Origin of the sequence: Polynucleobacter sinensis (assembly GCF_001595985.1) — a bacterium.
Taxonomy (GTDB): domain Bacteria; phylum Pseudomonadota; class Gammaproteobacteria; order Burkholderiales; family Burkholderiaceae; genus Polynucleobacter; species Polynucleobacter sinensis.
In genome coordinates this window covers 115344-169742 of record NZ_LOJJ01000002.1, presented here as the reverse complement: position 1 = coordinate 169742, position 54399 = coordinate 115344, and the positions used below count along the sequence as shown (strand labels likewise).

Annotated in this window: 64 protein-coding genes and 1 pseudogene (2 of these 65 running past the window's edge); 35 read left to right on the top strand and 30 right to left on the bottom strand. The window is 45.8% G+C overall.

The window, feature by feature from the left end; translation table 11 throughout:
• From AOB49_RS02945 to galE, 4 genes are all read left to right on the top strand, one after another.
• On the top strand, window positions 1-621 hold the 3' portion of the coding sequence (locus tag AOB49_RS02945; protein ID WP_082784033.1) for a glycosyltransferase WbuB. Its footprint begins 606 nt before the window's first position; only the last 621 of its 1227 coding nucleotides appear in the window; the start codon falls outside the window, past its left edge; the stop codon is at window positions 619-621.
• A gap of 51 nt (window positions 622-672) precedes the next feature.
• On the top strand, window positions 673-1386 hold the full coding sequence (locus tag AOB49_RS02940; protein ID WP_062307734.1) for a sugar transferase: 714 nt from the start codon (window positions 673-675) through the stop codon (window positions 1384-1386).
• Between the two features lie 229 nt (window positions 1387-1615).
• The gene (locus tag AOB49_RS12355) at window positions 1616-1789 is read left to right on the top strand and encodes an NAD-dependent epimerase/dehydratase family protein (RefSeq protein ID WP_281177800.1); all 174 of its coding nucleotides are present in this window, start codon (window positions 1616-1618) and stop codon (window positions 1787-1789) included.
• Window positions 1790-1821: 32 nt separating this feature from the next.
• Window positions 1822-2595 (top strand): UDP-glucose 4-epimerase GalE, encoded by a 774-nt coding sequence (gene galE / locus AOB49_RS02935; protein ID WP_281177799.1) that lies wholly within the window; start codon window positions 1822-1824, stop codon window positions 2593-2595.
• Window positions 2596-2811: 216 nt separating this feature from the next.
• Here the strand turns inward: galE and AOB49_RS12350 are convergent, their stop codons facing one another.
• A complete protein-coding gene (locus AOB49_RS12350) occupies window positions 2812-3054 on the bottom strand; it encodes a tyrosine-type recombinase/integrase (protein ID WP_062307732.1) in 243 nt (80 codons plus the stop codon).
• Entirely contained in the window at window positions 3038-3454 is a 417-nt protein-coding gene (locus AOB49_RS12425) for a tyrosine-type recombinase/integrase (protein WP_062307729.1), read from the bottom strand. The genes AOB49_RS12350 and AOB49_RS12425 overlap by 17 nt, the downstream gene beginning before the upstream one ends.
• Before the next feature lie 219 nt (window positions 3455-3673).
• Here AOB49_RS12425 and AOB49_RS02920 point away from each other — a divergent pair, with 219 nt between their 5' ends.
• From AOB49_RS02920 to AOB49_RS02910, 3 genes are all read left to right on the top strand, one after another.
• Window positions 3674-4174, top strand: a complete 501-nt coding sequence (locus AOB49_RS02920) for a hypothetical protein (protein ID WP_156471313.1) — start codon at window positions 3674-3676, stop codon at window positions 4172-4174.
• 270 nt (window positions 4175-4444) lie between these two features.
• Window positions 4445-4714, top strand: coding sequence for a hypothetical protein (locus AOB49_RS02915; protein ID WP_062307724.1), 270 nt, complete (start codon window positions 4445-4447; stop codon window positions 4712-4714).
• Window positions 4711-4986: a type II toxin-antitoxin system RelE/ParE family toxin gene (locus tag AOB49_RS02910; RefSeq protein WP_062307722.1), complete on the top strand. Its 276-nt coding sequence runs from the start codon at window positions 4711-4713 to the stop codon at window positions 4984-4986. Before AOB49_RS02915 ends, AOB49_RS02910 begins: the two co-directional genes overlap by 4 nt.
• 183 nt (window positions 4987-5169) lie before the next feature.
• Here the strand turns inward: AOB49_RS02910 and AOB49_RS02905 are convergent, their stop codons facing one another.
• The 5 genes from AOB49_RS02905 to AOB49_RS02885 form a co-directional block, all read right to left on the bottom strand.
• Window positions 5170-5970, bottom strand: coding sequence for a M23 family metallopeptidase (locus AOB49_RS02905; protein ID WP_082784031.1), 801 nt, complete (start codon window positions 5968-5970; stop codon window positions 5170-5172).
• Between the two features lie 29 nt (window positions 5971-5999).
• Entirely contained in the window at window positions 6000-9401 is a 3402-nt protein-coding gene (locus tag AOB49_RS02900; protein WP_062307717.1) for a YjbH domain-containing protein, read from the bottom strand.
• Window positions 9398-10183 carry a YjbF family lipoprotein gene (locus tag AOB49_RS02895; protein WP_062307714.1) on the bottom strand — a complete coding sequence of 262 codons (786 nt, stop codon included), beginning with the start codon at window positions 10181-10183 and terminating at the stop codon, window positions 9398-9400. Before AOB49_RS02895 ends, AOB49_RS02900 begins: the two co-directional genes overlap by 4 nt.
• Window positions 10184-10363: 180 nt before the next feature.
• Window positions 10364-10714 carry a hypothetical protein gene (locus AOB49_RS02890; protein WP_082784045.1) on the bottom strand — a complete coding sequence of 117 codons (351 nt, stop codon included), beginning with the start codon at window positions 10712-10714 and terminating at the stop codon, window positions 10364-10366.
• 226 nt (window positions 10715-10940) lie between these two features.
• The gene (locus tag AOB49_RS02885) at window positions 10941-11969 is read right to left on the bottom strand and encodes a calcium:proton antiporter (RefSeq protein WP_062307712.1); all 1029 of its coding nucleotides are present in this window, start codon (window positions 11967-11969) and stop codon (window positions 10941-10943) included.
• 121 nt (window positions 11970-12090) lie between these two features.
• Here AOB49_RS02885 and AOB49_RS02880 point away from each other — a divergent pair, with 121 nt between their 5' ends.
• The gene (locus AOB49_RS02880) at window positions 12091-12453 is read left to right on the top strand and encodes a sirohydrochlorin chelatase (protein ID WP_062307707.1); all 363 of its coding nucleotides are present in this window, start codon (window positions 12091-12093) and stop codon (window positions 12451-12453) included.
• Window positions 12454-12503: 50 nt separating this feature from the next.
• On the opposite strand, the gene AOB49_RS02875 is transcribed toward AOB49_RS02880, so the two are convergent.
• The 5 genes from AOB49_RS02875 to AOB49_RS02855 form a co-directional block, all read right to left on the bottom strand.
• On the bottom strand, window positions 12504-13745 hold the full coding sequence (locus AOB49_RS02875; protein WP_062308114.1) for a type II toxin-antitoxin system HipA family toxin: 1242 nt from the start codon (window positions 13743-13745) through the stop codon (window positions 12504-12506).
• Window positions 13735-14079: a helix-turn-helix domain-containing protein gene (locus tag AOB49_RS02870; RefSeq protein WP_062307705.1), complete on the bottom strand. Its 345-nt coding sequence runs from the start codon at window positions 14077-14079 to the stop codon at window positions 13735-13737. Before AOB49_RS02870 ends, AOB49_RS02875 begins: the two co-directional genes overlap by 11 nt.
• A gap of 224 nt (window positions 14080-14303) precedes the next feature.
• Window positions 14304-15104 (bottom strand): uroporphyrinogen-III C-methyltransferase, encoded by an 801-nt coding sequence (gene cobA / locus AOB49_RS02865; protein ID WP_062307703.1) that lies wholly within the window; start codon window positions 15102-15104, stop codon window positions 14304-14306.
• On the bottom strand, window positions 15101-15649 hold the full coding sequence (locus AOB49_RS02860) for a DUF934 domain-containing protein (protein WP_062307701.1): 549 nt from the start codon (window positions 15647-15649) through the stop codon (window positions 15101-15103). The genes cobA and AOB49_RS02860 overlap by 4 nt, the downstream gene beginning before the upstream one ends.
• The gene (locus AOB49_RS02855; RefSeq protein WP_062307699.1) at window positions 15649-17379 is read right to left on the bottom strand and encodes a nitrite/sulfite reductase; all 1731 of its coding nucleotides are present in this window, start codon (window positions 17377-17379) and stop codon (window positions 15649-15651) included. Before AOB49_RS02855 ends, AOB49_RS02860 begins: the two co-directional genes overlap by 1 nt.
• A 178-nt stretch (window positions 17380-17557) precedes the next feature.
• Here AOB49_RS02855 and AOB49_RS02850 point away from each other — a divergent pair, with 178 nt between their 5' ends.
• The gene (locus tag AOB49_RS02850) at window positions 17558-18835 is read left to right on the top strand and encodes a serine hydrolase domain-containing protein (protein ID WP_062307695.1); all 1278 of its coding nucleotides are present in this window, start codon (window positions 17558-17560) and stop codon (window positions 18833-18835) included.
• A gap of 84 nt (window positions 18836-18919) precedes the next feature.
• Here the strand turns inward: AOB49_RS02850 and AOB49_RS02845 are convergent, their stop codons facing one another.
• Window positions 18920-19291 carry a hypothetical protein gene (locus AOB49_RS02845; RefSeq protein ID WP_062307693.1) on the bottom strand — a complete coding sequence of 124 codons (372 nt, stop codon included), beginning with the start codon at window positions 19289-19291 and terminating at the stop codon, window positions 18920-18922.
• Between the two features lie 30 nt (window positions 19292-19321).
• Window positions 19322-19549: a hypothetical protein gene (locus AOB49_RS02840; RefSeq protein WP_062307690.1), complete on the bottom strand. Its 228-nt coding sequence runs from the start codon at window positions 19547-19549 to the stop codon at window positions 19322-19324.
• 184 nt (window positions 19550-19733) lie between these two features.
• Between AOB49_RS02840 and AOB49_RS02835 the strand changes: the two genes are divergently transcribed.
• From AOB49_RS02835 to AOB49_RS02825, 3 genes are read left to right on the top strand one after another with little or no spacing between them, the layout of a single operon-like run.
• Window positions 19734-20312: an HdeD family acid-resistance protein gene (locus AOB49_RS02835; protein ID WP_062307688.1), complete on the top strand. Its 579-nt coding sequence runs from the start codon at window positions 19734-19736 to the stop codon at window positions 20310-20312.
• Between the two features lie 31 nt (window positions 20313-20343).
• Window positions 20344-20547: a hypothetical protein gene (locus tag AOB49_RS02830; protein ID WP_062307685.1), complete on the top strand. Its 204-nt coding sequence runs from the start codon at window positions 20344-20346 to the stop codon at window positions 20545-20547.
• A gap of 20 nt (window positions 20548-20567) precedes the next feature.
• On the top strand, window positions 20568-21644 hold the full coding sequence (locus AOB49_RS02825; protein WP_062307683.1) for an acyltransferase family protein: 1077 nt from the start codon (window positions 20568-20570) through the stop codon (window positions 21642-21644).
• A 9-nt stretch (window positions 21645-21653) separates the two neighbouring features.
• Here AOB49_RS02825 and yjgA read toward each other — a convergent pair whose 3' ends face one another.
• The gene (gene yjgA / locus AOB49_RS02820) at window positions 21654-22181 is read right to left on the bottom strand and encodes a ribosome biogenesis factor YjgA (protein WP_062307680.1); all 528 of its coding nucleotides are present in this window, start codon (window positions 22179-22181) and stop codon (window positions 21654-21656) included.
• Window positions 22182-22295: 114 nt separating this feature from the next.
• On the opposite strand from yjgA, the gene AOB49_RS02815 reads away from it, so the two are divergent.
• The 6 genes and pseudogenes from AOB49_RS02815 to AOB49_RS02790 all read left to right on the top strand — a co-directional run bounded on the left by AOB49_RS02815 (window position 22296) and on the right by AOB49_RS02790 (window position 29922).
• Window positions 22296-23951: a GMC family oxidoreductase gene (locus AOB49_RS02815; protein ID WP_062307673.1), complete on the top strand. Its 1656-nt coding sequence runs from the start codon at window positions 22296-22298 to the stop codon at window positions 23949-23951.
• A gap of 37 nt (window positions 23952-23988) precedes the next feature.
• Window positions 23989-24873: an EamA family transporter gene (locus AOB49_RS02810; protein WP_216634627.1), complete on the top strand. Its 885-nt coding sequence runs from the start codon at window positions 23989-23991 to the stop codon at window positions 24871-24873.
• 146 nt (window positions 24874-25019) lie between these two features.
• Window positions 25020-26203 (top strand): annotated as a pseudogene (locus AOB49_RS02805) (ABC transporter substrate-binding protein).
• Between the two features lie 152 nt (window positions 26204-26355).
• Window positions 26356-27234, top strand: coding sequence for a branched-chain amino acid ABC transporter permease (locus AOB49_RS02800; RefSeq protein WP_062307671.1), 879 nt, complete (start codon window positions 26356-26358; stop codon window positions 27232-27234).
• Window positions 27234-29162, top strand: a complete 1929-nt coding sequence (locus tag AOB49_RS02795) for a branched-chain amino acid ABC transporter ATP-binding protein/permease (protein ID WP_062307668.1) — start codon at window positions 27234-27236, stop codon at window positions 29160-29162. The genes AOB49_RS02800 and AOB49_RS02795 overlap by 1 nt, the downstream gene beginning before the upstream one ends.
• A gap of 31 nt (window positions 29163-29193) precedes the next feature.
• Window positions 29194-29922, top strand: coding sequence for an ABC transporter ATP-binding protein (locus tag AOB49_RS02790; RefSeq protein WP_062307665.1), 729 nt, complete (start codon window positions 29194-29196; stop codon window positions 29920-29922).
• Window positions 29923-29987: 65 nt separating this feature from the next.
• Here the strand turns inward: AOB49_RS02790 and AOB49_RS02785 are convergent, their stop codons facing one another.
• Entirely contained in the window at window positions 29988-30551 is a 564-nt protein-coding gene (locus tag AOB49_RS02785) for a hypothetical protein (protein WP_245640594.1), read from the bottom strand.
• The gene (locus AOB49_RS02780) at window positions 30548-31372 is read right to left on the bottom strand and encodes a sulfite exporter TauE/SafE family protein (RefSeq protein WP_062307663.1); all 825 of its coding nucleotides are present in this window, start codon (window positions 31370-31372) and stop codon (window positions 30548-30550) included. Before AOB49_RS02780 ends, AOB49_RS02785 begins: the two co-directional genes overlap by 4 nt.
• A gap of 66 nt (window positions 31373-31438) precedes the next feature.
• Here AOB49_RS02780 and AOB49_RS02775 point away from each other — a divergent pair, with 66 nt between their 5' ends.
• From AOB49_RS02775 to AOB49_RS02765, 3 genes are read left to right on the top strand one after another with little or no spacing between them, the layout of a single operon-like run.
• Window positions 31439-32311 (top strand): MBL fold metallo-hydrolase, encoded by an 873-nt coding sequence (locus AOB49_RS02775; RefSeq protein WP_062308106.1) that lies wholly within the window; start codon window positions 31439-31441, stop codon window positions 32309-32311.
• A 10-nt stretch (window positions 32312-32321) separates the two neighbouring features.
• Complete coding sequence (locus AOB49_RS02770) at window positions 32322-32639, top strand: ArsR/SmtB family transcription factor (RefSeq protein WP_062307660.1); 318 nt, start codon at window positions 32322-32324, stop codon at window positions 32637-32639.
• A 40-nt stretch (window positions 32640-32679) separates the two neighbouring features.
• Window positions 32680-32892: a YgaP family membrane protein gene (locus AOB49_RS02765; protein WP_062307657.1), complete on the top strand. Its 213-nt coding sequence runs from the start codon at window positions 32680-32682 to the stop codon at window positions 32890-32892.
• A gap of 41 nt (window positions 32893-32933) precedes the next feature.
• Here AOB49_RS02765 and AOB49_RS02760 read toward each other — a convergent pair whose 3' ends face one another.
• Genes AOB49_RS02760 through AOB49_RS02745 form a run of 4 tightly spaced genes read right to left on the bottom strand, consistent with a single transcriptional unit; the run spans window position 32934 to window position 35661 of the window.
• Window positions 32934-33359 carry a hypothetical protein gene (locus AOB49_RS02760; RefSeq protein ID WP_062307655.1) on the bottom strand — a complete coding sequence of 142 codons (426 nt, stop codon included), beginning with the start codon at window positions 33357-33359 and terminating at the stop codon, window positions 32934-32936.
• Window positions 33356-34171, bottom strand: a complete 816-nt coding sequence (locus AOB49_RS02755) for an FAD:protein FMN transferase (protein ID WP_062307652.1) — start codon at window positions 34169-34171, stop codon at window positions 33356-33358. The genes AOB49_RS02760 and AOB49_RS02755 overlap by 4 nt, the downstream gene beginning before the upstream one ends.
• Window positions 34168-34731, bottom strand: coding sequence for an FMN-binding protein (locus AOB49_RS02750; protein ID WP_062307650.1), 564 nt, complete (start codon window positions 34729-34731; stop codon window positions 34168-34170). Before AOB49_RS02750 ends, AOB49_RS02755 begins: the two co-directional genes overlap by 4 nt.
• A gap of 15 nt (window positions 34732-34746) precedes the next feature.
• A complete protein-coding gene (locus tag AOB49_RS02745) occupies window positions 34747-35661 on the bottom strand; it encodes a DUF6662 family protein (RefSeq protein WP_062308105.1) in 915 nt (304 codons plus the stop codon).
• A 199-nt stretch (window positions 35662-35860) separates the two neighbouring features.
• On the opposite strand from AOB49_RS02745, the gene AOB49_RS02740 reads away from it, so the two are divergent.
• A complete protein-coding gene (locus tag AOB49_RS02740; protein ID WP_062307647.1) occupies window positions 35861-36100 on the top strand; it encodes a DUF3820 family protein in 240 nt (79 codons plus the stop codon).
• Window positions 36101-36104: 4 nt separating this feature from the next.
• Here AOB49_RS02740 and AOB49_RS02735 read toward each other — a convergent pair whose 3' ends face one another.
• Window positions 36105-37121 (bottom strand): DNA/RNA non-specific endonuclease, encoded by a 1017-nt coding sequence (locus tag AOB49_RS02735; RefSeq protein WP_062307645.1) that lies wholly within the window; start codon window positions 37119-37121, stop codon window positions 36105-36107.
• Window positions 37122-37634: 513 nt separating this feature from the next.
• On the opposite strand from AOB49_RS02735, the gene AOB49_RS02730 reads away from it, so the two are divergent.
• Complete coding sequence (locus tag AOB49_RS02730; RefSeq protein WP_062307643.1) at window positions 37635-38618, top strand: transglycosylase SLT domain-containing protein; 984 nt, start codon at window positions 37635-37637, stop codon at window positions 38616-38618.
• A 96-nt stretch (window positions 38619-38714) separates the two neighbouring features.
• Here AOB49_RS02730 and AOB49_RS02725 read toward each other — a convergent pair whose 3' ends face one another.
• Entirely contained in the window at window positions 38715-39062 is a 348-nt protein-coding gene (locus tag AOB49_RS02725) for an FKBP-type peptidyl-prolyl cis-trans isomerase (protein WP_062307641.1), read from the bottom strand.
• A 73-nt stretch (window positions 39063-39135) separates the two neighbouring features.
• Between AOB49_RS02725 and AOB49_RS02720 the strand changes: the two genes are divergently transcribed.
• The gene (locus tag AOB49_RS02720; protein WP_062307638.1) at window positions 39136-40152 is read left to right on the top strand and encodes a DUF6352 family protein; all 1017 of its coding nucleotides are present in this window, start codon (window positions 39136-39138) and stop codon (window positions 40150-40152) included.
• On the opposite strand, the gene AOB49_RS02715 is transcribed toward AOB49_RS02720, so the two are convergent.
• On the bottom strand, window positions 40149-41342 hold the full coding sequence (locus tag AOB49_RS02715; protein ID WP_062307635.1) for an MFS transporter: 1194 nt from the start codon (window positions 41340-41342) through the stop codon (window positions 40149-40151). The genes AOB49_RS02720 and AOB49_RS02715 overlap by 4 nt on opposite strands.
• Window positions 41343-41592: 250 nt before the next feature.
• On the opposite strand from AOB49_RS02715, the gene AOB49_RS02710 reads away from it, so the two are divergent.
• The gene (locus AOB49_RS02710) at window positions 41593-43830 is read left to right on the top strand and encodes an NADP-dependent isocitrate dehydrogenase (protein WP_062307632.1); all 2238 of its coding nucleotides are present in this window, start codon (window positions 41593-41595) and stop codon (window positions 43828-43830) included.
• Window positions 43831-43931: 101 nt separating this feature from the next.
• Here AOB49_RS02710 and AOB49_RS02705 read toward each other — a convergent pair whose 3' ends face one another.
• Complete coding sequence (locus AOB49_RS02705) at window positions 43932-44609, bottom strand: energy-coupling factor ABC transporter permease (RefSeq protein WP_062307629.1); 678 nt, start codon at window positions 44607-44609, stop codon at window positions 43932-43934.
• Window positions 44610-44746: 137 nt separating this feature from the next.
• On the opposite strand from AOB49_RS02705, the gene msrP reads away from it, so the two are divergent.
• The 5 genes from msrP to AOB49_RS02680 are packed head-to-tail and all read left to right on the top strand — an operon-like array spanning window position 44747 to window position 48662.
• Window positions 44747-45709 (top strand): protein-methionine-sulfoxide reductase catalytic subunit MsrP, encoded by a 963-nt coding sequence (gene msrP / locus AOB49_RS02700; RefSeq protein WP_062307625.1) that lies wholly within the window; start codon window positions 44747-44749, stop codon window positions 45707-45709.
• A gap of 20 nt (window positions 45710-45729) precedes the next feature.
• Window positions 45730-46320 carry a protein-methionine-sulfoxide reductase heme-binding subunit MsrQ gene (locus tag AOB49_RS02695; protein WP_216634613.1) on the top strand — a complete coding sequence of 197 codons (591 nt, stop codon included), beginning with the start codon at window positions 45730-45732 and terminating at the stop codon, window positions 46318-46320.
• Window positions 46321-46333: 13 nt separating this feature from the next.
• Window positions 46334-46897 (top strand): lipocalin family protein, encoded by a 564-nt coding sequence (locus tag AOB49_RS02690; protein WP_062307623.1) that lies wholly within the window; start codon window positions 46334-46336, stop codon window positions 46895-46897.
• Between the two features lies 1 nt (window position 46898).
• Window positions 46899-47837, top strand: coding sequence for an MBL fold metallo-hydrolase (locus AOB49_RS02685; RefSeq protein ID WP_062307621.1), 939 nt, complete (start codon window positions 46899-46901; stop codon window positions 47835-47837).
• Window positions 47838-47891: 54 nt separating this feature from the next.
• A complete protein-coding gene (locus AOB49_RS02680) occupies window positions 47892-48662 on the top strand; it encodes an SDR family NAD(P)-dependent oxidoreductase (protein ID WP_062307619.1) in 771 nt (256 codons plus the stop codon).
• A gap of 15 nt (window positions 48663-48677) precedes the next feature.
• On the opposite strand, the gene AOB49_RS02675 is transcribed toward AOB49_RS02680, so the two are convergent.
• A complete protein-coding gene (locus tag AOB49_RS02675; RefSeq protein WP_245640593.1) occupies window positions 48678-49304 on the bottom strand; it encodes a DUF2889 domain-containing protein in 627 nt (208 codons plus the stop codon).
• Window positions 49305-49309: 5 nt separating this feature from the next.
• Between AOB49_RS02675 and AOB49_RS02670 the strand changes: the two genes are divergently transcribed.
• Both AOB49_RS02670 and AOB49_RS02665 read left to right on the top strand, forming a co-directional pair.
• Window positions 49310-50044, top strand: a complete 735-nt coding sequence (locus AOB49_RS02670; RefSeq protein ID WP_062307608.1) for a pseudouridine synthase — start codon at window positions 49310-49312, stop codon at window positions 50042-50044.
• A complete protein-coding gene (locus AOB49_RS02665; RefSeq protein ID WP_082784030.1) occupies window positions 50028-50342 on the top strand; it encodes a 4a-hydroxytetrahydrobiopterin dehydratase in 315 nt (104 codons plus the stop codon). Before AOB49_RS02670 ends, AOB49_RS02665 begins: the two co-directional genes overlap by 17 nt.
• A gap of 37 nt (window positions 50343-50379) precedes the next feature.
• Here the strand turns inward: AOB49_RS02665 and AOB49_RS02660 are convergent, their stop codons facing one another.
• From AOB49_RS02660 to AOB49_RS02650, 3 genes are read right to left on the bottom strand one after another with little or no spacing between them, the layout of a single operon-like run.
• Window positions 50380-50598: a hypothetical protein gene (locus tag AOB49_RS02660; RefSeq protein ID WP_062307605.1), complete on the bottom strand. Its 219-nt coding sequence runs from the start codon at window positions 50596-50598 to the stop codon at window positions 50380-50382.
• A gap of 58 nt (window positions 50599-50656) precedes the next feature.
• Window positions 50657-51199 (bottom strand): isochorismatase family protein, encoded by a 543-nt coding sequence (locus AOB49_RS02655; protein WP_062307602.1) that lies wholly within the window; start codon window positions 51197-51199, stop codon window positions 50657-50659.
• Window positions 51200-51210: 11 nt separating this feature from the next.
• Window positions 51211-51741: a GNAT family N-acetyltransferase gene (locus AOB49_RS02650; RefSeq protein ID WP_062307600.1), complete on the bottom strand. Its 531-nt coding sequence runs from the start codon at window positions 51739-51741 to the stop codon at window positions 51211-51213.
• 146 nt (window positions 51742-51887) lie between these two features.
• Between AOB49_RS02650 and AOB49_RS02645 the strand changes: the two genes are divergently transcribed.
• The 3 genes from AOB49_RS02645 (at window position 51888) to AOB49_RS02635 (ending at window position 53788) form a co-directional block, all read left to right on the top strand.
• Window positions 51888-52199 carry a hypothetical protein gene (locus tag AOB49_RS02645; protein ID WP_245640592.1) on the top strand — a complete coding sequence of 104 codons (312 nt, stop codon included), beginning with the start codon at window positions 51888-51890 and terminating at the stop codon, window positions 52197-52199.
• A gap of 58 nt (window positions 52200-52257) precedes the next feature.
• Complete coding sequence (locus AOB49_RS02640; protein WP_062307596.1) at window positions 52258-53073, top strand: peptidylprolyl isomerase; 816 nt, start codon at window positions 52258-52260, stop codon at window positions 53071-53073.
• 148 nt (window positions 53074-53221) lie between these two features.
• Window positions 53222-53788 carry a phasin family protein gene (locus AOB49_RS02635; protein ID WP_062307593.1) on the top strand — a complete coding sequence of 189 codons (567 nt, stop codon included), beginning with the start codon at window positions 53222-53224 and terminating at the stop codon, window positions 53786-53788.
• A gap of 46 nt (window positions 53789-53834) precedes the next feature.
• On the opposite strand, the gene AOB49_RS02630 is transcribed toward AOB49_RS02635, so the two are convergent.
• Window positions 53835-54399, bottom strand: the 3' portion of a protein-coding gene (locus AOB49_RS02630) for a sodium-dependent bicarbonate transport family permease (protein WP_062307590.1). 404 nt of this gene lie beyond the right edge of the window; only the last 565 of its 969 coding nucleotides appear in the window; its start codon lies beyond the right edge, outside the window; the stop codon is at window positions 53835-53837.

The window sequence follows — 54399 nt, the reverse complement described above, 5'->3', positions numbered from 1 at the left end:
GCAAATTTGGAGGCGGTAATTGAAAATGATGCTTCTAGCATTAAATTACGAAATGATCTTGGGATTTCTGTTGGCACAACAGTGGCCCTTTATTCCGGCTCCATGGGAGCTAAACAAGGTTTGCTTATCTTGGCAGGCGCGGCACGTTTGCTTCGATCTGAGCCGTCCTTAAAGTTTGTATTTTGTGGTGATGGGGTAGGTCGCTCCGAGCTGATGGCAAATTGCGTTGATTTACCCAATGTGATGTTTCTTGATTTTCAGCCAGCTGAACTTCTTGGGGCTCTCTTAAGGATGGCAGATATTCACCTATTGCCGCAGCGTGCAGATGTGGCTGATCTTTTGATGCCCTCGAAGTTGACTGGGATGCTTGCAAGTGGGCGACCAGTAGTTGCTACTGCCGAGATAAATACTGAATTAGCAGAAGTTGTTTCTATGTGTGGAATTGTAGTTTCACCTGGCGATGTATTGGCTTTTTCTCAAGCTATTGCTGATCTAATGGCTGAGCCAAGTAGGCGTTATAAATTGGGTAATATTGGCCGCAATTATGCAGAGGTAAATTTTTCAAAGGATAATATCTTGTCGAAATTTGAACAAGATATTATTCAGCTAGCGTCAGAATGACCATGAATTATTTATCAGTATTTAGTGTCATTTTTTTAATGGACAAATAGTATGATCGAGCCAATAGAAGCCTTTCCTTATAGACCGCCTACTGATGAGATTCGCCAAAAGTATTCTCACTTATTTGCATTATCAGGGCCGCTAAAGCCTCCAATTTTGAAAGTGTTATTTGACAAATTGGTAGGATTTGTCATGTTAGTAGTGTCAGCGCCCATCTTGTTTGTACTAAAAATTGCATTTTTGATTGAGGGTTGGTTTATTCCTGAAAATGCAGGACCTATGTTTTTTTACTATCATGCAATGAGTGGGGGCAAGGTTATACGTAAATATAAAATTCGACTAATTAAGTCCCAATACATTGATCCTGAGGGCGCAAAAAATCACGACTGGTTGGCATTTTCTGCAGAATGGACGGTGGAGAGTCGTACCAATGTAGGGCATATTGTTAAGAAATTTTATTTAGATGAACTGCCGCAGTTCTGGAGTGTACTTAAGGGTGATATGAGTATTGTTGGCCCAAGGCCATTATCTATTTTGCACTACGAGCGAGATAAATCTCAAGGCAACATAACTCGATCGCTTTTGCAGGGGGGCTTACTTGGCTTGGGTCACATTAACAAAGGGACGGCAGAAATGGGAAATCCGGTTTATGAGTATGAATATGTTGATGAATATATGAGGCGCTCTTCCTTTAGTCTTTTGATGTTGGATCTGTGGATTATCTGGAGGGGTATTTTGGTCATTACAAAAGGTGGTGGACATTAAATGATGACGGCATGAATTAAGTTACTGATATTTAATATTGCTTAGGTGGCCATTAAAACTGAACCCGTACCAATGGTATTGGTGGCATTATTGCCTGTAAATTTTGAGATATTGAATATTTCTAGCTAATTCAATAATTTGAGGGTGCTTAAAGAGTTATGTTAAAAATGAAACCTAAGTGCTTTTGAAGCATTAATATAAAACATTAAAGACCCAGTTGTTTTTGCAAATGAATATTCTTGTTATTGGTGGCGCCGGCTTTATTGGCTCGCACATGGTGAAATTGCTTGGCCAACTTGGCCCTAATGTGACGGTACTGGATGATCTATCTGCGGGATATAGCGATGCAGTGCTTGCTGGTGATTTTGTCAAGGGGGGGGCTGTGGAGATCTTCAAGTTCTGAATTCGGTACTTGCCAAAGGTTTTGATGCCGTTTTGCATTTTGCGTCTTTTATTCAGGTTGGTGAGTCGGTTCAGAATCCGGATAAGTACTATCAAAATAATGTTGCCAATACCCTTGTATTGTTGGATGCAATGCAAGCCCATGGTGTTAAGAATTTTATATTCTCGTCCTCGGCAGCGATTTTCGGAGAGCCTCGCTATACGCCAATCGATGAGCGTCATCCACAGCAACCGATTAATCCCTATGGCCGAACCAAGTTGATCGTTGAACAGGTGCAGGCCGATTACGACAAAGCCTATGGTATGAAGTCAGTATGTCTTCGCTATCTTAATGCAGCTGGCGCCGATCCAGAAGTTCAATTGGGTGAGCGACATGACCTTGAAACTCACCTTATTCCACTGGTGCTTCAGGTTGCCTCAGGGCGACGAAAAAATATTTCAGTGTTTGGCCGTGACTACGGCACACCGGATGTTACTTGCATAAGGGACTATATTCATGTCCAGGATCTGTGTTCAGCGCATTGGTTGGCCTTGCAGTCCTTGATGAGCGGTTCGGATAGTCAGGCCTATAACCTCGGTAATGGAAATGGCTTTTCGGTACAGGAAGTTATAGATGCAGCGGAGCAGGTGACGGGTCGTAAGATTGCATCTGTCAACTCACCCCGCAGGGAAGGGGATCCAGCTGTTTTAGTTGCAGACTCCGCATTAATTCGGGAGCGACTCGGCTGGACGCCACAATATTCCGATCTATCTACGATTATTAAGTATGCATGGAAGTGGGAAACCCGAGGTACTCTAGAGATTTAGTCTACATACATTTTTTATTGAGGCACTTGCTCTTTGATTTGAGTAATTCCTCTTTTTATCTCGATACTGTCTCGTTTTGAGGTCTGACGCGCATAGTCGTTGTTTAGTGTGAAACATTGGTGAGAATGGGTTGAAGTCTGGAGTTATTAGGATCCTCTTTTTTAGAATTTGATCCTTGTGCTTTGTTCTGGTAATAAATAGATAGTCTGATTCCAGTCACTTTACAGTAGCCGTCAATTTATCAAAATACTCTAAGTTGTGTAGAGGGATATGTTCAACGTATCTCATTACCGTATCCGATTTTGACCACCTGCCCTTACTCATAATCATCGGCAAACTTTTTCCGTTATTGACCATATCCTGAGCGTGACCCACCCGCATCGAGTGCCCGCTGATTTGCTCGACAACATCCTCCGGAAGTCCAGCCCTGGCAGCGAGTCTTTTATAGATTCGGTTCATTTGCCCAGCACCGAAGGATTGGGTAATTTTTTGTGCGCGGTCTACCCCCCATAAAAAGTTTTCCACTGCAGGGGTTTCGTCTTCTCTCCAGCCACTCCTTCAAAGCTTTCGATCCTCGTTCACTTAGCGTGAGTCTTCGCCCCCGACCTAGTTGGTCGGTCTTGCTTTTTCTAATCAAGATGCTTGCTCTTAATGATCCATGGACCTCATTAAACTTAATATCCTCAATCAAAAGCGCGGCCAGTTCGCTTCGCCTGCACAGGGTGTCATAGGCAAGCAACAAAAGAGCCCGATCCCTTGCACCGCGGTTCCCAGCCTCAGTTGCCTCCAGTAATTTTTGTAGGATGCTTGAGGTTACGCCAAGGGCCTGTTTGGAGAAACGCCCAATCGTGCGATGCATACGCCGCATCTCTAAAAGAACATCTGGATCCTTTGTGGGGTCGGCTAAGCGATTGAGTTTATGTATTGTCGTGATGCCCGAGATCAGCCTGCGGATGCTCGCTGAGCTCCTACCTTTGGTTACTAGTTCCTGAATGCACCGCTACGTAAGTACGAGTTCACAGACTATGGAATTCATTTTTCTGATGAGACCTTTGCGCTTTTTGCCTATGGTCTTGTGGTGAGCGAGAGCGAGGCAGCGGCACTTCACAAAAAACTCGCGCTCACACTGTCCCTTACCCAGCAGAACTGGACCGCGGAGCGCTACCGTGAGCTCAAACAGAAATGCCCCGATATTTATGAGCAGGTTATTGAGGAGGGGCGAGACTGCGGGTGCTTTGACGAGCAGGACCCAAGCCTCGATCAGCTGGTTCTCTCTTACATTCAGCTTGAGCTTGGTGGTGAGGAGTTGCTGGGCCACTTTGTCCTCGAGCAGGTTATCAAAGATATGAGGGAACGCCTGTGGTACGCAAAACATCAGGATGCTATTGGCGATGCGGTGGCCAAGATCAAGGAGGCGCGGCTACTGGATCTTATGCAGCTCGACAAAACACGGCGCGTGCACGATGACCTGAGCCGGGCGTTCTTTCGGGCGTTGGCCGAGCTGCGTCGCCACCAGGAGTGGCGCAGGCGATTGCTGATTGTGGATATCCCGCCGCAGGCAGAAGACGGCGGCAGTTAGCCCAAGTTCAGATTCTTTTTTCTTTATTAATCGGAGTGCGTCTCACTTCGATTTAGTTCCTACCTATTTGATTGCGCCTAAAAATGCGATGCAGTTTACAAAACGGACTCATTCTCATTTGGGGGGAATGTATAGAGAGAGCAGGGGGTTGGAGAGACATGCGCTCTCTAATACCCCATCTGCATCACTTCATTAAACTCTCGTAACGCACTTGCATGAATCATTAGGCTTATTTACAATACTATATATAATACTATTTAAAGGATGGTCATGGGTGCTGTTGTCGCTAATGATTTAAAGACCAAGGGCATTAAGGCGATTGAAGAGGCGCTCTTAGATCAGCTCGAGGCACCCGTGTCCGTTCGGGGCCGGGTGAGGTACGTCGTGATGAGCCAGGAGCAGTACCAGTACCTGCGTGAGTGTGAGCTAGAGGCTGCCATCGCAGAATCCAAGGCCGATTTAGCGGGCGGCCGTTTTGTCAAGGAAACCGTGGCCCAACACATCAAGCGTCTGCAGAAAATGAATCAGTCTGCTAAATGACTTGGCAGCTTCTCTTTACAGAGCAATACAATAAGCGCGCCGCTAAATTTTTAAAGCGCCATCCAGATGTGCAGGCTCAGTATGCAAAAACATTGGAATTGCTCGCGCTCAATCCACATCATCCATCACTTCGACTTCATGGGCTATCCGGAAGGCTTGAGGGCCTGCAGAGTATTTCGATTAACCTAAAGTACCGGGTCACCATCGAAATGATCATTACTGACACTGAAATCGTGTTGATCAATGTGGGTGATCATGATGCGGTGTACTAATTGAGGATGGCTGTTTAAAGCTTTCTCAATCGGGAGCCCGGGTATTCTTGGTGCGACACGCTTGCATTAAAAAACAATGCAATTATCAAGCGGTTACACATTTACCCAGTATTATTTCTGATTGATTGCAGTTAGCTGAGGCAATTCAGGTTCACTAATCGCGTTTATCAGCCGCAACTTCCTTTACTTCAGTTGGGCTACCTCTATCATCCTATAGGTCACTCCACTATTGGTGATAAACGGCACTCTCTGCAAAGTAGTATTTGCTCCCATGTTTGAATTTGGTGCCACTGGAATGCTTGCAACAATACTTGCCGTTTCTTGGTTAAGAACTAACAGCGGATTAATGGGGTTGTTATGGTGGCTGATCTCAAAATGCAGGTGAGGGCTGGTTGACCTGCCTGTGGATCCTACTTCCCCAATCTGTTGGCCTTGCTTGATGAGGTTGCCTGTCACTACATAGGCCGTCTTGAGGTGCGCATATTTGCTGGTATAGCCATGTTGATGCTCAATTACAACAAACTGACCATTAAATTGATCGTATCCGACGCTCTTAATCTTGCCATCACCTGCTGCGAGTACTGGTGTGCCCGCTGGTAATGAGTAATCTATTCCCGTATGGTGTTTATAGGTATGTGTGAAGGGATCGATCCTAAATCCATAGGGGCTACTAGGATTTTTGTTCAGGATATTTTTTGTTTTGCTTGTATTGCCTGTATTAATTCCATTAATTGAATTGCTTGCAAATGGATAAGCATTCGGTAGTGCAGTATTTTTTAGGATTGCTTTATCTTGACCCTTTGTGGTTCCTTGATGAGCAATACTTTCTTGCTCTTCCGCATTCGATTTTTCGTTGATGCTAGATAAGTTCGGATAAACGCCCAGGGCAATGCCTGAGACCAGTCCAATCGATATGCCGATAGCCGCAAGAATCATGATGATCTTGGGGCTTGGCAAAATAGAGTGGTTTAGGGTTTTACTCATACTGATAGTTTGGCTTGGCTTAATTTTGTTTAGTCCGGTCCAGCCGATAATGCACGATCATCTCTAGTGCGGGTCATGTCATACAGTTTGTATTTTCTGTAAAGCATAGCACCACCATCTCGGATGAGTGGGGTAAAGAGTAGGTTTGCAACTGAGTCACTGTGTTTAGCAAAGAAAGCATCAAATGGCACGGAGAGGTAGAGGCCTTTATCAAAGCTACCTTCACCAAACTGGGTATAGTTCACATTAGTGCGAGTAGCGTAGGCGCCAATCTTCACACCATTGGCAAAGACTCGAGATAAATCTAAGGTGCCGCCAATATCACCAGCAAGATATTTGCCATAACTCATTTTGACTAGGATGTCCTGAACACCGGTATCCCAGTATCCGGTGACATGCCCTGTAGTCACTGCATAGTTTTGCATTGAGGTCCAGACATTGAACTGACGTTGGCGTACTCGGTTGATATCAGCTCCAACCGCAATCTTGCTATTAGTAGGTCTATAGAGATACTCACCACCTGCACCAGCAAACATAGTTTCTAGATAGCCGGCATAAGCACTCACAAAATGATTGTCAGCTAACTTACCAGTATTGGTAACTTGCAAGTTAGGCATGGTCGCAATAGATTGCGTCATATATTGACGAATATCTGTTCGTACAGGCTGTAAGCCAGTGGGCGGCGGATCGTAGTTGTACTTGCCAAAGTTGTCTACTACTCGAGCGTTAACGGTGCCTGTAATCCAGGTATTTTCGCGGAACTTATACAGAGCATCAGCCTTCACACCAAATGCAAATAAGAATGGTGAATCAGGGCTGCCCACAATTTGTGAATAAGAAACACCCAAATTAGTTTGCAATGGCTTGTGATTAAGCTCATCTACAAAGTAAGGATCTTCTTTTGCTGGTGCAGTAGTTATGTTCGCTAGATTGGTTGCATTAGTTGTAGTGGCCGCATTAATAGAGTTATTTGATGATGAACTTGTCATACCAATGCTATTAAAGTCCTTGCTGGACTTTCTGAAGAAAGGGTTGCCCCCATCTGCCGGTAGTGAGGCGGTATTTTCTGTAGTTATTGATGGACGACGTTCAGATGGTGGCAGTAATTGAGTTTGACTGAGCATCCACTGCTTGCGATCAATATTAAATTCACTTACCAGCATACCCCAGTTGTAAAACTGGATCTTAAAATTCTCTACATCGGTGGGCGCATCGCGATGTAATACCGTTACCCCACGATTAATACGACTACGTAAAAATACACCACTAGCATCTAAGAGGTGGATAGTCCAGGTCCGATCAGTTCCACGCAAACCTTTGACTTGCCATTGGGTTTGTTTTTCAAACTCAAGCAGGGTGTCGTTATAGGCCTGGGTGAGATTGCCTGTAAGGGCAGTATTTTCAGAGGTACTACCAGTACTTAAGTTTGCTTGTGCTTGATTACTTTCTGACACATTAGCATTTTTAACGAGATCAGCATCCTGGGTAGTTAGAGTGCCTTTGTTATTTGGAGTATTTGTAGCGCTGAGATCACTTGGTGTCTTGGTGTATTTTTTGGTGGTTTGGATATTGGCCTGGTTATTAGTCTGATTATTGGTTACCGCCAAGAGATTAGGATTGGTTGGGCTATAGCTACCAACAGGCTTGAGATCAACATTAATCGCCTTGGCTTCTGCCAGTTTTGGTGTGCTCAGTAAATCAAGTCGCTCATGTAAGCTCAGAATAAACATGACCTGGCTGTTGCCAAGTGAACCCACGGTAAAGTCTGCGTACTTGGTTTGGTATGTGGCGCCAAAGTTAAAGATGGATTTGACGGGCAGCGTATTGGAGAATGGAAGTTGCTGATAATTGTTGCCATCAATCTCCGCTTTGAGAACGAGATTCTCCCAAGGGGTGTGATATTGCACACCACCAAACATCGCAGCCGTACCGTGAAAGAATCCACCTGTAGAAGTGCCACCTTGATTGGTTGATACTGCTGGGCGAGTGGCATAGTTTTGACCAAAAGCAGTGACAAAGGGGTTGGTTACATTATTGCGTGTGCCTAGTTGACCCCAGCCCATTCCTAAGCTGAAATCAAAATTATTGTGGCGTTTGTTGGCAACAAAGTATTCACCACTAAACAGACCTGTACCTAGAAGATCTCTTGCACCAACGGCTATTTCAGGTAAGTAAGCATTTTCATTAAGAAGTTTTACTTTGAGTCCGGTGCTTTTATCTTTGTAGGTCTGTCCACCACTAAGCGATTGCTCGCCATATGGAATGTTATTGATATTGGTATAGCGCATGATGAACTCAACACCATTAAGTGGTGCAAAGTACAGATTTAAAACGCCATAGGGTTGATAGAGTCCTAGAGTGGCTGCTGCGGTACCTGCGGGCGCAGTGCGAGCAGAAGGGGTTTGCAAAAGACCCGTCTCACCCCAGACGTTCGCAGAAATCGGTAAGTCGCGAGAGACGCTGTAGAGCTCTTGTGGATCAATGCTTGGCAATGAACCACGTGTACTAGTCTGCGTATCGATTCCTTGCTCAAGACCTGAAGGGCCTTGAACTGAAAGTATCTTGACAAAGTCTTTGGTAAATTGCTCCCCAGAAGAGTTAGTCCACTGTGACCAGCGTGGTGGAGCCCATATCCAAGAACCCGGTGCAGGCAGATCTTGCTTTGAGCTATTCCAAGCCGCTAGCGATACTTTGTGAATCGATCCATCGGGTTCAACTACCCAAGCCCAATCGGCACCACGCTCTTCATTCTTGCCGCGTAGCTTGCAGCCATCGACGTAATGGCGGGTTTCAATATTGGGGCGGTAGCGGATTTTGCACAAAGTGCCATTGCTGCGAATCACGGTGATGGTGTTTGGCGCTTCTGGAATGGTGATGCGATCTCCATTTCCCAAGATGGGATCTAACTTAGGGTTAGCTTCCAGATAGCGTGGATTGGTATTGGGTAACGGCACCCGACCAGTCACTTTAAGGGATTCAATGAGCTTGGTAAATGCCTTTTTGCTTCTTTGATCAGCCGGATCATTTTGTGAAAAGCGAATTTGCTCTAATGAATTGAGTGCCGCTTGCTTATCAATGTTTTGATCATTGAGCTCTTTAGGTGTTTGCCAGCTCGTGCCCAGATAATAGGGCGAAAACGGAAGGGTGGACTGTGAACTTGTGGAATCGCTAGCAGATTTTGTGTTCTGAGTTTGCTGCTCTTTTAGCATCCAAGTGCTAAACTGTTCCCCATTCACAATTGGGGGATTGGAGGTAGAGTTTCCTAGGGAGTTGGATGAAGAGGTCTGTTCTGTAGGCGTTGACTCAATTTCTACTTTGGCAGTTTGCGCAACTGCATTTATACCCGGCAATGCAAATGCTGAAAGAGAGATGAGAATCACAGTGCCGATATCGGCAACCAAAGGGCGAGAGTTAGTGCGCCAAAGTGTCATTTTGGCGTTGACTCTGAGGTCTGGTTAAGTACTCTGGATGGATAAGGCCAGCTTAACCAAGAAACAAAGAAATGTTCATTCAGGAATTGCTTACCAAAGACAACATTCTTCGTTTTGGTATTAATTGCATAAATGGCGCGCAAGGGTTTGATGCTGGGATTTTGATTATTGGGCGCAACCAATACAGTCTCTTCTACCCAACGAATATCTACATTCGTTTTAGGATCTTTAAAAACAGATGGCGCATCACTCGGAATGTCATTGAGTGCTTGCATGATGACAGTCTCACGAATATTGACGTGATACCCTGGCATTACAGTACGCATGCGTGAGTAACGAAACCTTGGGGCACGCTTACTCAGTGATGGGTCTGTATTGACTAATGCTTCAGTAAGCGGGGGAGCATCCGTTAAAACCACCTGCGTCCAATTGACATCCATACCCTCGGTATTGGCTAGGCGACCATCTTTAATCTCAATCACTTCCTTGAACGCTGAATACCAGATATCACTAGTGGAGTTGGGCTGTAGATTGGAGTAGCCTAAAACTAGTAATGCTGGTTGCCCATTGGCTTCTACTTTGAGATAGCGGTAAGCTGGATTGAGCTCTGCTGCATCAATCGCGGAATGCGGGCTCGTAAAAGCGAGCTTCAGAGTGTCGTAAGCAAGGCCTTGCTTCTCTCCTGCGCAAGCGCTCAGTAGAAGAATGGGAGTTAAGCAAACAAGCAGTACGCGTAAGCGAGCAAGAAAGAAGCGATCAATTTTCTTGCCAAGTTGAATCATCGTTGCTACGCAGTAAAAAAGAAGTGAGTGGAAGTGAGCGAAAGTGCGTGAGGGTAAGGCGGATCAATTTTAAAAGAAGGTAGCATCAATTGATCTTAAAAACAGGGTGTTACGGGTCTTGCGGGTCTTACTAAAGCAAAACCCCCACTCTAGGAGCGGGGGTTTTGTGGGCAAATGAAATTATCTTGTGCCGGTAGTACCAGTTGTACCAGAGCTGCTGTCGCCCTTATTCGAAGCTGCCACCGCAACAATCGCGCCAACTGCAACTACACCACCAACAACGGCTGCTGTAGTCAAACCGCCAACAGCTGCTGCTGTCGCTGCACCTGCGCCAGCTGCGGCGCCAGTTCCAGCCGCCGCTGCCGGAGCTGCGGCTGCTGCAGGAGTAACTGTTGCAGTAACACCGCTACCAGATAGGCTAGCTGCTGTAGGAGCGCCAGCTGCTTGTGCCAAAACTGATTGCGCAAACAATGGTGAGAACGCAAGCGTGAGGCTAGCTGCTGATACGGTCAATAATTTAGTGAGTTTCATTAATTTCTCCAGTGAAATGCGGTTGCAGAGTAAATCCTCATGCATACCTGCTTATGTTATCAAAAACCACCTCATTTGTATTAGATTTAAAGGATTTTTTTGCAAATCGTTGTTTAATAAAATCTATATAAATCAATGACTTATCAATATCTTAGGACTTGGGGCGAGGATAATTACTTATTATTTCTAGAATTTAATGTGCCCAAAGGCGAATAGTCGCCCGAAATTAAGGCACCAAACTCAAGAATAAATACTCGAAAAAGATAATCAGATGCACGACACCTTGTAATAGGGTGGTTCTGCCAATGGCCAAGGTCAGAGCGCCAATAAAGAAGGATAGGTACATCAAAATGGTGTTCAGACTACTAATACCTAAGCTAAGTGGCAAGTTTAAAAAGATGGCTACTGCTGCAACTGTTGGGATAGTCAGTCCAATGCTGGCTAAGGCAGAGCCAATGGCCAAGTTCAAACTGCTTTGCAGGCGATTGGCCTTAGCTGCTCTGACTGCCGCATAACCTTCAGGCATGAGAACCAGCATCGCGATAGCGATACCAATAACGGTCTTAGGTGCGCCGATGGCTTTAACGCCCGCTTCAATCGCAGGGTTGAGTGCTTCAGCCAAGCCAACCACCACGATGAGTGAGAGAAGGAGTAAGACAACGCTGGTAGCAGTTTTGAGTTTGCTCGGTTTTGCTGCATGACTCGTGCTATCTGTTTTTTTATGTTCCGCCTTAGGTAAAAAGTAATCGCGATGGCTAACTGTTTGGAAAAATATAAATGCACCGTATAAAGCGAAAGAAGCAATACCCGCAAACGCAAGCTGGCTCTTGGTGAAATCAGGTCCAGGACTGCTCACGGTGACAATCGGCATGACCAAAATAAAGGTGGCCAATGCAGTGAGAACAGCTAGTGCGGAATTAGTACCTTCATTGCGAAAGGACATCTCATGATGCTTAAAGCCGCCCATAAAAATGCACAAACCAATAATGCCGTTCATCACAATCATGATGGTGGCAAAGACCGCATCACGAGCAATAAATTGAGAGCCTTCATGCCCGGCTACCATCATGGCGATAATTAAGGACGCTTCAATGATAGTGACGCTAATCGCCAATACCAATGTGCCATATGGTTCCCCAGTTCTGTGGGCAATCACCTCTGCATGGTGTACTGCTGATAAAACAGCCCCAATTAAGGCGCCAGCCATCAGTACGATGAACCAGGTTTCATTGAGTAGATATGACAGTGATTGCATGTTTTAAGAATCTTTAGGTTCAGAAAAGCACTTACTCGTTAAGATGAGCAGTTGCTGTAACGGTTTCGGTAATGATGTTATTTTAGAGTTAATTTCGCTCTTATTCGCATAAAAGATCTCTATGAAATCCCTTATTTTGTTTGGCCATGGTGCCCGTGATAGCCGTTGGCGCGAGCCTTTTGACCGCTTAGCCTCTTTATGGAAAGCTCAGCATCCCAATGTCTTGGTGGAATTGGCCTTCTTAGAGTTAATGCAACCGAGCTTAGAAGATGCCATTGCTTCTCAAGTTGCCGCTGGCTCTACTGAAGTCCTTGTTGTGCCCGTGTTTTTTGGTCAAGGCGGTCATTTGCGCAATGACTTCCCGGTATTGCTAAAAGCGTGCCAGGAGAAATTTCCCGAAATAACTTTAAGCGCTACGCCGGCAGTTGGTGAGGATGAAGCTGTCTTGCAGGCAATCGTGGATTTCAGTGCTAGAGCACTTTAATGTTGCTGTGCTTGATATAGCCACTGTGGCTACTCTAGTTCCTATATCTACTAAGCACTCGTGATGATTTCGTATTGACGTTTCAGGCATTTTTTTACGCGCTCAATCAGGCTCTGATTTGCGCCATAGTGAGTCAGTGCCGGGATAAATTCTTGCGCAACGACATCCTTGATCGATGCAATGATTGCGATTGCTGTTTGTTCGTGAATACCAAAGTGTGGCGCTACCTCCAGAGCTAGACTGATTTTTGAATCATGATGTTGGGGTTTAATGGCAAGCTCTTGATATCCTAAATTTGTGAGTTGCATAACTACGTCAAAGGCTGGGGCTAATTGGTATTGACCGTGACCTACATAAAGTACGCCGTGATTTTTGACATGATCATCCGTGTTGTCAATAAAAAGGTTCAGCACCATGCGACGGAACAATTGCTCTAGATCATGTGATGGATTTGAAGAAATCCGACGGAGTATTTGCGCCAATTCTAGGTAACTTCCGCCATGACTCTCATAAGAGACATTTAATAATGCTGCGGCGGATAGGTAATGCAGTCTTCGTTCTTGATGAACTGGCCCAGTGCGATCAAATCGTTTTACAAGTAGCGCATGTCCATGAGGAATCTTTTCAAGCATAGAAGAGCAGACATCAATGCCACACTGATGGGCTAAGGCCAAAATGCTGATTTCTAATACAGAAACATCATGGTCGTCACCTTGCGAAGGAAATTTGGCAAGCCAACGATGATTTTCATGCACAAAAGATGCTTTTGGTCTTGCGCCACCAAGTGTGCCACCTCGATGTAAGAGGCGACGCATTTCAGGAGAGATTTCCATAGAAAATTCTAATTTGCGTACAGCCTCAGCCATGTCTTTGAGGGGAATGAGTTGAGTATCTGAATGCTCTTTCAGTAGCGGTAGATTCTCGCCAAATACCATGGCGCCAACCCGATCTGCATTGCTCATCAGTAGCGTATCGATGTCACTCAAACTCTTGCCATGCTGTGCCTCTAAAACTCTTCTACCCCAACTATCTGGCAGCGCATCACGAAAGGTCAGCGGGAGAGCGCCGCCATCGCGTAAGCGATGCTCAGCAATGGCTAATGAAGCGCTTTGAAGTGGAAGGTAATCTGGGTTTAGTGCAAAGGCGGTAGGGGATGCAAGGTAATGCTTGCCATAAGCATATTCACCGGACTCAATAACACCCCTACGCTCAAGCTTTAGCAGACCAACGGCGGTAATTGCTTGATCAAAGGTAAAGTCTAAGCCTACATAAATTTTGCGGTTAGAACTCACGCTCATCCTCTCTAATGGAGCCGGGAGAGCTTTGATGTTTTGGATGTCTGACGCGCTTGATGCCGCCTAAATTGAGTGGAACCTTTGCAACTGAGTTCAGCGAGTCTAATTGTCCGAAGAGCCATAGGGCATTGGCAATGATGCCAATGCTTGCGCTTGGTTTGCCAGTCTCAATCGCACGATAGGTATTTTGAGAGCAAAAAAGGCGGGCGGCCGTCTCTCGGAGAGTCCAGCCTTGAGCAATCCGATTTGCACGCAATCGTAGGCCCAACTCCTCTAGGGACTGGAGGACTTCATGGGGTGTGCTTTGAATTGAATAAGTTTTCTTAGACATCAATAAAATGAACTTTAAATTATTTAAAGATCATTATATTGATATTAAATCAAAGGATCAAGAGTTATTAAACATAGACATTGTCAAAGGGTGGGGATGGTTAGCGGATCCGCTGAAAGCTGACTGCATATGCGAGAAGCAGTTGATCTGTGGGAAGAAGAGCAGAAATTCAAGCAAAATCCCTCACTTGCACCCACCGCATTGCCACTTTTAGCGATAGCAGCCTAACCAGCCTTCAGTTGGGGTTGCTCATTTTCTTTGTGAACATCTTGGGATGCTTCATCTCTTAAGGCTTCACCAACCATAATCAATGCAGGTGAGGCGCTATCAAACCAATCATCAGCTTTGCCGTTAGCTAATTCTCCGAGAGTGCTAGACCAGTGGCGTTCATTCTTGGTGCTCACTGCCTCCAGAATGCGAACCGGTGTGTCGCTTGACTGGTTTGGACTATTCTCAATAAGCTGTTTAGCAATACGTGCAGCGTCTTTGCGACCCATGTAATACACCAGCGTATCGGCTTGTGGATTTTGAATGGGTTGCTGTGCTTGAGTGGCATTGAGATTCTCAGTACCTTGCGCCAGAGTAACAAAAGCAACGCTTCTACTAACGCCGCGTAGCGTGAGTGATTGAGCAATTGCTGCAGCACCTGCTAAGGCTGCCGTAATCCCTGGTACTACTTCTACTTCCACTCCAGCATGTTTTAGCGCTTGAATCTCTTCATCGGCGCGACCAAACATCATGGGGTCGCCACCTTTGAGTCTGACGATGACGCGATGCTGCTTGGCTGCATCGACAAGACGTTTATTAATAAAGTGCTGAGCAGAAGAGAGTTTGCCGCAACGTTTGCCAACTGGCACTTGAATGGCTTGTGGGCAAAGCGCTAGCATGGCGGCATCGACTAGCGCATCATGAAACACAATATCTGCTTGCTCTAATAGTTTGGCGCCACGAACCGTAATCAGGTCAGCCGCCCCGGGGCCGGCGCCGACGAGATATACCTTGCCTAGGGTATTGGCAGTGTTCATGCGTCGAGCGTCGCGCGTTGATCGCGCCAACTGTTTTGGGTGGTAACGCTAAAGAGATCAAATTGCTTCAGAGCGACTGCCACATCTTGATCGGGACGTAGTTCAAAAGCATCAAAACCAACACGTGCGCCTTGCAAGAGTTGATCGATTAATACATCACCGATTGCTCGGATTTCACCTTGCCATTTAAAGCGATCTCTTAGAAGGGCCGCAGTACTAAAACTTCTACCATCTCTAAAGATAGGAAAGTGCGCGCCGACTACTGGCCAGAGAGATTTACCTTCTTCAATGATGTCAGCATGTTTCAGGATGTCATCGTCTGCAGCAAACCAAACCCCAATCTCTCCTTTTTGGGCGCGTGCAATCACATCGGCATTTTTATAGTGCGTGATCCACCAGTGCAAAGGTACCAAGACCTTGTGCAAGCCATGTTCTAGATCGGGAATGCCACCTTCATCACGCTCACCATCCCATACTTGCCATTCATTGGCGATTACGCTGGGCGCGCCATTCTTCGGAAACGAAATAATCTGTTTATTCATCATCAGACTTGTGCGCCTTTGCTCGATTCTTTCGCATGCTTGCCATTGTTTTGATATGCCGCTTCTTTAAATGGAGTCACTCCCAAGCGGCGATAGGTATCAATAAAAGGCTCGTCTGCAATACGCTGTTCTACATAGGTATTGATCAGACTAGTCATGACATCGGGGATTTCATTGGCATAGAAAGATGGCCCAATGACTTTACCAATCGAAGCATCGTTTCCTTGGTCACCGCCTAGGGTAATTTGATACCACTCTTCGCCATCTTTATCGACACCCAATACGCCAATATTGCCTACGTGATGGTGCCCACAAGAATTAATACATCCTGAAATGTTTAAAGTGATATCACCTAAGTCATATAGATAGTCGAGATCATCAAAGCGCTCCTGAATGGCTTTCGCAATCGGGAGTGATTTCGCATTAGCGAGTGAGCAAAAGTCACCGCCAGGGCAAGCAATAATATCTGTGAGTAGACCAATGTTGGGTAGGGCTAGGTGATGGTTTTTGGCGGCGCGCCATACATTGAGGAGCTCAGATTGCTCTACATCTGCGAGTACTAGGTTTTGTTCATGCGTCACGCGTAACTCACCAAAGCTATAGTGATCCGCTAAGTCCGCAATCGCATTCATTTGCGAGCTGGTGGCATCACCAGGTGCAGCAGTGCCATGGGGCTTGAGTGACAAGATCACAGAGGCATAGCCAGGTACTTGATGGTCTTTGACATTACGCTCAAGCCAACGCATAAATGCAATTTGCTCATTGGTATCTAATGTGGATTGAGCATGAGACTGAAGTTGCGCATTGCTTATTGCAGCTAATGTTTTGTAGCTTGGTTTAGTGAAGTGTTTGGCAACACGTTCCCATTCAGCTGGTGTGAAGTTGTCCTTGCCGGGTTTTGTCTCGCTATGGAGATGAGCCCATTCACCTTCAACCTGGCGTGCGAACTCTTCTGACCCTAAAGCTTTCACCAAAATCTTAATGCGGGCTTTATAGAGATTGTCTCTTCTACCAAAGCGGTTATATACCCGCAAAAGCGCAGTTAAATAACTCGGTAGTACTTGCCAAGGCAGATTGGATTTAATGAGTGAACCCAAAATCGGAGTACGGCCCATGCCGCCACCGGCATAGATATCAGCAATGAGTTCATTGTTGGCATTTTTCTTGAGCTCAATACCAACGTCATGGCAAAGCAAAACGGTACGATCTTCTTTAGCGCCATTGACCGCAAATTTAAATTTGCGCGGTAGGTGTGCAAACTCAGGATGGAGTGTTGACCACTGGCGCAGTAATTCACAAACGGGGCGTGGGTCAACGTATTCATCTGCCGCGATACCTGCAAATGCATCACTCGTAATATTGCGAATACAGTTGCCGGAAGTTTGAATGGCATGCATCTGCACTTTGGCAAGTTCGGCCAAGATGTCAGGCGTCTTCTCTAATTCAACCCAGTTAAATTGAATATTCTGGCGGGTCGTAAAGTGACCATAACCACGATCGTATTTATCTGCAATAAAAGCCAGCGTTCGTAATTGTTTTGAACTCAATAAGCCGTAGGGGATAGCAACGCGCAACATATAGGCGTGCCGCTGGTGATACAGACCATTTTGTAGACGCAAAGGACGGAACTCTTCCTCAGCGAGGGTGCCGTTTAGGCGACGTTCAACCTGGTCTCGAAATTGGGCAACCCGTTGGTCTACTAGGGTTTGGTCAATATGGTCATATTTATACATAGTCAGGTATTGTCCAAGGGTCGAATTATTCCTGCAACTAATTAAATATTGATCCTATATATCGAAAAAGATATATAGAAAGGGATAAATCCACCTTTCCCTTCCTGAAGAAAGCTCCTAGGCCGATGGCCGTAAGATGGCAGGGTTGCATAAAAAAACATAAAAAACGGAGATCAGCATGAAAAAACTACTTTTAGTGAGTGTTGCCCTAGGCTTATTAGCCGGCACCACCCTAGCAAATGCCCAAACTGGTAAGCCACCTATTCCAATGGCCTCAACCCCAGGCCAAGGGTTTTCTCAGGAAGGGCTCAAGCGGATTGATACATTCTTCGCCGAGCAAATTGCTACCAATCAAATGCCAGGCGCGGTTCTGGCCGTTAGTAAAAATGGCAAATTAAGTATTTACAAGCCTTACGGCTATCTTGATAAGAGTGCCCAAAAGCCAATGACCACAGATGCCATCTTTAACTTGGCATCTATGACCAAGGTGATGGCAACAGTAGGGGCCTTAACTTTTTATGAAGAAGGCAAGCTGCCACTCAATGCGCCAATCTCCGATTGGTTGCCGCAGTTTAAGAATATGAAAGTAGGTCGGGTAGACGCAGATGGCAAGCTTACCACCGTTCCTGCCAAGAACCCGATCACCGTGCAAGACTTAATGCGCCACACCAATGGACTAACCTATGGTGGTCGTGGCGCCACACCAATTCATCAGTTTTATCCTGCCGGTTCAGCGCCAGCCGCTATTGATTTATCACCAGAGCAGTTCATTGATAAATTGGCTGCCGCCCCATTGCTATATGAGCCAGGCACAGCTTGGGATTATGGTTTTGGTATTGATGTACTGGGCATCATCCAAGAAAAAATTGCCGGCAAATCACTGGGCGGTGTTTTACAAGAGCGCGTCTGGAGCAAGGTGGGCATGCCAAATACTTTCTTTCAGTTGGCAGAAAAAGATCGTCCACGTTTAGCGCAACCATTGCCAATCGATCCTGTGAGTGGCAAGCCACAAAAAGTAGACATTCATACGAAGCAAGTGAAATTTGATTGCGGTGGTTCATGTGCGTATTCGACTGCAGGTGACTATCTACGCTTTGGTCAAATGCTGCTCAATGGTGGCAGCATAGATGGTAAGCGTGTCTTAGGCCCACAAACCGTAGCCTTTATGACAGCCAACCATTTAAATAAAGACATTAAAAATAATGTGAGCGGAACAGAGCCAGCACGAGTTGGCTATGGATTTGGTCTGGGTGTCGCTGTGAGAACCGAGCGCGGTTTATCGGCTAACAATGGCAATGTTGGAGATTACTCATGGAACGGCGCCTACGGCACCATCTTCTTCGTTGATCCCAAAGAGCAAATGGTGGTCGTCATGATGGGTGTTGCTCCTGGCGACATTCGTAAGGTCCATCGCGAGAAGCTCAATGCATTGATCTATGGTGCGCTTGAAAAATAAGCAATTGAAATAAGCCATTCATTTAGTAAGTAGTAAAAAAGCCCCGAGATTTCGGGGCTTTTGTTTGTGTACTGATGGCTTACATCACAAGCTAAATTCACGATAGTGTCGATAGAGATTGGCGATGGAGGCAAATCCCAAAACAACAATCAGAACGGCAAAGAGGTAATCGAGGGTGAGGTAAGTAAAGATCCCAGATTGAATGGCCACCGCAGCAGCGATAAAGGCGGCGATTGCACCAAACACAACCAATTTGAAATTGGGGATAAAGGCACCCAAAGTAATGGCAACAAAGAGCAAAATCAAATCGGATACCAACTGATCCGCAATCAGAAAAATACTATTGGTGAGCTCGGGATTGGTGAGCTTGCCTAAGATAGCAATCACTAGGATGCTGGCGAGCACTGCAAAGTTCAGCTTGGCTTTGCTAAAAATCGTTTTGAGTTGATCGTTCATGATGAATTAGCTTACGTGCTGTGTTTAGTCTTAATAGTTGGGACTGCCGTTAAAGACGAGGCTGATGCCAATCCATAACAAAATAAAAGCAATCAAAATGGTAATGCCAAGCTTTTTTAGAAAGTATTCGAGACTATCCATATAAGCCTCATCATTACGACCAAAGTATTGATCAAAGCGCTTCCAAACCAAGCGACCAACAACCAGTGGTAACAGCATTGCAACAATGCCAAAGATAACGGTAAGGGTGGTATCCATCGAAATTCAATTCTTTCTTATGCTGATGGCCAAAAATAGTGCCATATCAAAGTGCTAAGAATACCCGTTTTTGAATGAGCACAAGCTCAAGAGAATGCCCGCTTGTGCCGATTTATGCTCTAAAACCCTGAGATTGTTGGTACAGTAGAGCTTTTAATGCCGATATTTTTCGAAAGCTATCTAAATGACTGAATTGTCCGTAACCCAACTTCAAGAAATTCGCACTGCCGTCTTGGGCGCTGCTGCAAAAGTACCTGGAGCTCTCATCGGAATGGGAATTCTGTTTATTGTGTTGGGCATGATTGGTGTTGCTGGTCAAACTCTGTTCTCGTTTGTAACGATTAATGTATTGGGCGCATTTTTGGTATTTGGTGGTGTTGTGCAATTTGCACATGCTCTGCAATCTAAGGGCTGGAAGAGTGTTTCTATTCAAGTAGTGTTAGCAGTTCTTTATGTTGCTGCTGGCATATATACCTGGGCTTTCCCGATTCCGGCATTAGAGGCAATCACGCTATGGCTCGCAGCGATCTTCTTTGTCACTGGCGCGCTTCGCTTGATCTCGGCTTTTCAGCATCGCCATTTTCGTGAATGGTTCTGGCTATTGGTGTCTTCAGCAATCTCGATCTTGATGGGTGTGCTCATCATGAATGGTTACCCAGAGACTAGCTTGTGGTTGCCTGGTTTGTTGATCGCGATTGAGTTGTTATTGCAAGGTTGGTCATTGCTTTTCCTGGGTTTAGCAGCGCGTTCACTCACCAAGTAATAGTAGGAATGTCTGCAGACATTAAGTAACCATGGCAATGAAAAAAACCGATCTCTATAAAAACCTCGCTTTGACAACTGCTCAGCGTATGAAAAATGCTGCGAAGACGCCAAAGCCTGGGGTGGCAGAGGGGATTGCTAAGACTAAAAAAGAGCTTGCTAGTAGTAATCCGATGCTTGCCTCTTTGATGGGAGGCATTAAGCCAAACTCCAAGCCAAAGCCCAAGTCCAAGTAACTATTTGCCTTTTTGTACTCTTGAAGCAAATTCAATCTCTGCTCTTAATAGACCTGCTCAAGGTCTTTGCCGCTCTCCTAATCATCCTCCACCATCTTTCTAACTACGGTCAGATTGCGGAGGATGCGCGTTTGTTCATGCCCGGATTGATGGATTGGCTATTTGAATATGGACGTTACGCCGTTCAAATCTTTTTGGTGATGGCAGGTTACTTAGCTGCTCAATCACTCACACGTTTTGCAAATAGAAAGTTCAATGTGCAGAATTTATTGCGGGTGATCATCAATCGTTATCTCAGATTATTTGCGCCCTATATCGCCGCTTTAATCTTTACTATTTTGTGTGCATGGATTGCCCGCTTTTGGGTAAGTGATGAATTTGTTGGAGAAACAGAGACATTGGCTCAGTTTGTGGCGCATCTATTTTTCTTGCAGGGCATTTTAGGCTTGGACTCCATCTCAGCTGGTGCTTGGTATGTGGCGATTGATTGGCAGCTGTACTCCGTATTGGCTTTGCTACTCATTTCATTTTCTTCCTATCAAGCAGTGATTTGGTTATTGAGTATTGTGGGTGTCGCCTCTTTGTTGTATTTCAATCGTTCTAGTCATTACGAAGCCTATTTCATTTATTTCATTGGCGCATATGGTCTTGGAGTATTGGCTTATCTCGGAAAAAACTTTAGCGATCAAAAAATTCAAGATCTGGCTAAAGCAGCTCTCATCCTGATTGGGCTTGTTATTCTTGCATCATCCTTTCAGGAAATTTGGTTGCGGAATTTCTTAGCTTGGTTTGTCGCTTTTCTTTTGTTGTGGTGGGGCAATGCCAGCTATCCCATTCTCACTTCGACGGGTGATAGGGCTAAAGTAATGACGCTTAAGGCGATTGCGTGGGCAAGTCCACGCTCTTATTGCGCTTTCTTGATTCACTTCGCATTGATCTTATTGGCCAATACACTCTATATCGCTATGGGGTGGTATGCCTATGAGAGTGGGAAGATTGCGATTGCTTTGATGCTGGGAGTGGTGGTGATGAGTGTGGTTGCCGCAAACTACTTGTATCGATGGGTGGAGCTGCCTTCAGGCAAACTCAAAATCTAAATCACCGAATTAAATACCCATGTCCTTGAGGACGCGGAAAATTTCACGATAGGCTTTAGGGGGTTTGTTTAACTCTTTTTCTTTGCGCGCATTACGAATCAATGTACGCATGTTCTGAATATCCATATCAGGATATTGCTCTATCATCTTCGTGAATGTTTCATCGTTGGCAATCAAGCGATCACGATAAGACTCGAGATGATGGAGTTTGGCGGTTTCAGCTTTGCTAACTCCCTGAATCGCATCTAAGCGTTTTTGAATTGCATCTAACTCTTCTTCATCCAAAAAGCGCATCAGTTTGCCAAGATATTGCTTGTGGCGACGGATCGCTTCGAAGCTTTTGATCTTATTGGTTTCAGCAATAGCTGCCTTAATTGCCTCATCCAAAGGAATGGTTTTTAAGGCATCACTACTCAATGCTGCGAGAACCTCAGCCAGCTTCTGGCGCTCGGTCATTTGGCGCTTTAGCTCGGATTTACTTGGCCCCTCGTCAAGATCTTCTTTCTTGGGGGTCCGGTTCTTTTCATTGACATGCATATCTATATTTTAGACGGGTATTTGGGGTATCCAGGCTAATTTCTAAAATTCGGCATAAAGCCAATTTTGGTAAATAATAGAGAGTAGGAATACAGATCAATAAATCACAAAGATATGACTAGAGTTGCTTCAGAAGCTACATACGACTACATCATCATCGGCGCCGGTAGCGCTGGCTGCATGTTGGCTAAGCGTTTGACTGAGAATGCTTCAAAGCGCGTGCTTTTGATTGAAGCTGGCAAGAATGACAACTACATCTGGATTCATGTGCCAGTGGGGTATTTGTACTGTATTGATAATCCCAGAGCAGATTGGCGTTTTAAGACTGCGGCGGAAAAGGGTTTAAACGGTCGCTCTTTGTTATATCCACGCGGCAGAGTGCTGGGTGGTTGTTCTTCCATTAACGGCATGATTTATATGCGCGGCCAAGTGGGCGACTACGAATCTTGGGTAGAGGCTACTGGCGATGATGCTTGGTCATGGCAAAACGCATTAAGACGCTATAAGTCATTTGAGGATTACCACGGCGATGCAAATGAATGGCATAGCAAGGGTGGTGAGTGGACTGTTTCCAAGCAACGTTTGCGTTGGCCGATTATGGATGTTTTCAAAGAGGCCGCAGTTCAAGCAGGCATACCCGCATCGGACGACTTTAACCGGGGCGATAACTTTGGCATTGGGTATTTTGATGTGAATCAGCGTAAAGGTTGGCGATTAAATACTTCAAAAGCATTTTTGCGCGACGCTGCTAAGCGACCCAATCTCACAGTGGTCACAGAAGCAATTGTGAATCAGTTATTAATAGACCCCGTTACTAAGAATTGCTTTGGAGTGCAATACATCAAGGATGGCAAAGCAGTTGAGGTGCATTGCACTCCCGCTAGTTCTCATGGTGGTTCTGCCAAGTCAGGTGAGGTGATCTTGAGTGCTGGTGCTATTGGTAGCGTGCAAGTTTTGGAGCGCTCTGGAGTAGGAAGTGCTGAGCGCCTTAAAGCCTTGGGCGTTCCCGTCATGGCGGACTTGCCGGGCGTAGGCGAGAACTTGCAAGACCATTTGCAGTTGCGCATGGTTTATAAGGTGAGCGGCATTAAAACGCTCAATACAAAAGCCAACTCTTTACTCGGCAAGTTGATGATTGGCATGGAGTATGTATTGAATCGCTCTGGTCCCATGTCGATGGCGCCATCACAGCTGGGCGCATTTGCTTATAGCTCGCCTGATCAAAAATCTGCCAATGTGGAATATCACATTCAGCCATTGTCCTTAGAGAAGTTTGGCGAAGACTTACATTCTTTTAATGCAGTGACTGCGAGTGTGTGCAACTTACGCCCCACTTCCCGGGGAAGTGTGCATATCATTTCTGTGGATCCAGAGGCGCCTCCAGTGATTGCCCCCAACTATTTGTCGACCGATGAAGATCGTAAAGTCGCGGCCGATTCTTTACGACTTACCCGTAGGATTGTTGAGAGCCCTGCACTAAAGCCTTACGCCCCAGAAGAATACAAGCCAGGTAAGCAATATCAAACCGATGCGGAGTTGATCAAAGCTGCTGGTGATATTGGAACGACGATTTTTCATCCAGTAGGTACCTGCAAGATGGGGCGTGATGACGATCCGATGGCGGTACTAGATTCACAATTGCGCGTCAGGGGTATTGGTCATTTGCGTGTTGTCGATGCGTCAGCTATGCCAACAATTACTTCTGGTAACACCGCAGCCCCAACCATGATGATTGCGCAGCGCGCGGCCGAATTGCTCACTAGTGAATAGGGCAAGCACCCATCGCAGTGCTCAACTGCAAGATCAACTGCCGGCGACTCATTTACTGTTGGCCTTGGCAATTGTGGCGGTGTGGGGTACCAACTTTGTTGTTATTAAAAACAGTCTTGCCGCATTTCCACCGTTTTACTTTGCTGCACTGCGCTATATTTTTGCCTTGTTGCCCATGGTCTTTTTTATTCCGAGACCCAAAGTGCCCTGGAGCAATCTTTGCATTTATGGTTTGTGTACAGGGGTAGGGCAGTTTGGGGTGATGTACTACGCTATCAATAGTCAAATCTCACCGGGTTTAGCTTCGCTAGTGATTCAGACGCAGGTCTTCTTCACGATTGGCTTTGCGATGTTCTTTGCCAAAGAGGGCTTAAAGCTGTATCAGGCAGTCGCAGTATTGGTGGCGATGACCGGTTTAGGCATTATTGCGATGCACACCGATGCGACGACGACTTTCTTAGGTTTGGCTCTAGTGGTGTTCTCTGGCTTTTCTTGGGGGGTAGCCAACACCGCCAATCGCAAAGCTGGAGCCATCAATATGCTGTCGTATGTTGTTTGGGCAAGCGCTTTCTCTATTCCACCACTCATCTTGATTGCCCTGATCTTTGAAGGTGGTGCGATGCACCTATGGGAAGTTACTTTGGCAGCCCCTTTGGGTGCCTGGTTAGGGGTTTTTTGGCAGTCTTGGGCCAATACCTTATTTGGCTATGCTGCTTGGGGCTGGCTGTTATCAAAGCATCCCGCTGCCGTAGTTGCACCTGCGCCCCTATTGGTACCCATATTTGGAATGGGGGCATCTGCCTTCTTTTTAGATGAGTCTTTGCCAGCGTGGAAAGTCATGGCTGCAGGATTGGTGATCGCGGGTCTCGTGGTAAACCTCTTTTGGCCCAGTTTGCGCACTCAACTTCGACGATATTTTTAGAAAACCGCTTTATCCCTTGGGGCTAATGTAAAACCCTAATGCCTACCTCTTTTTTTGCCTCTGCATTAACAGTAAGATTGCTATTCGCTTTGAGGTTTACTTATAAAAGTATTTATTTAATTAGCATTTTTAGTCATGGAGACTTTATGAATATTCGCCGTCACATTTTTGCAGTTGCAACGGCTGCAATGCTTTCAACCGGTGCATACGCTGCCGATATCAAACTTGGTGTTTCTGGCCCATTTACTGGCGGCTCATCCTCAATGGGTGTGAGTATGCGTGATGGTGTTCGTCTTGCTGCTAAAGAAATCAATGCTGCTGGTGGTATCAACGGCAACAAAATCGTTTTAGTTGAGCGCGATGACGAAGCAAAAAATGAACGTGGAGTACAGATCGCTCAAGAGTTGATTAACAACGAGAAAGTAGTTGCTACTTTGGGTTACATCAATACTGGTGTGGCACTGGCATCTCAGCGTTTTTATCAGGACGCTAAGATCCCTGTCATGAATAACGTTGCTACTGGTTCAGTATTGACCAAGCAGTTCCCAAATGCCGCAGAAAACTATGTTTTCCGTAACGCTGCAGCTGACAACATTCAAGCTCCAATGATCGCTAAAGAAGCGGTTGAAAAGCGTGGTTTGAAGAAGGTAGCTATTTGGCTGACTCTACGAACTATGGCCAATTGGGTCGTGAGGACTTAGAGAAGGCCCTGAAGACATATGGCGTTACCCCAGTAGCGACTGAAAAGTTCAACATTGGTGACGTGGATATGACTTCTCAATTGCTCAAGGCAAAGAATGCTGGTGCAGATGTGATTTTGACCTACGCGATTGGACCAGAGCTGGCACAAATTGCGAACGGTATGGCGAAGTTGGGTTGGAAAAAACCGATGATCGGAAGCTGGACTTTGTCTATGGCTAGCTTTATTGATACCGCTGGTAAGAATGGTAACGGCGCAACAATGCCACAAACTTACATTCAAACTCCATCTACTACTGCAAAGCGTAAAGCTTTCCAAGAAGCTTACTTAAAAGAGTTCAAGCCAAAGAACAACAACATTGCATCTCCAGTTTCTGCAGCACAAGGATATGACTCTGTTTACCTCTTGGCTGCCGCTATCAAGCAAGCTAACAGCACAGAAGGACCAAAGATTGTTGCTGCTTTGCAAGACCTCAAGACTCCGGTGGAAGGTGTTGTGATGACTTATAACAAGCCATTTACAGCAAATGATCATGATGCTATTAAAGCTAAGGACGTTGTGATGGGTGTAGTTGAGAACGGTCGTGTTGAGTTCTTGAATGCTGAGGACGCAACCGCTAAGAAGAAGTAATTCATAGCAAATGAGCGGGCGGTGATTGTTATTTATGCCGCACTGCAACATTTAAGTATTGAAATCGCAAAGCGCCGCCTATAAAGCGGCGTTTTGCTTACAATGACGAATTCGTCAATAAAACAGTTTTTTAGATTTTTTGGGTCTACACCATGGAAATGTTTGCACAAATCCTCTCGAGCGGTATAGCGGTAGGCATGATCTACGCGGTCATTGCTTTCGGCTTCCAGCTTACTTTTGCCACTTCAGGCACATTGAACTTCGGTCAAGGCGAAGCCTTGATGTTGGGCGCCTTAGTTGGCCTCACTTGTGTGGATACCTTCGGCATGAACTACTGGGTCATGATTCCCGTAGTTTGCCTGTTTGGCATGCTTCAAGGTGGCTTTGTTGAGCTGATTGGTGTGCGCCCTGCGATCAAAATTAAATCCGAGTTTGGTTGGATTATGTCGACGATTGCTCTTGGAATTATTTTCAAGAACGTTGCAGAAAATATCTGGGGTCGTGATGCGCTCCCATTTCCATCGCCACTTCCCATGGAGCCGATGAGCTTTTTGGGCGCCAATATTTTGCCAATGGAAATCTTGGTAGTGGTTGGTGCTTTGGTAATGATGCTCTTGGTAGAGTTCTTTAACCGCAAAACCATTTATGGCAAAGCAGTTGTAGCGACAGCGAATGATCGCGATGCAGCTGGTTTGATGGGTATCAATACCAGCATGGTGATTACCTTCTCCTATGCATTATCTTCATTAACTGCAGCTTTTGCTGGTGTATTGATTGCACCATTAACGCTGACGGGCGCGACGATGGGTGGTGCCTTGGGTCTGAAGGCATTTGCTGTAGCGATTATTGGTGGCTTGTCTAGCGGTATGGGCATCATTGTGGGCGGCCTGATTTTGGGTATTGTAGAAACTGCTACTGGTTTCTATTTCTCTACTGGCTATAAAGATGTACCAGGTTTGATCTTGCTCCTGCTGGTGCTGGCATACAAACCATCTGGTCTCTTTGGTAAATCTGCAATTAAGAAAGTTTAATGATGAAGAAGTCTCTATTACCGATATTAATTGCGATTGCGGGGCTCTTTTGTTTGCCTCTGTTTATCCACAATCCTTACTATATTCACCTAGTTGAAACGATTCTGATCTATACCATTCTTTTGTATGGTTTAGATATTGTGGTGGGTTATGTGGGTCAAGTTTCTCTAGGTCACGCAGCCTTGTTTGGTATTGGCTCCTATACCGCTGGCGTGCTGTACTTCCATTTTGGTTGGACTATTTGGGGAACTTTGCCGGCATCTATCGTAGTGACCTCAATCTTCGGTGGGCTCTTGGCGTTGCCAGCCCTGAAGGTGATCGGGCCTTATTTGGCGATGGTGACCTTGGCATTTGGAACAATTGCGCAGATTCTCATTAACGAGATGACTTGGATGACTGAAGGTCCTTTGGGCATCAAGATTCCTAAGCCTGATTTAATGGGTGTGCCAATGACCAAGGCAGAGTATTTCTGGATGGTGGGCATTATCTTGATCATCTCTCTGATTGTGGTTGACCGTTTTGTTAAATCACAAATTGGTCGCGCCTTTGAAGCATTGCGCGATAGCCCAATCGCTTGTGACTGTATGGGTGTTTCCGTATATCGCTATAAGGTGATTGCATTTGTTATTAGCGCAGGCTTTGCTGGTTTGGCTGGTTGCTTATATGCCTACTCAGAGCAGTACATTTCTCCAAATACCTATAACAACGAACTTGCAGTCTTGTTCTTGCTTGGCATCATCATGGGCGGACGTAAGTCCCGCCTAGGTGCCTTGATTGGTGCGGCCATTATTGTGTTGTTGCCAAAACTCTTGGACGATATCAACTTGTTCCGTATTGTTGCTTCGATCATTGCGATCGTCGTGCTTGTCGGTGCTGGTATGGCCCTGTCAAAGAAAGTCACTACACCACGTCGTGTGGCAGTGCCAATCGCCGGCGTAGTTGGCTTAGCGGCATTCTCATTCTGGCTAAATACCATTTCTGACTGGCGCTTGAGTATCTTCGGCTTCATGATTTTGCTAGTGGTTTATTACTTGCAAAACGGTATCGTGGGTTTTGCTAAGAGCTTCTATCAATCGATTGCTGGTAAAACGAAAACGACTCGTGGCGAAGCCACTGAAGAGGTGGATGACTCCGTTAGCTTTATTAGCGCGGTTGCCAACAACAATGCTGGCACTGAACTTCTGAAGGTAGATTCAGTATTGATGCAGTTCGGTGGCCTGAAAGCTTTGAACAACGTTGATCTGAGTATTAAGCGCGGCACGATTCATGGCTTGATTGGTCCGAACGGATCCGGCAAGAGTACGATGATGAACGTGTTGACCGGTATTTATGTTCCTACTGCCGGTAACGTTTTATATGCTGGTCAGAGTGTAGTGGGCCGCACTTCCTCGGATATTGCGCTGTCTGGTATCGCCCGTACATTCCAAAACGTTCAGCTCTTTGGTGAGATGACTGCTATCCAAAATATTTTGGTCGGATTGCATCACACTTTCAAATCGAATATGGTGGAAATTGCCCTGAATCTGCCACGCTACAAACGTGAGGAGCAAGAGGCGCATGCGCGTGCAATGGCGCTTCTCAAGTTCGTTGGCCTAGATGACTTGGCAAATGAAGAGGCGCGTAACTTGCCATACGGTAAGCAGCGTTTGCTCGAGATTGCTCGCGCCTTGGCGCTTGATCCTGAGTTGCTCTTGTTAGATGAGCCGGCTGCAGGTTTGACTGCTCCAGACATTAAAGAGTTGCTCCGTATTATTCGTAAGATTCGCGACAACGGTATTACCTTTATCTTGATTGAGCATCACATGGATGTGGTGATGTCAGTGTGCGATACCGTTTCTGTATTGGATTTCGGTCAGAAGATTGCGGAAGGTAAACCCGCTGAAGTTCAAGCAGACGAGAAGGTGATTCATGCCTACTTGGGTACTTAATCACTAGAACCATATTGAATCGGTAAATATTATGTTATCTATTAAGAATCTTGAAGCAGGCTACGGCAAGGTCAAAGTCTTGCATGGCATCAACATTGATGTGCCTAAAGGACAAGTCATTACTTTGATTGGTTCTAACGGTGCGGGCAAAACAACCACGATGCGTGCCATTACCGGCATGATTAAACCTACTGGTGGTGAAGTCACTTTGGGCGGCGAAAAAATTGACGGTTACGACTCTCATAAAATCGCCCGCCTTGGCTTGGCACACAGTCCAGAAGGTCGTCGTGTATTTACGACCATGTCGGTAACCGACAATCTGTTATTGGGCGCCTTCCCGCGCTTTACTGGTAGCCGTCCTAAGGGCGACATTAAGAACGATTTAGAGCGCGCTCTAGAAATGTTCCCTCGTTTAAAAGAGCGTCGCAATCAGTTGGCAGGTACCTTATCTGGCGGTGAGCAGCAAATGTTGGCAATGGCTCGTGCGGTGATGCTTAACCCAGAAATTATTCTGTTGGATGAGCCATCTATGGGCTTGGCACCAATTCTGGTTGAGGAGGTATTTAAGATCATCTCTAACCTCAAGTCGCAAGGCGTCACAATGTTATTGGTTGAGCAGTTTGCCGCCGCCGCTTTGAATGTTGCTGATTATGGTTATGTGCTCGAGAACGGTAAGATCGCGACTCATGGCCCTGCCTCAAAACTCAAAGATGACCCAGCTGTTAAAGCTGCCTACTTGGGTGGTGCTGGCGGCCATTAAGCGAAAGCTTACTGGTGAATGAAAAAGCCCTCTCATGAGGGCTTTTTCTATTGGGCTAATCGATGCTAGCCTTGAAGAAGCGAGATAGCCTCTCGAATCAAGAGCGCGCGGTAGCCCATGTAGATCGCTACTCCAACAAATCCTAGTAAAAAAAGTTTTGGCACTAATGCGCCTTCAATCACGAGTTCTGAGTTGAGCAAACCAATCGCAACCGCCAAGAAAAACAGCGCACCTAAAGCAAGTACAAACCAGTTTTCTGTACCAACAACCTGCTGGGTTGTATTGTGATAGGCCAGCACCTGAAAGGTATTGCCTTTGGGGTAGCCAGATACAGTAACCGAATCCCCATCTTGGATGCTCATTGGTGTTGAAAACTTCGCCTGAATAGCCCGGTCATTTAAATTGAAGTTCGAAACATAAAAACGCTGGTAGTACGCCGATGAATGATCATGGGTTGGTTTTTCAGGGTTCACATATTCCAGTAGTTCATTGTTGAGATTGCTGACGGTTCCAGAGATAGAGTGGACCGAACTACTTAAGAAAGAGCTGGGTTTAATGACGGACATCAGCAGGGCTCCCAAAAAGATGAAGCTAATAATCAGAGTAAAAGAGCTTACAGGACGTTTCATAGATTGATTGCGAATACGCCCTTGAAAAAGAGGCTAATTGAAATAAGCAAAGTGAACATGGCAAATATCAATTGAATATGAGAACCACTCAATTTTTTCCCTACTAGCTGCCCCAGTAATAGTCCGCCTAGTGCAGCCAATGAAAATGGGGCTGCTACGACGATATCCAGTGAGCCTGATGCGGCGGAGATGATGGCACCACCACCCGTAATAATGGCGAGGACTCCAAGCGAGGTGGCCACGATAGATTGGACGGGTAGATCCGTATAGCGCTTCAGGGCCGGGACGATGATAAAGCCCCCGCCAACGCCTAGTAAACCAGACAGAAAGCCAGCCACACTGCCAGCAAAGAAGAGTGCGCGTGCACACGGTACAGTCCACTTGAGTTTACCGATGGCAGGATTAACAAGACAGGGCGGAGGTTTACGAGCGGGTTCTGGAATGCCTTTGATTTCTTGATAGGCCTGTCGCAGTAAACGTGTTGCCACTAATAACAAAATGAGGCTAAACAGAATTTGTAGGGGCGCATTCGGAATCTGTGGTGCCAGCCATAAACCGAGGGGCGAGAGGATGAGTCCAAAAGCCGCCATAAACCCGGCTGCCTTGTAGCGCAAGATCTTGCGTTTGAGACCGAGGATTGCGCCAATGCTAGAGGCTATCGCCACTGCACATAGCGCAATTGGTGCGGCCTCTGCAACTGTGAGGTGTAAAAAGAATACGAGGAGCGGTACTGAGAGTATGCCGCCACCTGCTCCAGTAAGCCCCATGAGGACGCCCACTAGGATGCCTAGTGCAGGGCTGATGAAGGATGAATATTCCATTGCAAATTATTTTATATTAATATAGTATATAAATATATATAATATTTTCCCTATAGGAAGAGCGTGTTGAGTACAAAACCAGCGGCAGTCATTCAAGCATTTTTTGATCCAGGAACCTGGACCTTCTCCTATGTAGTCTATGAGGGGGAGGGCAGTCCTTGCGTCATTATCGATTCAGTACTGAACTATGACCCCAAATCTGGCAGAACGACCAGTACTTCTGCGGATGAGTTGATTGGTTTTATTCAAACCCATCAACTGAAGACGGAGTGGATTTTGGAAACGCATGCACATGCCGACCATTTGACGGCAGCGCCCTATCTCCAAAGCCATCTGGGCGGTAAGACTGTGATTGGTACGCATATTACCGATGTCCAGAAGGTATTTAAAGGAGTATTTAATTTAGATGAGCGCTTCAAGTCTGACGGCACTCAATTTGATCGCCTTCTAAAGGACGGTGAATCATTGCATTTTGGCAATCTCACATTAAAGGCTCTGTATGTCCCAGGACATACGCCTGCCTGCATGGCTTATGAAATTGGTGATGCGATCTTTGTTGGGGATACTTTGTTTATGCCGGATGTCGGAACTGCTCGGTGTGATTTCCCTGGTGGCGATGCTAGAACACTCTATCGCTCGATTCAGAAAATCTTGGCCTATCCGCCAGAGACTAAGCTCTATATGTGTCACGACTATCCCCCGAATGATCGACCTGTTGCCCATATGACAACAGTTGCTCAAGAGAGGGCTGAGAACATCCATGTGCATCAAGGAATTACTGAAGATCAGTTTGTACAGATGCGCACTACTCGAGATCAGACTTTAGAGATGCCTGTCTTAATACTGCCTTCGATTCAGATCAATATTCGTGCTGGACATTTTCCAGAGCCAGATAGCAATGGCATCTCGTATCTCAAGATGCCCTTAAACGCGCTATAAGCAGTCTTTTATGAATCTCAATATCTCTAAAGCAGAATTAAAGAAGATGCAGGCTTCAGCAGAGGAGGCTTGTAAGTTGATGAAAGTGCTCTCGAATCGGGATCGCATGATGTTGTTATGCGAAATGGGTCAGGGCGAGAAGTGTGTCAGCGAAATGGAGGCCGCGCTTGACTTGCATCAACCTACTTTGTCGCAGCAGCTAACAGTTTTGCGTAAAGAAAAGTTAGTCAAGACGCGTAGAGAGGGTAAACAGATTTATTACTCTCTAGCCAGTCAGGTTGCCGCATCAGTAATGACGCTGCTTTATAAGCATTACTGCAAGAAGTGAACGTATTGATTTTTCGAGTAGTTTTTAAAAGGAGTTCAAGATGAAATGTAACGTAGGCGGTATCGATCGTATTTTAAGAATCGTTGTAGGCATCGTATTGGTAGGACTCGCCGCGAATGGTGTCATCGGTTGGTGGGGCTGGCTTGGCGTTATTCCTCTTGCCACTGGTATCTTTCGCTTTTGTCCTGCATACCCACTGTTGGGGGTGAATTCATGTGGAACTTCTGGCGGTAAGGATTCATGTTGTAAGTAAGTCTGTTGTAGAAATAAATCAGGTGTGTTGAGGAGCAATCTTCAATACACCTTTTTTCTTAAATACACAGCATGCAGTAAAAAAATGGCCAGAAATACGAGGCCAATAATCCAATGGGTGAAAACGACTTCCTCACGAATCTCTTCTGGCCCGTAATAAAGTAAAGCGCCCGAGAATACTAGTGTGCCCAAGAAGGCCAATTGACTGAGGCCGCTAAACAATTTCCTTTTGGATTTCAGGCCAGCCTTTAAATGAAATGGCAAGACAGAGCCTAGGGCCATGGTTGCTAGCATGGCAGAAATGCCGTGCCAAGCCAATATTGAATGCTGTCCAAGTAAGGCTCTTTGCACCTGGAATTCATGGCCAAGCAAATAGGCAAGGCCGGTAATCGAGCAGCTGAGCATACCAATGAGTACACCATTTCTTTGCCAGGCTGGCATTTTTCCTAGGCGGCTTTGAGTACTCATTTGTTTGGAATCCTAATGGCTTGGGCGGAGAATCGATGCAGGCAGGGATGATCCACGTTGGCTGAGATGCTCACGACCTTTGTTAATGCATCTGCATAAACACACTCTTGCGCGATGACGGAGTAAGAATCGGAAAACTCAATCGGGTTTTGGAGAATGGGATCAATCAGGTAACTCAGAGAGTGAGGCTCTTCTTTTGAGTAATACAAAGCGCTGGTGGCAATGGCCCCTTCACACATATCGCCTATGTGGATGAGTTCATGCGGTTGAGCGGGGTTTCTAATTTGAATAGGGCGTAAGAGATTGCCAAATACTCTGAGGTCTCCGCCAGCATTAACGCATCCGGATTTCGCTCCAGCTGATTGCAGGGCCTGAATCGCCATATCTACGGCAAATCCCTTGGCGATACCTCCAAGATCAAGGCAGAGCGGTAAATCTGAGTAGACAGTATTTATATCGACAAAATGCAGGCTATCAAGACTGCCGAATTTGTGTCGATCAAAATCAGTACGCTTGGGAAGTAATCCAGCCTCGACGAGATGGTGCCCTATACCGCAATTAAATACACCATCTGAATGCTGATGTATCTCTTTGGCGATAGCAAGTACTTGCGATGTCCAGGGATGCAAATGAATGGGTTTGATGTGAGCTAGTTGGTTGATCTTGGAAAGCTCACTATGAGGATTATGAAACCCCATTAATGACTGCACTTGCTCGATAGCTAAAAAGGCTTGCGGAATAGTTGATGATGCATGATCCCCATCATCAACGATCTCCACAAAGGTTCCCAGTAGTGGTTTACAACGAATCATTTTGCTTTAGCGGCTTGAGTATGTGGCTTAAGGGCTAAGTCATATAAAACCGTTACCCGCTTCACTCCATCAGTAAGGTGTTTGCACGAGAGTGTTGCACCACCGATATTTTGAATATCCTGATTGAGCTTAATGGGGTCTGCCGCTGTTTTTCCCTTAAATTGATTGCGCCACTGCACCTCCGCAACTTCATACCCATAGGACTCAACATATTCCATGATTTCAACACCAGTAACTGCACCTGTGGCGCTTAGTGCAACTGCATAAGTAATCATCTCGTGCTTGCCTACTACTTCATCAATAATGAACCAGCCTCCATCTGCTGCTCTCCAGATGCGCTCGCCACGAAATGGATGTCGAACACTTGAAGCAGATCGTAATTTTTCCTGCAGCTCATCAGTGATCACAATCGGTTGCTTCGTGAGCGCTTTATTGGGAATGAGTTGTTGTTGGGCTTGCTCTACCGATACATAGATTTTGGCGTGAGCAAGGATAGGTGCGGATAGGGCTGCTAGATTTACAAGACCCATGACGACATAGGAGTTCGGTTTCCAGTACATATTGAGTGCTCTTAATTAGTTGAGTGGAAAACCAACTTTGACGATGAATTCATTGACAGAGTGACTATCCCAAACGCGTGCGTTCGAGCATTCAGCCGTCCCATCACCCATACAGTTGTTGCCTTTGAGTTGATAGCGCCATGCACCAGTAACCCACCAATCTTTTTCTGCATAGTGCAAATTGGGGCCGACAAAAGTAGCTCTTTGTACTTGGTCTCTTAAGTTATAGCTGGAATAGTCATTATGAAATCGCGCTTCTACTCCGCCAGACCACTTAGGTGCGAATCGATAGCTAGCTCCAATCAAGAAATCGAGCATGGATTCAGGAACATTACCATTGCCAACAAACTTCAATTGCTCGTTTGCAACTACTACGTTTCCAGCGATGACCAACTTGTCATCAATAAAGTTAGATTGCAAAAGGAGTCGAGCTTCGATTTCATTTTTATTCTTTCCTATCGTTGGCTCGAGATAGAGACCAATGCCTACAGGAGAGGTCACTGGATTGGTGATGCGATATATGGCTTCGAGTGATCCACCCTCAATACCGCTTTTTCTGTAGGGGGCTGCAGGGTCATGGGATTCTGGAACGGGTTGACCACCAGTACATGTTGGGCTATCACCGCAAGCCTCGGGATTGGTGTAATTTTGATTGGCGTTTACATAATAGGCATTGAGGTAGCCGGCCAACTGGAAGTCATTGGTGACCCCGTATTCCAGTTCCGAGCGCGAGAACCATGCATTGTAAGAACCGGATGCTTGTTGTTTGTTTAGTTGTAAGCGTTGCTCAAACTCCAGCTTGCCTTTGGGTTGTAAGTCTAGGGTGTAAATCCAGCCAAAGGCACCTTCACCTGCGTTAGCAAATGAAAAGTGGAGTGCTGTAGCTAAGAAGAGTGCAAATAGGGTGATTCGTTTAATGGTGAGTTTCATATTTACAAGGGCGGATGGATGGGTGGGTGAGGAGTGATGTAGTGGATAAATTGGTCGGATTAGTGGGGCATTGAGTAAGTACGCCTTAATGAGAATGATTCCTAATATACTATATAAATGAGAATTATTCTCATTTAAAATAAAGACCATCATCCCGTCATTGAGATGGCCTGTAGCTGGGCTTGTAAGATCAAGGGATATGGATGCGCAAGCCCTTGAGAAACTCGTGATGATGAAAATGCCTTTTGGTAAGTACGCTGGGCGTGCTTTGGCTGACTTGCCAGGAAATTACCTAGCGTGGTTTGCTAGGGAAGGTTTTCCTAAGGGTGAGCTTGGTGAGCTATTGGAGTTGATGCACACGCTTGATCACAATGGTTTACGAGGGTTGCTGGCACCCATTGCGCGGGCACATGGTATTGCCCCGCGGATACGTGACTAAGACCTTATTTAGAGCGCACGATGACAGTGACGCGGTTTCGCTCATAAGTAACCCCGGGAGAATCTGGAGGGTTGCTTTGAGCCAGACTGACTTGGAGGCGGGTTTCAGTAGTAATTTGTTGCGCCAGCTTGTTCGCTAGTGGCAGATTTTGATCATATTGAATCTCAAGGCTTGCCACTTTCCCACTGTTGATATTGGCGATCAGCGCCTGAATTTTCTCTGGCGAGTATTGGTCAAAAAAGATCGGGTACCAGCCTCCCACCAATGGTTTGGAAGGAGCGCTCAGATTGGTTGGGGGTTTTGTGGGTGCATTAGAGCTCCCAATAGGTAGATGAAAATCAATCCCCGTTTTCTCCACTAACTGTCCGTAAGTGATGGGGGGACTCATCTGAGCCTCATTAGTGTTTTCTACCCAATATGCCCAGGCCGTATTTTTAGCCGGGTCATAGACGAGCTTATAAATATGGCTCGGTATCGTGACCTTGCTCCTGCCAATGCTCCCCAAGCTACCAGTTGATCCCGTGAAGATATAAATTTCACCCTGCGCTCTTTTGGCATAAAGCCGGGTTGGCTCCTCTACCCGCTTTGCCCAAATCCCCTGATTGTTCTGTCTGGCCTGGGGCATCATGTTTGCCAAGGAGAAGGATTGCGCCATGCCGCGCTCTCGAGTCATATCTCCTGCTGGAACATTGTGTCCTCGGTCGTACCCACTGTCACGATAGTCAGCAAGTAAGGCCCGTTCATGAGAGGGTAGCCTGGCTTCTTCATAAAACTGGTTTGTGCGGCGTGGGCGAGGAGCTAAGAGCTCCTGACCATTGAGCTTTTCTACAGTGTAGATTGGCTTTTTATCGGTGGGTGAGTAATAAATAGCGAAGTCGTCAAAGCAGAGATCTCGACCTACTTGCTGGGTAGTTGGCACCTGTTGATTGGGAAAGAAATCTTTGCACTGATCAAATAGGGCGGATGCGCTGAGCGGAGCTCCAAGCGCAATCAGTAAGAAAAATTGGGCAATCCATTTCATGAAGGCTTAGTGTACTCAGTCCACAAGCATGAATTTGATATCCCACTTTCCTATTTCAAATTAGCTGTAGAGCTAGTATTGATGAGGAGTTCAGGGCTATTTTCTGCCCAAGTCTCGCATGGATTTTGTATTTCGTGAGCATGAAATGAAGGCGCCTCTAAAGTTAAGCAGAACACTACCGGTAGAAAAAGGCGGTGTTCTCAATACTAGATGTATGGGTAGAGTGCATCCCTCGGAATGGAAAAAGAGTAAAAAAGTGGGTTTTTGGTCTCTTTTTTATTATATGAAATAAGTCCTCACTAACTTTATTAAGTCATTGAATTTAAAGGAATAAATACTATTTAATGAATTTGCATTAGGGAACTTACTTATTTCAAGACCTATAAGTTATGGAAATCATTTTCTTTATTCTTGACTTGATATAAGAACCTTCTTAGGATGACTCATGTTTTTTACTTATTGCAATGCAGCATAAAGTGGTAGCAAGCTTTATGAGGTACTGCAACACAATGAATGAATAAAAGTTTTTTTGCCAACGCCGCTAACTTGCAGACTACACAGCCAACAGCTGTTGCTGCAAAGGAGCTATTGGCTCACGCCTTATCACCAGTCTATCGGGTGGTGAATGGCTTATTAATTGTTTCCGTATTTATGATCGTGGGACTCTGGCTCTCAGGTAATGGCACGCATGCAGGTGCTTTTGATCTAGCTCGAGTATTGGTCCCAGATGAGGCGCGCCATATTGTTTGGCAAAACGGCTTTGGCATGCTGGATCAGTACCAGGATGAGGCGCCTAAGGCGGCTACGGACAAAGAGATTGCAACTGTGATCTATGGCAATACGATGACTAGCCCTAAAAGCGGTCTGATGAGTGCTAAGCAGCAAACGGTTGCCCTGTTAATGCCCTCTGTAGCCAATATTCAGGTTAAGCCGATCTCTCATTTGTCTGACCGCATTCCGACATCCAAGATTGACCCACAGGCTTTAGATTCCAAATTAATGGCTTCAGTACAAAATCAGCGCGCAGTGGCTGATTTCTTCGAGAAAAAGTACAAGCTCGATCGCGCCAAGATCGAAGAGTATGTTTCCAATACCGTGTTGATCGCCAAAGAAGTCAACATCGACCCAGTGTTGTTGCTTGCCGTGATTTCAGTTGAGTCCAACTTCAACCCATTAACTAAGAGTCATGCTGGCGCTGAAGGTTTGATGCAAGTCATGACTGCGATTCACAAAGATAAGTACGCCTTATATGGTGGTCCGACAGAGGCGATTAAGCCTGAGGTCAATATTCGTGTGGGCGCGTACATCTTGAAGTATTTGATTGCCACCAGTGGTTCTTTACGTAATGGCTTGAAATACTATGTGGGTGCTGCGAATGCTGAGAACGACGGTGGCTATGCCGATAAGGTGATGGCCGAGCGTAATCGCTTAATTAGCTTATGCCAAACAGCCCCAAGCAATAAGCTGACTTTGAACGGCAAGGACTTGCGATCTTAATCAATTGATAGCATATAAGTCAGTAGCAAAAACAAAGGCCACTCAAAGAGTGGCCTTATTGTTTATCAAGCTTCGTTTATTCGGGTTCTATAAAGATCAGTTGACCCCATGAAGCTCGACATCAAATACCAAAGTGGCATTTGGTGGGATAACGCCACCAGCACCACGGGCGCCATAACCCATCTCGGATGGAATGATTAAGGTACGTTTGCCGCCAATTTTCATGCCTGCTACGCCTTGATCCCAGCCCTTAATGACATGACCAGCACCTAAGGGGAAGCTAAAGAGCTGACCGCGATCCAAGGAGCTGTCAAATTTTTGACCCTTATGCTCTGGTGCGTTTTCATCGTAGAGCCAGCCTGTGTAATGGACATCGACATGGTTGCCGGCCGCAGCCTCTTTGCCTTCGCCAACAACGGTATCTATCTTTTGAAGTTCAGTCACGTTTTTTCCTCTTTAGCTGAAATTGAAGGCCTAGTATATTCTGAGCTCTATCTTTTTGTTTTAGCGAATCCTTATGCCCAATTTCTGGCCTCATTCTGCCTACACAACCCTGACAGTTGGTTCGGATAACCAGCTATTGGTAACAGATGATTTCTTGCGGACTTATTTGCATCGTCCAGAGTTAAATTTAATTCCCGAATCGTGCGTAGCCGAGTGCGCTCTTCATCAACGTCTGATGGATGACCCTCGTGCTCTCGTTGCTGATTCAGAAATCGCGGCAATGGCCGATGAGGATATTCAGGAGAATTACCGAGTATGGCTTCGTTATCGCGCTAAGTTATTGGATGCGAATTCGCTTGAGAGCTTTTATATGAGTTTATTTAAAGGGGATGGTGTTGATGTGCCTCCTTTATTCATTGCGGGCCTTGCGCAAATATTTGTGCGTCATATTCTCGGTGAAGATTGTCACCCTCTAGATGCTCGAATGGGCGAGCTCTTTTACAGAACCCAAAAGATTAGCGTACTTGATGATGGCATCGTGATGGGTGCTGATGATGAGATCGTTACCCGCAATGCTCAAGCGGGTGAGACGGGCAATATCATGGATTTGCTCAAGGGCAAGTCAATGACGATGCGCTCAATTGATTTGGATGTTCTTCACGAAGAGAATGCGCAGCTGTATTGGGATAAAAATGAAGACTATGAATTTGCGGTGCAATTGAATTTTGGTCAGCCACCCATTAATCATTTTTGTCGTGTACTTGAGAAATGGATCGGGCATTTTCTTGGGGTGCAGACACGCATTACACCAATGCAGCAAATTACTGATCCCAAATGGTCCTGGCATGTAGGGTTGGATGCCAGCGCTACAGAAATTTTGAATGCGCTCTACAACAAAGAATTGGTTGATACCGAAACCTTGGAAAAAATTATCTGTTTGTTCCGTCTTGACTTTGTAGATGAGGCTGCACAAGCGGTGGGTCAGGCCGGCAAGCCCGTATACATGGGTATTGCAATGAATGCGCAGATGCAATTAAAGCTCAAACCGCAGAACGTTTTATTTAACTTACCTCTGGCGAAAAGCTCTTAAACTTTTGCCAAGGTTTTTCTTTGGATGCCTAGCCAGATCAACGCTGCCGCGATAACGAATACTGGCAAAAGGGACCCTAGATTAAGGATGTTCCATCCCTGAGAGGTGATGAGGGCCCCAGACCCAAATGAAGTAAAGGCCATTGTGCCAAAGACAAAGAAATTAATTACTGCCTGCGCTTTGTCTCGTTCTTCTGGTCGGTAGGCTGTCATTGCTAATGAGGTCGATCCGGTGAATAGAAAATTCCAACCCACACCGAGTAAAAATAGTGCGATTAAGAATTGATGTAACTCCACACCACTTAAGGCAATCGCAATGCAAATTAGATTTAAGACAACGCCGATGCCCATAATTTTTAAAGTGCCAAAGCGCTGAATCAGCGAGCCTGTAAAAAAGCCGGGTGCGAACATGCCAATGACATGCCACTCCAATACCAGTGCCGTATCTGAGAATGGCAGGCTACAGATTTGCATAGCAAGCGGGGTGGCGGCCATGAGCAGATTCATGACGCCATAACCTAAGGCCGCACAAATCACTGCGACCATAAAGACGGGTTGACGTAGAAGGGTTTTGAGGTCCCTGCCGGCCGAGAGGGAGTGTTGGGTTTTAAATTCTTCGGGAAAATGAATGCATTGCATCACAATGATCCCAATTACTCCGGCAATAGAGAGCGTGAGGTAAGCGCCTAGAAAAGCAGTGTCAAACAGATTCTTAGTCCAGGAAGCTAAATTAGGTCCAATCACCGCCCCCAGAATGCCGCCAGCCAAGACCCAGGAAACCGCCTTATCTCTTTGGCTGGCAACGGTTAGTTCAGCAGCGGCAAAACGGTAGAGTTGCCCGTTGGCGCTGTAGTAGCCAGCGATAAAGGTACCCAACACTAGGAGCCAGAAGTTCTTTGAGATTGCCGCGTATGCGCAGAGTAGAGCTGAAAAAACTGCCACTAGCAAGCCAAGCTGAAAAGAGATTTTTCGGCCAAAGCGATTTTGAGACTTAGCAACAATGGAGGTGGAGAAGGCACCACCCACTACATAACCCATCACTGGCAGCGTGGCCATCCAAGCAACCGGGCTTAAGCTCAAGCCAACCAGCCCATTAATAGCAATAAATGTCACGTTATTGGTAAGAAAAAGGCCCTGACAAAGGATCAGGAGAACTAGATTTTTATTGAGCAGTGGGTGCTTATTTGTCATGTGTCGCAGTTTACGGCGTATTTGAAATTGCCATAATCTTGGTGGAATCCCTTAATTTGCCCTTCTTCACCTGATTTGGTGCCTAAATCCCTCGAAATCGCCTTGGGCGATGATTTAAAATAGCCTTCTTGGTCTTGTGCGCAAAGTACGCAAAAAAGCAGTCAAAAGCGCTTGGAGTGTGACGCACGGAATCTGAGAGTGTTTCGGTAAAGGCCGAAACCTAAAATTTATCAATATTGAGGAAATATCAATGGCTTCAGAGAAATCAAAGATCATTTACACGCTGACAGACGAAGCGCCGCTATTGGCGACTTGTGCATTTCTGCCAATTATTCGCACTTTTACAGCGCCTGCTGGAGTGGAAATTGTTAAGAGCGACATTTCTGTTGCGGCACGTATCTTGGCAGAGTTCTCAGATTGCTTAAGCGAAGAGCAAAAGGTTTCTGATAATTTGGCTGAGCTTGGTCGTATGACTTTGCTGCCAGACACTAACATTATTAAGTTGCCTAATATTAGTGCCTCAGTTCCTCAGTTGGTAGCCGCAATCAAAGAGTTGCAAGCTAAAGGCTACAAGATTCCTGATTTCCCAGATGATCCTAAAAATGATGCTGAGAAAGCGATTCGTACTCGTTATTCCAAGTGCTTGGGTAGCGCGGTAAATCCAGTATTGCGTGAAGGTAACTCTGACCGTCGCGCTCCAAATGCAGTGAAGCGCTATGCCCGTAAGCATCCGCATTCAATGGGTGAGTGGAGCCAGGCCTCCCGCACGCACGTATCACATATGCATGGTGGTGACTTCTACGCAGGTGAGAAGTCAATGACAATGACCAAGGCATGTGATGTGAAGATGGATTTGGTTACCAAGAGTGGCAAGACTATTGTTTTAAAGCCTAAGGTCTCTTTATTGGCTGGCGAAATTATCGACAGCATGTACATGAGCAAAAAAGCACTTTGTGAATTCTATGAAAAAGAAATCGAAGATGCTTATAAGACCGGCATGATGTTGTCATTGCACGTCAAGGCAACCATGATGAAGGTTTCTCACCCAATCGTGTTTGGTCACGCAGTGAAGATCTTCTATAAAGACGCATTTACTAAGCACGCTAAGTTGTTCGAAGAGTTGGGCGTTAATCCTAACAATGGTATGAGTAGTTTGTATGACAAGATTAAAACTCTGCCAGAGTCTAAGCGTGAAGAGATTATTCAAGATCTTCACGCTTGCCATGAACATCGTCCGGCGTTGGCGATGGTTGATTCCGCAAAAGGCATTACCAACCTTCACTCTCCAAGCGATGTGATCGTCGATGCATCCATGCCTGCGATGATTCGTGTTGGCGGAAAAATGTGGGGTGCTGATGGCCGTTTGCATGACACCAAAGCAGTGATTCCTGAAAGTACCTTCGCGCGTATTTATCAAGAGATGATTAACTTCTGTAAGACTCACGGTAACTTTGACCCAACAACTATGGGTACTGTGCCAAACGTCGGTTTGATGGCTCAGCAAGCTGAAGAGTACGGTTCACACGATAAGACTTTTGAGATTCCAGAGGCGGGTGTGGCACGTATTGTGGCTGATGACGGCACAGTATTGCTCGAGCAGAATGTAGAAGAGGGCGACATCTGGCGTATGTGTCAGGTAAAAGATGCGCCGATTCGTGACTGGGTTAAATTGGCCGTAAATCGCGCGCGTCTCTCAAACACTCCAGCGGTGTTCTGGTTGGATGAGTACCGTCCGCATGAAGCTGAGTTGATTAAGAAGGTAAAGACTTATTTGAAAGACTACGATTTGGAAGGCGTTGATATTCAAATCATGTCCCAGACTCGTGCAATGCGTTACACCTTAGAGCGTGTCATTCGCGGCAAAGATACGATTTCAGTAACTGGCAATATCTTGCGTGATTACCTTACCGACTTATTCCCAATCATGGAGCTTGGTACTAGTGCGAAGATGTTATCTATCGTGCCATTGATGGCAGGTGGTGGCCTTTTTGAAACTGGTGCCGGCGGCTCTGCTCCGAAGCATGTTCAGCAATTAGTTGAAGAAAACCATTTACGTTGGGATTCGCTTGGCGAGTTCTTGGCCTTGGCGGTTTCTCTTGAGGATATTGGCGATAAGACCGGTAATCCAAAGGTCAAGATTTTGGCCCGTACTTTGGACGAGGCAACAGGTAAATTGTTGGATAACAATAAGTCACCTTCACCACGTACTGGAGAGCTCGATAACCGTGGTAGCCAGTTCTACTTGGCGATGTACTGGGCTGAGGCTTTGGCTGCGCAAACCGAAGATAAAGAATTGCAGGCGCACTTTGCTCCGATCGCTAAGGCCTTGATTGAGAATGAGCAGAAGATCGCTGACGAACTCAAGGCAGTTCAAGGTAAGCCAGCGGACATAGGTGGTTACTATGTGGCTGACCCAGAGAAGTGCAAAGCAGTGATGCGCCCAAGTCAAACCTTGAACGCAATCTTGAAAGCAGCTAGAGCGGCTTAAGTGGCTTAAGTAGCTTCGGCTTTCATTGCTGGTAAGTAAAAAAGGCAAACCATCTGGTTTGCCTTTTTTTCGACCTATTGCGGTCATTGCCGCAATTGAACTCACGCGCTCATATAGACATCTTCTTGATAGGTGCTGACCCATTGCGGTCTATAGACTAGAAGAATAGCTAGCAGCATACCGGAGAGAGAGCCCTCCATGAAGGAGAGGATGAGTAGGCCTAAGAACCACCCTAGTGGGTCATTTGAGCCAAAAGAGTTGATATCAAAAAGGAGTTGCAGGAGATAAATCATGACACCGGTAATAAAGGTACTCATGAAGGCTGCTAAATACCCATTACCGAGAATAAGCACAAATAAATGTTTTGGTAAAAAGCGGTGAACCGCTTGGATAACTCCATAAGCCAAAATCGCAGGCGTCACGCTCACAACAATATAGTGTCGACTAGCCTCTACCAAGTCCCCACTTAAGCCAAATACGCCAACTAAGGCTACGATAAATAGCAAGGTAATTGCACTCCAAAATCCAAAAAGTGCAACAAGCAATGATGCGCCAAAAAAGTGAAATGAGAGGTCGATAAAGTTGTCGATGTTGCTATTGGGTAGGTGGGCGCGAATATTCCAAGCTACCGCCAGCAACACAATGCAAGAGAGAAATAGATTTCTAAGGCGAGGCTGCAGCAGAACCCCATGACGGCTTTGATAAACGCCCAGCAAAAAGATAGCGCAAGCCGATAAGATCCAAGCCATAGTGACCTTTTGGGGTGATGAAAACCCCATTTAACTGCTTTTGGCTGCCCGGAGGTATTGGATTTAACCCTATTAGAAATCAAGAGGTCTTGAGCAATAAATTGCTAACCGTAGGAGAATGATTGGTATCCCAGTCTCCATCCTGAATATTAGCAAAGGGTCTTGCAATGTCTTTTCATCAGAAAATAGTGCGCTCTAGCGAAATTACTCCTAAAGCGGTATTTGAAAACCGCCGTCAACTGATTCAATCGGCAGCGGCAGGTGCTTTTGGTTTGGCCCTTGCGCCTTGGTTTTCTCGGGAGGCTTTGGCAAATGGTCCCCAACGGCTCGCGGCAACGCCAAATCCAAGTTATGTCGTTGGTGATGAGCCAACAAGCTATAAGCACGTAACGAGTTATAACAACTTTTATGAGTTTGGCACTGATAAGACCGACCCATTTGTTTATGCGGGTAGTTTGCAGACGAAGCCATGGACAGTCACCATTGAAGGCTTGGTAAAAAAGCCCGTTACTTTAGATATTGATGCCTTATTAAAGTTAGCACCAATGGAAGAGCGTATTTATCGTATGCGCTGTGTAGAAGGTTGGTCTATGGTGATCCCTTGGGATGGCTATTCTTTATCAAAGCTATTGAATTATGTTCAGCCTCTGGGTTCGGCTAAATATGTGGAATTTATTTCGTTAGCTGATCGCAAGCAAATGCCAGGATTAAAGAGTCAAATTATCGAGTGGCCCTATCGGGAAGGACTTCGTTTGGACGAGGCCATGAATCCCCTGACCTTATTGACATTTGGACTTTACGGAGAAGTTCTGCCAAAGCAAAATGGCGCTCCCGTACGGATTGTGGTGCCCTGGAAGTATGGATTTAAGAGTGCAAAATCAATTGTCAAAATTCGTTTGACTGAAGAGATGCCAAAGACGAGCTGGAGTCAGTTTGATTCTCGAGAGTATGGTTTTTATTCCAACGTTAATCCGGCAGTAGATCATCCTCGCTGGAGTCAGGCCACTGAACGTCGAATTGGCGATCCTAAGGGTGTGTTTGCGCCAAAGATTAGAACCCAAATGTTCAATGGCTATGCCGATCAAGTGGCTAGTATGTATGCCGGTATGGATCTCAAAAAATACTATTGAGTCGGCTTGATGTGTCCTAAATGATGAAGCCCCTGATTTTCATATTAGCGTTGCTACCGCTTGATCGCCTCATATGGCTGGGCTTTACGGATGGACTGGGCGCCAATCCGATTGAATTTATTACGCGTTCGACGGGAACTTGGGCCTTAGTCTTTTTATGTCTTACTTTGGCGATGACGCCATTGCGACTGCTGACCAATTCAGTTACTTGGATTCGTTATCGACGAATGTTGGGTCTCTTTTGTTTTTTCTATGCCAGTATTCATTTTGGAATTTGGCTGTGGTTAGATCACAGTTTTGATCTGGTGGCGATGTGGCAGGATGTTTTGAAGCGGCCCTTTATTACGATGGGCTTTATTGCCTTGATGATGCTTATTCCGCTTGCTCTAAGCTCAAACCATTGGGCACAAAGAATGCTGGGACGACGTTGGTCACTCTTGCATCGCCTGGTATACATCATTGCATGCATTGCTATTTTGCATTACTGGTGGCATAAATCCGCTAAAAACGATATCGAGACCGTGAGTATTTACGCGATGGTGATCCTAGCTCTCTTGTGCTGTAGGATTCCATATATTCGTCAGCGCTTAAATCTTAAATTCTTTCAATAATTCCAATTTATATATGAAGCTACTTTCAGTATTGGCACCAATACTTTTCATGCTGGCATCAGGAGCCAGCCCTTTGGCAATTGCGCAGGTCAGCGAGCCTCCTCCTGTGAAGACGATTGCCACCTTAGATGTTCCTCGATATTTAGGGACCTGGTATGAGATCGCAAAATTTCCGAATTGGTTTCAGAAGAAATGCGTGAGTAATACCAAAGCGGTTTATTCCTTGAGGGCGGATGGCAATCTTAAAGTGCTCAATAGTTGCAAAACGGCCAATGGCGATGTGTCTGAGGCGGAGGGCGAAGCCCGTCAGATTGGCCCTAAGGACTCGCCTAAATTGGAAGTGCGATTTGCTCCAGCATGGCTATCACTGTTCCCTTTTGTATGGGGTGATTATTGGGTGATTGACTTAGATCCGCAATATCAGGTAGCCGTAGTCAGTGATCCAAGACGAGAGTATCTTTGGATACTCTCGAGGACTCCGCAACTTGACCCCAAGGTTTATGACGACATATTGCAGCGCTTAAAGCAGCAACAATTTGACGTGCGTAAGCTAGAAATCACCGTACAAAAAAATTAGCATGAATGAAAGACGCATCGGCAATTTTCTATTGCCTCCCGGAATTGAAATATTTGAGAGGGGTTGGCTGTCAGCTAACAACATCTTTCTATTTGGCGAGCAGGATGTCTCTTTGGTGGATAGTGGCTATTGCGCACACCAGCAGCTGACTTTGGACTTAGTAATCAATGCACTTAAGCGGCATCAACTTCCTCAATTGGATAAGGTAATTAACACCCATCTGCATTCAGACCATTGCGGCGGTAATGCCATGCTGTTGAAGAAATTCGGGTGTGATATTTTGATTCCAGTTGCTGAAGATTTGGCGGTTGGGTCTTGGGATGAGGGTAAATTAAGTTATCGAAATCTGGGGCAAGATTGTCCTAGGTTCTCTCATCAGGGCTTACTGGTGCCTGGTGAAGAAGTTCTACTGGGTCAATACCGTTGGCAGATCTTGGCTGCGCCAGGGCATGACCATCATTCGATCATGCTGTATCAGGCCGAACACCAGATTTTGATTTCAGCCGATGCGCTTTGGGAGGATGGCTTTGGAGTGATTTTTCCAGAGCTCTGGGGAGACGGTGGTTTTGAAGAGGTTGCGCAGACTCTGGATTTAATTGAGCAGTTGCCGGTGGGATTGGTTATACCCGGCCATGGTAAACCGTTTACCAATGTGGCTGTAGCAATCGCTACCGCAAGATCTAGGTTGGATTACCTATCGAGTAACGCAGACCGTAACGCACGTCATGGCGCTAAGGTCTTGCTAAAATACAAGCTGTTAGAGTGGCGTAGCATGGAAATAAATCGCGTCCGTCAATGGATTGCAGAGACACCAGTGCTTGAAAATATTCGCAAGCAGCTCAATCTGAGTGTTCCCGATTTTCAAGAGTGGCTACCACAAGCTTTAGTGAAATCGAAAGCAGCAATGATTGAGCAAGATCGCTTAGTTAATCTCGACTGATTTCACATCAAAGTAAATCAACCTAAAACATATACTTAAAGAGTACAAAAAATCATGGAACATACTGTATTAGTCACTGGTGCAACTTCTGGATTTGGTGAGGCGACAGCGAGACGTTTTCTGGCGCATGGTCATCGCGTGATTGCTTTGGGCCGAAGAGTCGAGCGCTTGGAATCTCTTAAGGCTTCTCTTGCGCAGGAACAGCAAAAGAAGTTGCTGACCTTATCTGTGGATGTGTGTGATGCTAATAAGGTAGATCATTTGGCGGATGCCTTGCCCGCAGAATTTGCAGCAGTGACTGTGCTAGTGAATAACGCTGGCTTAGCCTTAGGCCTTGAGCCCGCACATCAAGCATTGCTATCAGATTGGGATCGCATGATTGATACCAACATTAAGGGCTTGGTGCATATGACCCGAGCATTCTTGCCAGGCATGGTTGAACGTAAGTGTGGTCATATCATTAACTTGGGCTCGGTCGCTGCGAATTACCCTTATCCGGGTGGGAACGTTTATGGCGGCACTAAAGCTTTTGTTCAGCAATTTAGCCTGAATTTACGTGCAGACCTTATTGGCACCCCAGTGAGAGTGACTTGTGTAGAGCCCGGCTTATGTGGCGGCACAGAGTTTTCAAATGTCCGCTTTAAGGGTGATGATGATAAGGCTGGTAAGGTATATAGCGGTGTGAAGGCCTTGACCGCAGATGATGTGGCTGAAGCGATTTACTGGTCTGCCACTTTGCCAAGCCATGTGAATATTAATTCATTAGAACTAATGCCAGTTCAGCAGGCCTTCAATGGATTTAATATTCATCGCGGTGCGCTATAACGCTCTCAAGAGCGCTTAACCCTTCCAGCGATAAAACTTGGGATATTGGCGAAGTACTACAGGACCGTCAAAATCCCAAGATTTGCAGGTACCCAAATATAGTGGTGGCTTATTGTCGTCGGGATCAAATAGCGCCCCGGGAATGGATTGAAACGCTGCAGTAGCGATATTCGCGAGAAGTTCGCGTAGATGTGTACAACCCTTAATCCCACCCAAATGTTCATTGATAGTTTTACGCCAGCCCTTACCAAGACGAGCTCCAATTAAGGCATCCATTGGCGGAATGACTTCGGGGCATTCCGGGTGGGGATGGCTATCCATGGCTACCTCAATCGCCTGTATGACTAGTTCGCGATTGAGGGTGAGGCGAACCCACATGTCATGAAACGCTTCTCCTGGCTCCCAGGTTTTGTTGCCTGTGATGAATGGCTGAAATTTACAATCGCTGAGGTGCGCCTCAATATCCCACAATCCATCCTCGCGCTCATAGCCTTGAAAAATAATTTCACGTGTATGTAATGGGGTTCTGGGTGTTGGAGTTGATAGCATGGGATGGGTAGTTCTGGGTTTGTCCTGAACCCTCATGATAATGGCTTCATTTGATAGTCGCAAAATCCAGCCGCTTTGTAGTATTCTCGGCATCAGTTATGGCCAAACCACTTTCCCTCGAAAAAATTTTATTTAGCCAAGGATTTGGAACCAGGCGCTATTGCAGTGACTTGGTCTATGCAGATCTAGTTAAGGTCAATGGTGTTTTGGCGGAGGATCCCGATGAGCGCATTTCTACAGAAAATCTCGTACTAAATGTAGAGGGCAAAGATTGGGAGTTCCATGAAAAAGCCTATATCGCTTTTAATAAGCCCCCGAATTACGAGTGCTCACACAAAACGACGCATCACCCTAGTGTCTACAGCTTATTGCCAAAACCGTTTGTGGAGCGCGGTCTCCAGTGTGTGGGACGTTTAGATTTTGACACTACTGGATTGATTTTAATTTCGGATGATGGTCAATTTATTCATAAGATGACCACGCCCAAAAAGAATATCGGTAAGGTTTACGAGATTACTACTCCTGAGCCGATTACACAAAAACAAATTGACCATTTACTCAATGGGGTAGTGTTGGATGATGATCCCAGGCCGTGCTTAGCTACGGCATGTCGGCGTTTGGATGAGAATGTCATTGCAATGACTATTGTTGAGGGGCGCTACCATCAAGTGAAGCGCATGATGGCTGCAGTCGGAAATCATGTTGCCAAATTACATCGTACTGAAATTGGTCGCTATGTTATGCCTAACGATTTAGCTGAAGGTCAATGGCGTTGGCTCTATCCAGATGATCTGAAGATGCTTTCTCAAAGTGTAGATGCGCCCATTGTCTAAATCAAACCCTCCCAATTCGCTAAATGACTTCATTGCAGATTTGCCTGATTGGCAAGTGAGCGCGGATTCAAAAGTCTTGTCCCGTGAATTTATATTCCCCGATTTCAAGAGTGCGTTTCAATTTATGTCGCTATGTGCAAATCTGGCGGAAGAGCTCAATCATCATCCGGACTGGTCAAACTCCTGGAATAGGGTGGCCGTATCTTTGACTACCCATTCGGCAAATGCGCTTACGCAGCTAGATCTCACTATGGCTAAGACCATGGATCAATTTTCTAAAGATGTTTTAGCGGGCTAGGAATTAAAAAACGCGCCTTAGCGCGCTTTAGTGTGACTTAGTGTGCCTCGTCTTCATCCTCATCTTCAGAGGTGATGCTCATCAGGATGGTGGCTAAGAGTCCATAGACAACTTCGGTAGCAATCATGCCATCTTCGTCGAGTTCGTCAATTAAGTCATTGAGGCGATCTTCTGTCGGCTCGTTGAGGAGCTCCATGGCGCATTCGCACCCATAGTCAAAATCTTCATCGTTTTGGGTTTGGTTATCGTTGCTCATGTTTATCCTTTAGTTGATGCTGCAGAATAGCAAATAAAACAACCGTCGCCCAGTAGTATTACTTCACTAACGAAAGAACTTCTTTAAAGAGTGGATTTTGGGCGGACTCTAACCACTCAAACGCCACCATTTCAGTTGTGATTAGTCTAGCTCCCGCTGTCTTTAGACGATCAAGAGCAATTTCCTTATCTAAGGCTCGTCGTGAACCAACGCCATCGACAACCACCGAGACGTCATATTTCAGCTCAATGAGTTTGAGGGCGGTTTGCATTAGGCAGACATGCGTCTCACAGCCAGCCAGAATTAATTGTGGGCGCTGTAGAGGCAATACTTCAATTAAACCATCAGCGCAGGCATTGAAATGTTCTTTGGTGATGGTGTTCTTGCAAAAAGATTGAATACTCTCCAGATTTCTTCCAAGACTCTTGGGACTTTGCTCTGTGCCAATAATGGGGATATTGAGTAATGTGGCAATCTTTGCTAGACGAATGCACTGATTTAAAACAGCGTCTGCTTGATCAATCGCCGGCATCAGTCGTGCTTGTAAATCAATCAGCACTAGCGTTGAGGTTGTAGCGTGAATGTGAAATGGCTTTTGCATGTTCTGCTTACTTATAGGGCGAGACTGACTATTCTAAAATCAGCTTCATCGGTGAGATTGCTAATCTGAAACCCAAGCTCACTGACTAGCTTGAGCATTTTTGAGTTTGCGCTTAATACATAACCCATCATCGTCTTTAGCCCATTGCGTTTCGCATGAGCAATCAGATCAATCATGAGATGGGTACCAATGCCATGTGAGGCATATTGATCGCTGACACTGATGGAGAATTCACATTCTTGGAGATTGGGAGGGGTGACATAGCGCGCTATCCCGATGACTTCTTCCGTGCCAGATGCGTTTTGGGTCACTGCGAGTAAAGCCAATTCAGTCTTGTAATCCAAGTGCAAGATATCTTCGAGAAACTCATCCGGTAACTTAGAGATTGCATGAGCGAAACGAAGGTAGCGACTTTCAGGTGAGAGTTGATCAAATAGTTTAAGGATGCGATCCCTGTCATCTGCCTGAATCGGGCGAATGGTGTAGTGCGATCCGTTGCCTAGGGGGTAGACTTGAGGCGCTTGGTCTGTGGATCGATTCATGAGGGCTCACGGGCTGTCGATGGTTCTCTCAGAATAGCGCTTTTATTCTATTCAACAAAGGGTTTTGCTTTCAATGTAGCTCCATTCATGCCGACCGGCTGGTATTAACTGCAGATTTCATTATTCTAGGTATATTGATGGATGTGATGACAATAAAACAAAAAATAGTACTGATTGCTCTCTGGATGTGCATGGGGATGTTGGCATTGCCAGCGCAAGGACAAACTTTCTCCCCTTATACCCCTGAGCAGATTCAGGAATTTAATCAACAGCCACTTGCGCCGGCAGAGACGCCTATGGGCCCCATCGACCCCAGTCTCATTCCCTCTGAACGCAAGCCAGAATCTAATTTAAACGCGCGTTATCTCAGTAGTCCGGAAGGTGAGGCACAGGCTGAGGCGCAAGAAACGCAATCTGCTGCACCATTTATGCCTCTGCCCAGTACGATCGCATTCTAAATAAGTGCAGTTCAGTCCTGCTACTATTGAGTGATTCCATTTTGAAAAAAGAGATCCTGTGAAATTATTGAACCGCCTCCTTACCGTTACCTTTTTGTCGCTATCGACAATAGGTGTTGCATTTTCTCAGGGCGCATTGCCACCCAATGCAGCTGCTTCAGTCAATGGCATGATCATTTCCAATGATGCAGTAGAGCAGGGGATTCAGGCGGCATTGGCCCAGGGGCAAAAGGATTCGCCAGAGTTGCGTAAGGCGATTGTTGGTAAGTTAATCGATATCTCTTTATTAGCTCAACAAGCTGAACGCGATGGTTTAGCTAATTCAGATAAGGCGAATCGCCAGTTGGCATTCATTCGTCAAAGTTACTTAGCGGATTTGGAGCTCTCCACCTACGTTGCGAATAATCCTGTCACCGATGCAGATGTGCAGGCCGAGTACGATCGAGAGATTGCTTCTTTAGGTCCACAGGGTATGGTGGTGGAGTACAAGGTGAGTGATATCGCCGTTGCGACCGAAGCTGATGCTCAGGCTGCTTTAGCAAGAATTAAAAAAGGCGAGTCCTTTGATAAGGTTGCAAAAAGTGTTTCGTTGGCTCCAAATAAGGTTCAGGGCGGAGCGGTTGGATGGGTGCAAGCCGGCCAAACCTTGCCTCAGATTGCGGCTGTTTTGACAACCCTCCCTAAGGGTCAGGTTTCACCGGCGCCTATTCAGATGCCTCAGGGTTGGTATTTAATTAAGCTTGAGGATAAAAGAACGACTAAGCCACCTGCTTTTGAGCAGGCAAAGACCCCTATCCGCAATGCCTTATTGCAAAGAAAGCAATTCGAGTTTTTGTCCCAATTGCGTAAGAATGCCAATATCGCTGTCCAATAAATCTATTGGAAGCAAGTCTCAAAGGCGTCCCTGTGGCGCCTTTTTTAATGGTCTCTAGTGGTATTTCTCTATCTGAATGTATCGCAATCGAGAGTAGATTAGATTTCATATCAACTGATTCATTGGTTGTGTAACCAAGGGGGTGGCAATGAGTAAGAATCCATTTGATTTAAATGTCATGGCAAAGCAAGCTAAAAACATGGAAACGGCAAAAGCCGTTGGGCAAGTGGCACTTACTAGCGCCCAGGCTATCGCTCAACTCAATCAACAAGCAGCTCAGGAGCTGGGTAAGCGTTTGCAAAGTAAGGTTGCCGATCTCATGAAAACACAGGACCCTAAGTCAGCATTTGATTATGTCCATGCTGAAGTTCTCCAAGATGCTGCTAAAGAGGTAGCGCAGTACCAGGCAAAATTGTTTGAGGCCTTAGCAAGCGGCAATAAAGAGCTCGCTAAGATTGCCGAGTCCATGATCAAAGAGTCGCAGCATGACTTGATTCACTTTGTGAATGAGGCAACACAGAATGCACCAGCTGGTACTGAGCCATATACCTCAGTCTTTAAAACATCTTTTAGTAGCGCTTTACAGAATTTTGAATTAATTCGTGCGGCCATGGCAGATTCATTTGTGAATTTTCAAGAGAGTGTCGAGAACATGAAAAATCTCTCTGCCATGCAAAACAAAAGTGATTCAACGTCATCAAAGAAGCGTAAATAAATTGCGTAATTGAAAAACCTGCCCCATCAAATTGATGGGCGCGAGCTTATAGTACTTGTTTGGCAAGTATGGTGTAGAGCGGTATGCCCAAAATAATGTTAAATGGAAATGTGATGCCCAAAGACATGCCCATGTAGAGTGCGGGATTTACCTCTGGTAAAGCGTGCCGCAAAACTGCTGGGACGGCGATATAGGAAGCGCTTGAAGCAAGCACCATGAGTAAGATGCTATTGCCCAGCGGCAGCCCAATGAGTTTGCATAGAGCCAGCGCAATGAGGGCATGTGATAGTGGCGAGCAAATCGCATAAACGAGAGTAATCGAGGGTTTGCCTTTGAGTCCTTTGATGTTTCTAGCTGCCATTAAACCCATATCGAGCAAGAAAAATGCAAGCATGCCTTTGAAAAGGTCAATCGAGAATGGCGCCATTAATTTTTGGCCTGCCTCTCCGCTGACTAATCCAACCACCATTGAGCCAAGCAGTAATAGTTGAGCGCCATCGGTAAATGATTCGTGCAATATTTTGGAAATTCCCGTTGGTTTAATCTCAGATTGAGTTTGATTTGCGTGTATCGATCTCGCTTTATTTGCCATCACTATCGCCAAGATAATG

What these genes read in the sequence shown, in the direction of transcription:
- AOB49_RS02940 (WP_062307734.1), top strand. Translation starts at nt 673, where the DNA reads ATGATCGAGCCAATAGAAGCCTTTCCTTATAGACCGCCTACTGATGAG.
- AOB49_RS12355 (WP_281177800.1), top strand. Translation starts at nt 1,616, where the DNA reads ATGAATATTCTTGTTATTGGTGGCGCCGGCTTTATTGGCTCGCACATG.
- AOB49_RS12350 (WP_062307732.1), bottom strand. Translation starts at nt 3,054, where the DNA reads ATGAACCGAATCTATAAAAGACTCGCTGCCAGGGCTGGACTTCCGGAG.
- AOB49_RS12425 (WP_062307729.1), bottom strand. Translation starts at nt 3,454, where the DNA reads ATGCATCGCACGATTGGGCGTTTCTCCAAACAGGCCCTTGGCGTAACC.
- AOB49_RS02915 (WP_062307724.1), top strand. Translation starts at nt 4,445, where the DNA reads ATGGGTGCTGTTGTCGCTAATGATTTAAAGACCAAGGGCATTAAGGCG.
- AOB49_RS02910 (WP_062307722.1), top strand. Translation starts at nt 4,711, where the DNA reads ATGACTTGGCAGCTTCTCTTTACAGAGCAATACAATAAGCGCGCCGCT.
- AOB49_RS02905 (WP_082784031.1), bottom strand. Translation starts at nt 5,970, where the DNA reads ATGAGTAAAACCCTAAACCACTCTATTTTGCCAAGCCCCAAGATCATC.
- AOB49_RS02900 (WP_062307717.1), bottom strand. Translation starts at nt 9,401, where the DNA reads ATGACACTTTGGCGCACTAACTCTCGCCCTTTGGTTGCCGATATCGGC.
- AOB49_RS02895 (WP_062307714.1), bottom strand. Translation starts at nt 10,183, where the DNA reads ATGATTCAACTTGGCAAGAAAATTGATCGCTTCTTTCTTGCTCGCTTA.
- AOB49_RS02890 (WP_082784045.1), bottom strand. Translation starts at nt 10,714, where the DNA reads ATGAAACTCACTAAATTATTGACCGTATCAGCAGCTAGCCTCACGCTT.
- AOB49_RS02885 (WP_062307712.1), bottom strand. Translation starts at nt 11,969, where the DNA reads ATGCAATCACTGTCATATCTACTCAATGAAACCTGGTTCATCGTACTG.
- AOB49_RS02880 (WP_062307707.1), top strand. Translation starts at nt 12,091, where the DNA reads ATGAAATCCCTTATTTTGTTTGGCCATGGTGCCCGTGATAGCCGTTGG.
- AOB49_RS02870 (WP_062307705.1), bottom strand. Translation starts at nt 14,079, where the DNA reads ATGTCTAAGAAAACTTATTCAATTCAAAGCACACCCCATGAAGTCCTC.
- cobA (WP_062307703.1), bottom strand. Translation starts at nt 15,104, where the DNA reads ATGAACACTGCCAATACCCTAGGCAAGGTATATCTCGTCGGCGCCGGC.
- AOB49_RS02860 (WP_062307701.1), bottom strand. Translation starts at nt 15,649, where the DNA reads ATGATGAATAAACAGATTATTTCGTTTCCGAAGAATGGCGCGCCCAGC.
- AOB49_RS02855 (WP_062307699.1), bottom strand. Translation starts at nt 17,379, where the DNA reads ATGTATAAATATGACCATATTGACCAAACCCTAGTAGACCAACGGGTT.
- AOB49_RS02850 (WP_062307695.1), top strand. Translation starts at nt 17,558, where the DNA reads ATGAAAAAACTACTTTTAGTGAGTGTTGCCCTAGGCTTATTAGCCGGC.
- AOB49_RS02845 (WP_062307693.1), bottom strand. Translation starts at nt 19,291, where the DNA reads ATGAACGATCAACTCAAAACGATTTTTAGCAAAGCCAAGCTGAACTTT.
- AOB49_RS02840 (WP_062307690.1), bottom strand. Translation starts at nt 19,549, where the DNA reads ATGGATACCACCCTTACCGTTATCTTTGGCATTGTTGCAATGCTGTTA.
- AOB49_RS02835 (WP_062307688.1), top strand. Translation starts at nt 19,734, where the DNA reads ATGACTGAATTGTCCGTAACCCAACTTCAAGAAATTCGCACTGCCGTC.
- AOB49_RS02830 (WP_062307685.1), top strand. Translation starts at nt 20,344, where the DNA reads ATGGCAATGAAAAAAACCGATCTCTATAAAAACCTCGCTTTGACAACT.
- yjgA (WP_062307680.1), bottom strand. Translation starts at nt 22,181, where the DNA reads ATGCATGTCAATGAAAAGAACCGGACCCCCAAGAAAGAAGATCTTGAC.
- AOB49_RS02815 (WP_062307673.1), top strand. Translation starts at nt 22,296, where the DNA reads ATGACTAGAGTTGCTTCAGAAGCTACATACGACTACATCATCATCGGC.
- AOB49_RS02800 (WP_062307671.1), top strand. Translation starts at nt 26,356, where the DNA reads ATGGAAATGTTTGCACAAATCCTCTCGAGCGGTATAGCGGTAGGCATG.
- AOB49_RS02795 (WP_062307668.1), top strand. Translation starts at nt 27,234, where the DNA reads ATGATGAAGAAGTCTCTATTACCGATATTAATTGCGATTGCGGGGCTC.
- AOB49_RS02790 (WP_062307665.1), top strand. Translation starts at nt 29,194, where the DNA reads ATGTTATCTATTAAGAATCTTGAAGCAGGCTACGGCAAGGTCAAAGTC.
- AOB49_RS02785 (WP_245640594.1), bottom strand. Translation starts at nt 30,551, where the DNA reads ATGAAACGTCCTGTAAGCTCTTTTACTCTGATTATTAGCTTCATCTTT.
- AOB49_RS02780 (WP_062307663.1), bottom strand. Translation starts at nt 31,372, where the DNA reads ATGGAATATTCATCCTTCATCAGCCCTGCACTAGGCATCCTAGTGGGC.
- AOB49_RS02770 (WP_062307660.1), top strand. Translation starts at nt 32,322, where the DNA reads ATGAATCTCAATATCTCTAAAGCAGAATTAAAGAAGATGCAGGCTTCA.
- AOB49_RS02765 (WP_062307657.1), top strand. Translation starts at nt 32,680, where the DNA reads ATGAAATGTAACGTAGGCGGTATCGATCGTATTTTAAGAATCGTTGTA.
- AOB49_RS02760 (WP_062307655.1), bottom strand. Translation starts at nt 33,359, where the DNA reads ATGAGTACTCAAAGCCGCCTAGGAAAAATGCCAGCCTGGCAAAGAAAT.
- AOB49_RS02755 (WP_062307652.1), bottom strand. Translation starts at nt 34,171, where the DNA reads ATGATTCGTTGTAAACCACTACTGGGAACCTTTGTGGAGATCGTTGAT.
- AOB49_RS02750 (WP_062307650.1), bottom strand. Translation starts at nt 34,731, where the DNA reads ATGTACTGGAAACCGAACTCCTATGTCGTCATGGGTCTTGTAAATCTA.
- AOB49_RS02745 (WP_062308105.1), bottom strand. Translation starts at nt 35,661, where the DNA reads ATGAAACTCACCATTAAACGAATCACCCTATTTGCACTCTTCTTAGCT.
- AOB49_RS02740 (WP_062307647.1), top strand. Translation starts at nt 35,861, where the DNA reads ATGGATGCGCAAGCCCTTGAGAAACTCGTGATGATGAAAATGCCTTTT.
- AOB49_RS02735 (WP_062307645.1), bottom strand. Translation starts at nt 37,121, where the DNA reads ATGAAATGGATTGCCCAATTTTTCTTACTGATTGCGCTTGGAGCTCCG.
- AOB49_RS02730 (WP_062307643.1), top strand. Translation starts at nt 37,635, where the DNA reads ATGAATAAAAGTTTTTTTGCCAACGCCGCTAACTTGCAGACTACACAG.
- AOB49_RS02720 (WP_062307638.1), top strand. Translation starts at nt 39,136, where the DNA reads ATGCCCAATTTCTGGCCTCATTCTGCCTACACAACCCTGACAGTTGGT.
- AOB49_RS02715 (WP_062307635.1), bottom strand. Translation starts at nt 41,342, where the DNA reads ATGACAAATAAGCACCCACTGCTCAATAAAAATCTAGTTCTCCTGATC.
- AOB49_RS02710 (WP_062307632.1), top strand. Translation starts at nt 41,593, where the DNA reads ATGGCTTCAGAGAAATCAAAGATCATTTACACGCTGACAGACGAAGCG.
- AOB49_RS02705 (WP_062307629.1), bottom strand. Translation starts at nt 44,609, where the DNA reads ATGGGGTTTTCATCACCCCAAAAGGTCACTATGGCTTGGATCTTATCG.
- msrP (WP_062307625.1), top strand. Translation starts at nt 44,747, where the DNA reads ATGTCTTTTCATCAGAAAATAGTGCGCTCTAGCGAAATTACTCCTAAA.
- AOB49_RS02695 (WP_216634613.1), top strand. Translation starts at nt 45,730, where the DNA reads ATGATGAAGCCCCTGATTTTCATATTAGCGTTGCTACCGCTTGATCGC.
- AOB49_RS02690 (WP_062307623.1), top strand. Translation starts at nt 46,334, where the DNA reads ATGAAGCTACTTTCAGTATTGGCACCAATACTTTTCATGCTGGCATCA.
- AOB49_RS02685 (WP_062307621.1), top strand. Translation starts at nt 46,899, where the DNA reads ATGAATGAAAGACGCATCGGCAATTTTCTATTGCCTCCCGGAATTGAA.
- AOB49_RS02680 (WP_062307619.1), top strand. Translation starts at nt 47,892, where the DNA reads ATGGAACATACTGTATTAGTCACTGGTGCAACTTCTGGATTTGGTGAG.
- AOB49_RS02675 (WP_245640593.1), bottom strand. Translation starts at nt 49,304, where the DNA reads ATGCCGAGAATACTACAAAGCGGCTGGATTTTGCGACTATCAAATGAA.
- AOB49_RS02670 (WP_062307608.1), top strand. Translation starts at nt 49,310, where the DNA reads ATGGCCAAACCACTTTCCCTCGAAAAAATTTTATTTAGCCAAGGATTT.
- AOB49_RS02665 (WP_082784030.1), top strand. Translation starts at nt 50,028, where the DNA reads ATGCGCCCATTGTCTAAATCAAACCCTCCCAATTCGCTAAATGACTTC.
- AOB49_RS02660 (WP_062307605.1), bottom strand. Translation starts at nt 50,598, where the DNA reads ATGAGCAACGATAACCAAACCCAAAACGATGAAGATTTTGACTATGGG.
- AOB49_RS02655 (WP_062307602.1), bottom strand. Translation starts at nt 51,199, where the DNA reads ATGCAAAAGCCATTTCACATTCACGCTACAACCTCAACGCTAGTGCTG.
- AOB49_RS02650 (WP_062307600.1), bottom strand. Translation starts at nt 51,741, where the DNA reads ATGAATCGATCCACAGACCAAGCGCCTCAAGTCTACCCCCTAGGCAAC.
- AOB49_RS02645 (WP_245640592.1), top strand. Translation starts at nt 51,888, where the DNA reads ATGACAATAAAACAAAAAATAGTACTGATTGCTCTCTGGATGTGCATG.
- AOB49_RS02635 (WP_062307593.1), top strand. Translation starts at nt 53,222, where the DNA reads ATGAGTAAGAATCCATTTGATTTAAATGTCATGGCAAAGCAAGCTAAA.